The 43,669-nt window shown below is 36.1% G+C and carries 36 protein-coding genes and 1 pseudogene (1 of these 37 running past the window's edge); 22 read left to right on the top strand and 15 right to left on the bottom strand.

All coding sequences use genetic code 11. The annotated features are described in order from the left end of the window. Nucleotides 1-953 precede the first annotated feature (953 nt). The 6 genes from F6K15_RS17400 to F6K15_RS17375 all read left to right on the top strand — a co-directional run bounded on the left by F6K15_RS17400 (nt 954) and on the right by F6K15_RS17375 (nt 7,651). On the top strand, nt 954-2,762 hold the full coding sequence (locus tag F6K15_RS17400) for a sodium:solute symporter family protein (RefSeq protein WP_293062778.1): 1,809 nt from the start codon (nt 954-956) through the stop codon (nt 2,760-2,762). A gap of 560 nt (nt 2,763-3,322) precedes the next feature. Continuing rightward, nucleotides 3,323-3,505: a hypothetical protein gene (locus tag F6K15_RS17395; RefSeq protein WP_293062776.1), complete on the top strand. Its 183-nt coding sequence runs from the start codon at nt 3,323-3,325 to the stop codon at nt 3,503-3,505. Between the two features lie 6 nt (nt 3,506-3,511). Continuing rightward, a complete protein-coding gene (locus F6K15_RS17390) occupies nt 3,512-4,015 on the top strand; it encodes an N-acetyltransferase (protein WP_293062774.1) in 504 nt (167 codons plus the stop codon). 315 nt (nt 4,016-4,330) lie between these two features. Continuing rightward, a complete protein-coding gene (locus tag F6K15_RS17385) occupies nt 4,331-5,443 on the top strand; it encodes an AI-2E family transporter (protein ID WP_293062772.1) in 1,113 nt (370 codons plus the stop codon). Between the two features lie 476 nt (nt 5,444-5,919). Then, on the top strand, nt 5,920-7,242 hold the full coding sequence (locus tag F6K15_RS17380; RefSeq protein WP_293062770.1) for a YcjF family protein: 1,323 nt from the start codon (nt 5,920-5,922) through the stop codon (nt 7,240-7,242). A 64-nt stretch (nt 7,243-7,306) separates the two neighbouring features. Further along, a complete protein-coding gene (locus tag F6K15_RS17375) occupies nt 7,307-7,651 on the top strand; it encodes a hypothetical protein (protein ID WP_293062768.1) in 345 nt (114 codons plus the stop codon). Between the two features lie 141 nt (nt 7,652-7,792). On the opposite strand, the gene F6K15_RS17370 is transcribed toward F6K15_RS17375, so the two are convergent. The 3 genes from F6K15_RS17370 to F6K15_RS17360 form a co-directional block, all read right to left on the bottom strand. Next, a complete protein-coding gene (locus F6K15_RS17370; protein ID WP_293062767.1) occupies nt 7,793-8,305 on the bottom strand; it encodes a DUF1993 domain-containing protein in 513 nt (170 codons plus the stop codon). Nucleotides 8,306-8,365: 60 nt separating this feature from the next. Further along, complete coding sequence (locus F6K15_RS17365) at nt 8,366-10,222, bottom strand: DUF4209 domain-containing protein (RefSeq protein ID WP_293062765.1); 1,857 nt, start codon at nt 10,220-10,222, stop codon at nt 8,366-8,368. Nucleotides 10,223-10,430: 208 nt separating this feature from the next. Further along, nucleotides 10,431-10,946 carry a dihydrofolate reductase family protein gene (locus F6K15_RS17360; RefSeq protein WP_293062764.1) on the bottom strand — a complete coding sequence of 172 codons (516 nt, stop codon included), beginning with the start codon at nt 10,944-10,946 and terminating at the stop codon, nt 10,431-10,433. 2,097 nt (nt 10,947-13,043) lie between these two features. On the opposite strand from F6K15_RS17360, the gene F6K15_RS17355 reads away from it, so the two are divergent. Beyond that, on the top strand, nt 13,044-14,510 hold the full coding sequence (locus F6K15_RS17355) for an ABC transporter ATP-binding protein (protein ID WP_293062763.1): 1,467 nt from the start codon (nt 13,044-13,046) through the stop codon (nt 14,508-14,510). Nucleotides 14,511-15,070: 560 nt separating this feature from the next. Continuing rightward, a complete protein-coding gene (locus F6K15_RS17350) occupies nt 15,071-16,348 on the top strand; it encodes an FGGY-family carbohydrate kinase (RefSeq protein ID WP_293062762.1) in 1,278 nt (425 codons plus the stop codon). On the opposite strand, the gene F6K15_RS17345 is transcribed toward F6K15_RS17350, so the two are convergent. Beyond that, entirely contained in the window at nt 16,335-16,484 is a 150-nt protein-coding gene (locus tag F6K15_RS17345; protein WP_293062761.1) for a hypothetical protein, read from the bottom strand. The two genes, F6K15_RS17350 and F6K15_RS17345, sit on opposite strands and share 14 nt — an antisense overlap. Before the next feature lie 1,482 nt (nt 16,485-17,966). Between F6K15_RS17345 and F6K15_RS17340 the strand changes: the two genes are divergently transcribed. Then, a complete protein-coding gene (locus tag F6K15_RS17340; protein WP_293062759.1) occupies nt 17,967-18,536 on the top strand; it encodes an ADP-ribosyltransferase in 570 nt (189 codons plus the stop codon). 187 nt (nt 18,537-18,723) lie between these two features. Here the strand turns inward: F6K15_RS17340 and F6K15_RS17335 are convergent, their stop codons facing one another. Next, entirely contained in the window at nt 18,724-20,418 is a 1,695-nt protein-coding gene (locus tag F6K15_RS17335; RefSeq protein WP_293062757.1) for a sensor histidine kinase KdpD, read from the bottom strand. 778 nt (nt 20,419-21,196) lie between these two features. On the opposite strand from F6K15_RS17335, the gene F6K15_RS17330 reads away from it, so the two are divergent. The 4 genes from F6K15_RS17330 to F6K15_RS17315 all read left to right on the top strand — a co-directional run bounded on the left by F6K15_RS17330 (nt 21,197) and on the right by F6K15_RS17315 (nt 27,614). Further along, nucleotides 21,197-22,633 carry a TldD/PmbA family protein gene (locus F6K15_RS17330; RefSeq protein ID WP_293062784.1) on the top strand — a complete coding sequence of 479 codons (1,437 nt, stop codon included), beginning with the start codon at nt 21,197-21,199 and terminating at the stop codon, nt 22,631-22,633. A gap of 186 nt (nt 22,634-22,819) precedes the next feature. After that, nucleotides 22,820-24,112, top strand: coding sequence for an AAA family ATPase (locus tag F6K15_RS17325; RefSeq protein ID WP_293062755.1), 1,293 nt, complete (start codon nt 22,820-22,822; stop codon nt 24,110-24,112). 46 nt (nt 24,113-24,158) lie between these two features. Then, a complete protein-coding gene (locus tag F6K15_RS17320) occupies nt 24,159-25,406 on the top strand; it encodes a hypothetical protein (protein ID WP_293062753.1) in 1,248 nt (415 codons plus the stop codon). Between the two features lie 258 nt (nt 25,407-25,664). Beyond that, nucleotides 25,665-27,614 carry an ATP-binding protein gene (locus tag F6K15_RS17315; protein WP_293062751.1) on the top strand — a complete coding sequence of 650 codons (1,950 nt, stop codon included), beginning with the start codon at nt 25,665-25,667 and terminating at the stop codon, nt 27,612-27,614. Nucleotides 27,615-28,005: 391 nt separating this feature from the next. Here F6K15_RS17315 and F6K15_RS17310 read toward each other — a convergent pair whose 3' ends face one another. Further along, a complete protein-coding gene (locus tag F6K15_RS17310; RefSeq protein WP_293062750.1) occupies nt 28,006-29,025 on the bottom strand; it encodes a formylglycine-generating enzyme family protein in 1,020 nt (339 codons plus the stop codon). Nucleotides 29,026-29,074: 49 nt separating this feature from the next. On the opposite strand from F6K15_RS17310, the gene F6K15_RS17305 reads away from it, so the two are divergent. Beyond that, nucleotides 29,075-30,112: a substrate-binding domain-containing protein gene (locus F6K15_RS17305; RefSeq protein WP_293062749.1), complete on the top strand. Its 1,038-nt coding sequence runs from the start codon at nt 29,075-29,077 to the stop codon at nt 30,110-30,112. On the opposite strand, the gene F6K15_RS17300 is transcribed toward F6K15_RS17305, so the two are convergent. Then, nucleotides 30,084-30,494 (bottom strand): hypothetical protein, encoded by a 411-nt coding sequence (locus F6K15_RS17300; protein WP_293062747.1) that lies wholly within the window; start codon nt 30,492-30,494, stop codon nt 30,084-30,086. The two genes, F6K15_RS17305 and F6K15_RS17300, sit on opposite strands and share 29 nt — an antisense overlap. A 25-nt stretch (nt 30,495-30,519) precedes the next feature. Here F6K15_RS17300 and F6K15_RS17295 point away from each other — a divergent pair, with 25 nt between their 5' ends. Then, nucleotides 30,520-30,882 carry a transposase gene (locus F6K15_RS17295; protein ID WP_293062745.1) on the top strand — a complete coding sequence of 121 codons (363 nt, stop codon included), beginning with the start codon at nt 30,520-30,522 and terminating at the stop codon, nt 30,880-30,882. Between the two features lie 73 nt (nt 30,883-30,955). Here the strand turns inward: F6K15_RS17295 and F6K15_RS17290 are convergent, their stop codons facing one another. Together F6K15_RS17290 and F6K15_RS17285 are read right to left on the bottom strand one after the other, a co-directional pair. Continuing rightward, the gene (locus F6K15_RS17290; protein ID WP_293062743.1) at nt 30,956-31,552 is read right to left on the bottom strand and encodes a hypothetical protein; all 597 of its coding nucleotides are present in this window, start codon (nt 31,550-31,552) and stop codon (nt 30,956-30,958) included. A 225-nt stretch (nt 31,553-31,777) separates the two neighbouring features. Next, on the bottom strand, nt 31,778-32,983 hold the full coding sequence (locus F6K15_RS17285; RefSeq protein ID WP_293062783.1) for an RNA-guided endonuclease TnpB family protein: 1,206 nt from the start codon (nt 32,981-32,983) through the stop codon (nt 31,778-31,780). Nucleotides 32,984-33,021: 38 nt separating this feature from the next. Between F6K15_RS17285 and F6K15_RS17280 the strand changes: the two genes are divergently transcribed. Further along, a complete protein-coding gene (locus tag F6K15_RS17280) occupies nt 33,022-33,213 on the top strand; it encodes a hypothetical protein (protein WP_293062741.1) in 192 nt (63 codons plus the stop codon). Nucleotides 33,214-33,311: 98 nt separating this feature from the next. Next, nucleotides 33,312-34,175, top strand: a complete 864-nt coding sequence (locus F6K15_RS17275) for an NAD(P)-dependent oxidoreductase (protein ID WP_293062739.1) — start codon at nt 33,312-33,314, stop codon at nt 34,173-34,175. A gap of 573 nt (nt 34,176-34,748) precedes the next feature. Here F6K15_RS17275 and F6K15_RS17270 read toward each other — a convergent pair. The 6 genes and pseudogenes from F6K15_RS17270 to F6K15_RS38425 form a co-directional block, all read right to left on the bottom strand. Continuing rightward, on the bottom strand, nt 34,749-34,895 hold the full coding sequence (locus F6K15_RS17270; protein WP_293062737.1) for a hypothetical protein: 147 nt from the start codon (nt 34,893-34,895) through the stop codon (nt 34,749-34,751). 520 nt (nt 34,896-35,415) lie between these two features. After that, nucleotides 35,416-35,562, bottom strand: coding sequence for a hypothetical protein (locus tag F6K15_RS17265; RefSeq protein WP_293062735.1), 147 nt, complete (start codon nt 35,560-35,562; stop codon nt 35,416-35,418). Nucleotides 35,563-35,809: 247 nt separating this feature from the next. After that, nucleotides 35,810-37,117 (bottom strand): D-alanyl-D-alanine carboxypeptidase, encoded by a 1,308-nt coding sequence (locus F6K15_RS17260; RefSeq protein ID WP_293062733.1) that lies wholly within the window; start codon nt 37,115-37,117, stop codon nt 35,810-35,812. A 232-nt stretch (nt 37,118-37,349) separates the two neighbouring features. Further along, nucleotides 37,350-37,574 (bottom strand): hypothetical protein, encoded by a 225-nt coding sequence (locus F6K15_RS38435; protein ID WP_363268148.1) that lies wholly within the window; start codon nt 37,572-37,574, stop codon nt 37,350-37,352. Between the two features lie 55 nt (nt 37,575-37,629). Beyond that, a pseudogene (locus F6K15_RS38430) lies at nt 37,630-38,109 on the bottom strand (transposase); the annotation flags it as partial. Between the two features lie 66 nt (nt 38,110-38,175). After that, on the bottom strand, nt 38,176-38,658 hold the full coding sequence (locus tag F6K15_RS38425) for a hypothetical protein (RefSeq protein WP_363268146.1): 483 nt from the start codon (nt 38,656-38,658) through the stop codon (nt 38,176-38,178). Nucleotides 38,659-38,714: 56 nt separating this feature from the next. Here F6K15_RS38425 and tnpA point away from each other — a divergent pair, with 56 nt between their 5' ends. From tnpA to fabD, 5 genes are all read left to right on the top strand, one after another. Further along, the gene (tnpA, locus tag F6K15_RS17250) at nt 38,715-39,119 is read left to right on the top strand and encodes an IS200/IS605 family transposase (protein ID WP_293062732.1); all 405 of its coding nucleotides are present in this window, start codon (nt 38,715-38,717) and stop codon (nt 39,117-39,119) included. A 256-nt stretch (nt 39,120-39,375) separates the two neighbouring features. Next, nucleotides 39,376-39,981, top strand: a complete 606-nt coding sequence (locus F6K15_RS17245) for an IS607 family transposase (protein WP_293062731.1) — start codon at nt 39,376-39,378, stop codon at nt 39,979-39,981. 305 nt (nt 39,982-40,286) lie between these two features. Further along, complete coding sequence (gene plsX / locus F6K15_RS17240; RefSeq protein WP_293062730.1) at nt 40,287-41,324, top strand: phosphate acyltransferase PlsX; 1,038 nt, start codon at nt 40,287-40,289, stop codon at nt 41,322-41,324. 587 nt (nt 41,325-41,911) lie between these two features. Then, a complete protein-coding gene (locus F6K15_RS17235) occupies nt 41,912-42,919 on the top strand; it encodes a beta-ketoacyl-ACP synthase III (protein WP_293062729.1) in 1,008 nt (335 codons plus the stop codon). 332 nt (nt 42,920-43,251) lie between these two features. Further along, on the top strand, nt 43,252-43,669 hold the 5' end (the start) of the coding sequence (gene fabD, locus F6K15_RS17230) for an ACP S-malonyltransferase (protein ID WP_293062728.1). It continues 476 nt past the right edge of the window; the window shows 418 of its 894 coding nt (coding positions 1-418); the start codon lies at nt 43,252-43,254; the stop codon falls past the right edge of the window.

The raw sequence follows: 43,669 nt of genomic DNA, 5'->3' as shown, positions 1-43,669 counted from the left end.
CACTATCCTATATGGGAGAGTCTTGTTGCTGATAGCTGACAGCTAATATAGCAATATGATTTGAGTTGTGAGATATTGGAAACTTTTAGGCAACTGGCAACAGAGAAAAACGTATCAGATGAATGTAATAATTGCTATATTCTGTACTTTTAAGGAACACTTAAATTCTCACAACTGATTCCTGATTGCTATAGCTGAATGCTTACCAGTTATCAGTTATCAGTACCTCTGCAATAAGGAGGCTTTACATAAGGAAGATGCTCTTTTTTATCTCCTTAAAAGGGGAGGATTTAGACCACAATTTTTCGGAAAAAAGAATATTTTTCATCATTATTATTCTATTGATTTTTGTCGCTTTAAAGTTTTTTATTATGGTTGATAGAATCATTATTTATTACTAATATTATTTTTTTATAGGTTTTTACTTAATTTACCGAATAATTAATTATTAATAATTAATAATTAATAATTAAATAATTCTGGTTTAAAGCCGCCCCTTTTAAGGGAAAAAAAAGCGGTCGTTTTGCTACGCAACATGTAAAGCGCAGCTTCCCGTAGGGTGGGATGGCGAGGTTTCCTCGCCATATCCAATCGACCAAGAAAAGAAAATATTCCTTGTATTCAATCAAGAGCGGTTTTAACCAGAGGTAATTATCAATTATCCATTATCCATTAATGAAACCTGCCTAATATTATGATTTTTTCACCTTCAAATACATAACTTGCCAATTAATTATTCCTTTTCATAAATATAAAATTAATTTTACTTACTTACTAAGAAACTTGACAGATAAAAACCCTAATATTTTGCTGACTTTGGATAAAAAAATTAGATCTAAATAAATAATATAAACAGTAAATTTATCTACAAAAATCTATGATATTCTTAAACTTGAAACTATGTGCTCAAAAAACAGTCACAAACACACAGATTCCTAATTAAACACAAATTTATGCAACTAATTGATTGGCTAATTGTTTTAATATATCTCATCTTAACAATGTGGATGGGACTATATCTTTCTCGCAAAGGTTCAAAAAGTTTAGCAGACTTCTTTGTTTCTGGACGATCACTTCCTTGGTGGTTAGCTGGTACAAGTATGGCAGCTACAACTTTCTCTATAGATACTCCTCTCTATATAACTGGAGTTGTAGCTAACCGAGGAATTGCTGGTAATTGGGAATGGTGGATTTTTGGTATTTCCCATGTCATAATGATTTATATTTTTGCCAGAATGTGGCGACGTTCCGAAGTTATTACTGATGCAGAATTAACTGAACTTCGTTACGGTGGAAATATGGCGGCTATTCTCCGAGGAGTTAAAGCTTTTATATTTGCTATTCCCATGAATTGTATTGCCATTGGTTATGCTATGTTGGCGATGGTTAAAGTTGTCGAAGCATTAGAAATTTGGCAAAATTTAGGCATTGATGCTAGTGAAAATAATCTCAAATTACTAAGCGTTATTGGTGTCAGTATTTTTGTATTAATTTATGCTGGTTTATCCGGTTTATGGGGAGTAGTTGCCACAGACTTTTTCCAATTTTTCTTAGCACTATTTGGAGCAATTATTGTCGCCTTTTTTGCTGTTAATAGTGTGGGAGGAATCCAAGAATTAATTACAAAAGTTCCCGAAGTAATGCCAGATAAAGACATTTTATCCATTTCACCTTTAACTATTGGTAAAAATGGCGATGCTTTGATTAATTTTAGTAAAACAGCAGGCATAACTTCCAGTACATTTTTTGCTTATATTGCTCTTCAATGGTGGTCTTGGCGACGAAGTGATGGAGGTGGAGAATTTGTACAAAGATTTGCCGCAGCTAAAAATGAAACAGAAGCAGAAAAAGCAGCCTGGTTATTTAATATCATGCATTATGTTATTAGAACTTGGCCTTGGATTTTAGTAGCTCTAGCATCCATTGTAATTTACCCTAATTTAGAAGACCGAGAATTGGGTTATCCCAAATTAATGATTGAATTTCTTTCCCCAGGAATTTTAGGTATAGTTGTTGCCTCTTTAGTCGCCGCATTTATGAGTACAGTTTCTACCTCAATTAACTGGGGAGCTTCTTTTATTACTAACGATCTATATAGAAGATTTATTAAACCTGATGCGACTCAACCACAATTAGTTTTGGTAGGGCGACTTTCTTCTTTATTAGTAACAGTTTTAGGAGGAATTGCAGCATTTTTAGCAACAGATGTAGCCACAGTATTTAGATTAGTAATAGCCATCGGAACAGGTTCGGGATTAGTATTAATTTTACGTTGGTTTTGGTGTCGGGTGAATGCAGCAGCAGAATTAACCGCTATTGTCGCTAGTTTCTTTGTAGGAATGACAACAAGTTTAGTTCCTGCTTTCAAAATAGAAGACTTTGGTTTGCGAATTATGTTTATTACTGGCACCGTAACATTACTCTGGGTAACAGCAATGTTTCTAACCCCACGAGAGTCTGATGCAACTTTAGAGGAATTTTATCGACGAACACTTCCCGGTGGCCCTGGTTGGAAACAGCAAAGGATGAAAACAGGTTTATCTCCAGCACAGGATTTAGGAAAAGATTTACAAAAGGTACTCGCATCTATACTATTATTATTTGGGGCACTTTTGGCAACTGGTGGCTTTCTGTTGCTCAAGCCAAACATTGGCTGGATCTTCCTAATTATTGGAGTTCTCGGTTGGGTTTGGTTGCGACAGCTCAATAAATCGAAAATTTTGCCAATGCCAAGACCAGGATTAGATGATGATTTATTGTAAAATAACAGGCAACAGGCAACAGGCAACAGGCAACAGTAGGAAAAGCATTTTTGGCTACGGTTCATCAGCAGTCTATATCAAACATCAACTTGTTCCTTGCTGTATTATTCCGGTACAATAGTTATACATAACTAGGGAAGAGTCAGGAAGGAGGCAAGAATAAGAAAGAGGAGGAGGAGAAAGTTTTCTATTACGCTATTCTCCGGACATGATATTAATGTAGTAGACTGACACGCCTAAAAATTTAGGTTGGGTTGTAGCTTGCACACCAAGTAGCGGTACGGTAGTGCTAGCGTAGCTTATATCAAAGATCAACCCAACAAAACCTTGCTACTGAGTCAAGAGGGAACACAGAACAGGAAGAGGAAAAAGTTTTTTTATGGGTTTAATTCCCCACCAGCTTTTAACTTTTGACTTTTGAATTCCGTGAAGCGGTTAAATCTTACTTTTAACTTTTAACTTTTGACTTCCGTGAAGCGGTTAAATCTTACTTTTAACTTTTGACTTTTGACTTTTGACTTCCGTGAATTTGTACCTTATTTAATACTTAAACAAAAACCATGCAAATTTTTCGTCAATATATTGCTCCATTCATAGTTGTAGTTATATTTTTAATCGCTATGGTAGCAGTCAGCGCTCGTATCTTTTTACCAGGGGATCTAGCAGCACCCGCTCCCACAGAGGAATTAAGTTCTCCTCAAGAAGAGGCAATGCTATCCACACCCAATGTTCATTTCTGGTAATGTTCAGTGGTTAGCAAGTTAATTCCAAATTACCAACTTCGTAGGGGTTCCGGTCTAGACAGAGCAATGCTGGTTAAATTTATGCATTGGACTTATCAAGAACTTTTCCCAGAGCAAAATTTTAGCCATCTTGCCAAAACAGTCGATCGCTATTTATCAATTCAAACTCCTATTTGGTGGGTTGAGAAAATGGAGAAACCTGTAACTTCACCAATAGGTTGTCTATGGGTGGGGAATGCCATAGACCAAGTTGAGGGCGATCGTGTAACTCATGTATTTCTGTTGTATGTCTCCCCACCCCATCGGCGACTTGGTATCGGTTCAGCTTTAGTTACCCATGCAGAAAATTGGGCAAAAGCTAGGGGCGATCGGCAAATTGGTTTGCAGGTATTTGTCTCAAATCAACCTGCTCTTAATCTTTACCACAAGTTAGGTTTTCAGTCTGAGTCTATGTTGATGGTAAAATCTTTAAACGAAGGAAAAGGTAAGAATATCGGAAGAGAAAATTGAAAATTTCGTCGTTGCTTTCTGGGTATGATGCAAGCCCCCCTAGCCCCCCAATTTTGGGGGGAATAAAACTCTCAAGGTCCCCCATTTTAGGGGATGCGCGGGGGCGAAGGCGAGAACCAAACAATCGCACATTCATACTTCAATTCAGCAACGCCAAGATTTCTAGGGACGTTGTATGCAACGTCTCTACTCTCACTTACTATAACAGTCGAAGGAAAGGTTAGGGCAGATCAAAAGCTTAAAGCTCAGACAAAGCAATATTTTTCCTTCTTCCTTCTTCCTTCTGCTATACCAATAATATGAGGATGCAATCTGATGAATCAATCTCCCGTAAAGCTGCCAAAGTGGTTACGCAACGGTCTGATGTTTCCACTATTTTTTCTCAATGGTTGGCTGTTTGTACTTTTTGTTAACTATCTACAACCGATGGTTAGCATTTTCTTCCTATCAGTAATTCTGGCAATTTTGCTAGATTATCCCATGCAGTTTTTGCAGAGACGAAGGTTGCCCAGAATTTGGAGCTTGACAATCGTTTTATTGGTAGGTCTGTTACTCATTATTTGCTTAAGCTTGTTAATCATACCAGCACTAATTAAACAAATTGTAGATTTCATTGATTTTCTACCGAAATCTCTAGCATCAGCTTCAGGATTAGTAAATATTATTTCCGATTTACCTATATCTGACCAACTGGGGATAGATTTGACTCAGTTTGAGCAAGAATTAACTCAACGACTAACAGGCATTTTGCAATCTTTGTTTAGTGGAGTATTAGGGCTATTTTTGGGAGGTCTAAATAGCGGACTTACCCTATTTTTTATCCTGGTGTTGACTATTTTTCTACTCATTGGTGGTGAAACTGCTTGGAATGGAGCAATGAATTGGTTTTCTCCCTGGTGGCAAAATCATCTCAGAAGTAACGTACCGATGAAACTAAGGCGATTTATTGGTGGTCAGGTAATGATTGCCGTGGGTTTTAGCTTTGTCTTGGCCATAATATTTATCCTCATTGGCGTGCCTCTAGGATTAATGTTTGGGTTTTTAATTGGTATGGCTAGTCTGCTTCCTTTTATGGGAGCGGTCGCGCAGGTGTCTGTCAGTGTATTTCTCATGCTTCAGGATGTGGGAATTGGTCTTCAGGTATTTTTCATTGCTCTGATTTTAGGGCAGATAGTAGATAGTATTGTTGTGCCAAAGGTGATGGAGGATCTGGTCGGGGTAAATCCCATCTGGCTATTATTTGCTGTGTTTCTCGGAAGCAAGTTAGGAGGTTTTGTCGGAATTTTATTAGCCGTTCCTGTTGCTAGTATTATTAAGGATATTGTTGACGATATGTTGGGGATTACTGAAACAAAGGAGCAACTAGAATCAGTAACTGTTGCTGTACCTGAAGAAGAAGTAGATCCTGATACTAACTCTGATTTATAAGCTATTCAGCATTTATAGCAGAAGGAAGAAGGAAGAAGGAAGAAGGAAGAAGGAAGAAGGAAGAAGGAAGAAGGAAAAATCTGGCGTTGTTTCAGTTTGAAGCTTTTGATATGTCCACGCTCTTTCCTTCAACTGCTATAGAGTATCAGGACTTACGCAAATTGACCTTTAAACCACTATCTGTAGGGGCGAATGGTATTTGCGTTCCGCAAAGCTCCGAATGGCGCCCTCGCTATATACAGAGTTTCTGCGTAAGTCCTGAGCATTTATAGCAGAAGGAAGAAGGAAGAAGGAAGAAGGAAGAGGGTAGAGGGAAAAATCTGGCGTTGTTTCAGTTTGAAGCTTTTGATATGTCCGCGCCCTTTCCTTCGACTGCTATACAGCTTCTCCACATGATAAACTTAAAATCAGAATAAAATCTATTTCAAATCACTTTCAAATAAGTCCACTTATAAGATTTACCCACTATATTCACAATGACTGAGGAACATGACATCAACCAAGTAACAACTGATTCGGAACAGTTTCATCAACCGACTGAAGATACAAAAAAAGACTCTTGGAAAAATCGTATTGCTGAAGCTTGGAATGATACCAGCAACCGTGTAATGAAACTGTTACCCGTAGACCGGGCAGCACAAACATTAGTAGAATGGTTTAGCGTTGATGAAGCTAAAGTAGCCGAAATATTAGCAAAAGTACGCGCAGAACTTCCCACCACCGAAGCACTATTAATAGGTAAACCCCAAGCAGGTAAAAGTTCTATCGTGCGTGCTTTAACAGGAGTTTCCACAGAAATAGTCGGTCAAGGATTTCGCCCTCATACCCAACATACCGAACGTTATGCTTATCCCTCCGACGATTTGCCGTTATTGATTTTCACTGATACTGTGGGGTTGGGAGATGTAAAACAGGAAACACCAGTTATTATTGACGAACTCCTTGGAGAGTTACAGCAAGAAAGTAACCGCGCTAGAATTTTGATTTTGACCGTAAAAATAAATGATTTTGCTACCGATACGTTACGACAGATAGCAGAACAGTTGCGACAAGAAGATCCAAATATTCCCTGTCTTTTAGCAGTAACTTGTCTCCATGAAGTTTATCCTAACCCTACTGACGACCATCCCGAATATCCTCCAGAATATGAAGAAATAAACCGTGCTTTTGTTGCTATTCAGAAAGACTTTGGGAAGTTGAGCGATCGCTCTGTACTTATCGATTTTACCCTAGAAGAGGATGACTACAATCCTGTATTTTATGGTTTAGAAGCCTTTCGAGATAGTTTAGCAGAATTACTTCCAGAAGCAGAAGCACGAACAATTTATCAATTATTAGACGAACAAGCAAGCAAACAACTGGGCAATATTTATCGAGATGTGGGGCGACGTTATATTTTATCATTTACTATTATGGCAGCCACCGCAGCAGCAGTACCTCTCCCTTTTGCCACAATGCCAGTATTAACAGCTTTGCAAGTGTCGATGGTAGGTTTATTAGGAAATTTGTATGGGCAAACAATATCGCCATCTCAAGCAGGAGGAGTTGTTAGTGCTATTGGTGGCGGTTTTGTTGCTCAAGCAGTGGGACGAGAGTTGGTAAAATTTATACCAGGGTTTGGTAGCGCGATCGCAGCTTCTTGGGCGGCTGCATATACTTGGGCGTTGGGTGAAAGTGCTTGTGTTTATTTCGGAGATTTGATGGGTGGGAAAAAGCCAGACCCAGAGAAAATTCAGGGAGTTATGCAGGAAGCGTTTGAGTCAGCGAAAGAGAGGTTTAAAGGGATTAAAATCAGTTGATTTTGAGAGAAATAGCATAGTTTTATGAAGCAGACTACCTTACTTATTCGACAAGGTCAAAAAATTGTCAACTAAGTTGTTTACCCAATTTCCTAAAAAATTATATCTATCTATTAGACCATCAAATTCTAATGTTACTAAAAAGCAGCACAAAACAAATTCTCAGTCTGTGTCTTCTAAATGCTATATACCAGATTCATATCCGGGTAAAATAACTCTTTTTAAAGCTAAACATACAGCTATAACATCTTCCGATCCTACAAATGGATGGGAAGGTGTAGCTGAAGAAGGACTTGAGGTTTATAACATTCATGGCGCTCATAGTAAGATTCTCTCAGAACCCAGTGTGCGGATCTTAGCTGAAAAAATGAAGGCTTGTCTACAAAGCGCTCTAGACATTGACTCATAAATTATATCTCCGAAAAAGATATAGACTTTTTGCATATAGCAGGCAACAGGGACAAGCTATGGATTTTATACTAATTTTTATGTTACAAATTGAAGTGCGGAATGTGGGTTATAAGTATTCAACCGGACATGATATTAGGCTTCATGCCTTTTTGACGAATGGCACCAAGTGCATCATATAATCCTGTTTTCCAATTGGTACACCAGCCATGCGGAGAATATCGTAAGCAGTTACCAGATGGAAATAAAAGTTTGGAATCAGAAAGTCATTAACATAGGCGCTACCAGAAAGCTCGATATAGAGGCCCTGGCCTAAGTCAACCCGTGTAATCTCAGCTAGCTTTGCGTCTTCAACGTTAATGCCCAAAAGAAGTTCCTTGGTATTCGCTATGTGTTCGTATGCCTGAGTCAAAGAAGTGACTTCTGGATCTAGATTATTCGCAGGTCTGCTGTCACACCACAGAGCAAAGTTGCGTGGTTGGTTGCAAGTGAAAGCAACTTGTGTACCAAAAGGAAGCATATCAGCCACAATGCGCTTTTGAAGGAACTGTTCGCTGTCAGAGAAATGAGTCTGAGCTGACTTTAACAGGTGCTCCAGAGTAGTTAAGCGGCTTTGGAACAAATTTTGGATGAAACCTATATTCTGACTTTGCATTTTCGTTATTTTCCAAGACTTATTTCATCAAGTGTAGCTGTATTTAGGAGAGTTTGTAGCCTAACGACCAAAATCATCAGAAACTCCATCCATTTGTTCCTTCTGCCTTTTGCCCTCTGCCTTCTGCCTTCGTTCATGTTGATATATAACGTTCGGCAAACAACATAGTCTCAATGTCACCCACCATAGGTAAGACATCAGAGGACTTAAAAAATCTTCATCATCCAGCAAACCATGAGTCATACGGTTTCTCAAATTAGAACCTGAATGTTCAACAAGTAAACCTCTAAGGTCAAAAAGTGTGTCTTCATCAAAAATATCAGCCATCTCAGGTAAGTAAAGAATTTTGTTCAAATTATATTCATTTTGAATTCCTTTATCCTCATAACTCGAAGGTAATGCACTTTGTTTCCAAAGTAGATAACGGATAGCATTTTCAATTTGGGGAATGAGGATGTGAGTAGATGTATAAAAATCTCCAGTTAAGCCAGCATATAATCCTTTTGCAAACAGATATTTTCGCTTGGGTGGTACAAAAGGGTTATTTGAAACAATGGGAAAAAAGTCTTTAAGTTCTACAGAATGTTCTAAATTTATTTGTTCTCTGGCTGGATCTATCAATACTTGGGCTTGAATACTTTGGTAGGATGCGCTTGTATGATACATTTCAAATTCCATTGCTGCTTTAAGTTCCTCAAATTGTGTAGCTTCCACTTTTTGTCTAGCTACAACTTTACTCGTCTGATTTATTTTCTCTTTTTTAATAATAGGAAACACAGGAAAATCATAAACTATCTGCTCTATTTGTTTTTTAAGTTGAGAGACTTCTGTAAAGTTTGTTGATAAAGCTAAGGAAAAAAGAGCATCCTCTAATTTTTCACCTCTAACAATTGCTCTAGCTTTTTCTACTGCTTCGGTAAAGTCAACCGGATCGGAATAATTAGTAATCCATTTTTTCCTAGATTTTTCTTGATACTGAAGTAGAAGTTTATGAGCTTCTTCTGCTCTTGCTTTTGCTACGATAGTCTCTTCCTTTGTGCCAGGAATATTTCTAAAAGCTTCAATAGCTTTCTGAAGATTATTTGATGCTGCTAAATAAAAAAATTGATTATTTTTTAGAGCTTTCTCAACCTGTTTAAAATAAGTTTCAGCAGCAAGCATTAAAGCAGCACGCTCGTTTTTTTTATCCTTTTGTATTTGATGCCATTTGGCTTTGATTTCCCAATAATTTCTCGCTCTATCCCAATCATAGGATGATTCTGATAGAAGGGCAGCTTTTTTAGCTAGAGCAGCATATTTTTTGGGGCAGCCAAGTTTGTTTTTTTGCAAAAGTTCCATTAGTTTTGCTGATAACCAAAGAGGGTCTTCTCCTTGGTAGCGTTCGAGAACTTTTTCTATATGTTCAACTACTTTTTCAACTTGATAGTTGATTTTTTTTGCTAGTTGAAATGCTCTTTCTATTCGATCATAGCAACCGATCCATTTTGTAGGAATTCCTAATTTTATGGCAGTAAAATCTTCTAATTCTATAGCAGATTTTATGTAAGCATTAATTGCAAGTTTAGCCATCGAATAGTTACGTTGTTTGCTCCAAAGAATATTTGCAACTCTTGCCTGAAGTTCGGAGTCTGATATTTCAGGTGCAATTTCAACCAGAAAGTTTAGATGTTCGTCTGTCAAGTTGATTTTAGCAAAGTCTTCTTCGTTTAATTGTCGGTGAGTTCTCCTAATATCAACGAGAGTGATTTTTGCTAATATTTTAAATATAGTTTGTTCCCTAATATTTCCTACTTCTTCTGCTTCCTGTGCTTTTTGACAGAAGCCTTTAATGTAGGCAAAACATTCTTTTTTTTCACTAGCATTAACCACATCCTGCCAGCCGGATTTGATAAAATCTTTCTTGGTAATATATAGCATATTCTTACTTTTATTCTATATTTTTATTATTTATACTGCAAATTATATTTGAGAATTTTAAACAAAATATCCGATAAGTTTTATTTTTTTATTTATGGAATCAAGTTGATCAAAAAGCACTTTTAACACATACTTTATATAGCAATAGCCTCAAACTTAGATACAGCAATAATATTTATGGAGGAATTTTAAAAATCATTTCATACTGCTATACCAAATCATAAAATACCTGTAACAATCCCGAATTGTAATTTTTAATTTCTTTAAACTTTAGTTTCGTCTCCAGATTTTTATCTTTAACAATCAAAGGAATGCCATCCCCTAAAATAATTGGATGAATTGCCAAAATTAACTCATCAAGAAAACCATGCTTGATAAAATATTGAATTATTTCTGCACCGCCAACTAGCCAAATATCATTACCACTAGATTGACGGAGATTATGAACAAAATCTCCTAAATTTTTTCCAATAAATTCTACATTTTCATCTCTTTCACCGTGGCGAGTTTTAGAAAAGACAAAACTCTGTTTTCCAGTATATGGATATTCTCCAAATTCTAGAATTTTTTCATAAGTTTTCCGACCCATTAATACAGTCCCCACCTCAGCAAAAAAATCATCATATCCGTAATTTTGGTCAGTAAATAACCAATCAACTTTTCCCGATATTCTGGCAATATATCCATCCAGACTAGCAGCAATAAATAACCTAACTTTTCTCATTATATTTAATAATTTTTATTCAAAAACATAGAATATTATTTATAGCAGTAAACAGCGGTGCGACCCCACATCGGCGATCAACGTAAGCGGTCGGAACCCGGCGTTTTGCTCTGCAAAATGTTTGCGGAGCATTCCGATAGGAAACCGTGCAAGAACGGGTTTCCTTGCCATGGGAATGCCGACCAACAGAAGTAACATTGGGAAAAAAATTTTCCTATCTAAAGCGCATCATCAGCAGAAGTCAAGCACCAACTCATTCCTTGCGATAAAAATAATTGGCGTTGCTGATTCTGGGTATGATTTGGCCCCCCTAGCCCCCCAATGCGCGGGGGGAATAAAACTCTAAAAGTCCCCCTTTATAATCCCCCTCCCGTCCCCCTTTTTATCCCCCTCCCGTCCCCCTTAGAAAGGGGGAAGCCAGAAGATGCTTCGCTTTTGAACGATGGGAAGCCAGATGTTGCTTCGCTTTTTGTTGAATGGGGGATGCGCGGGGGCGAAGGCGAGAACCAAACAATCGCGCATTCATACTTCAATTCAGCAACGCCTAAAAATAATTAATCTATATCAAACAAAATCAAAATGATAGAGAACATTCCATTCAAAATTTTATGAATTCTTAAAATAATTGTAGTAAGTATAATCCCCTACAATAGTAGTATTTTCAATACTCCTCTTTAAATAGACTAATTGAGTATTATAAAGTATTAGATATTTAAGGTTAGAGTCAAGACTTTTACTCATATTTTTTGATAGTTATAGTATTCTTCAAAGTTTTGCTAAACTGTATAGCATTGAAGAAGGAATCAGGAATCAGGAATCAGCAAGGAGGAAAAAGTGGATGGGGATAGTCAACGTTCTGCCACTCCGTGTCTTATAACCCTAACCAATTGTAAACACCCCCGTTGACGGCGGGGTATTAAACCCAAAAGAAAAAGATAAACGTCTTGATAGCATCAAAAACCTTGCTATAGCCAAGAACAGCTCTCTGATAACAACAGTGGCAAAAATATTTCCCTGTCTAAGGTACATTATCAGTCGATATCCGAACCAACTCTTTCTTTGCTATATAATTTAATTTTATATTTCTAAATACAATTTGTTGACATGGTATAAATGTTTAATAACTTTTGTTATTTTGATAGTTACTTTTGATAAATAGTTTGAATCAATTATTATACCAAGGGTGAAAAAAGAATTCTATAAATTCTATACTTAGGTGAAACTTCAATTATTAAGTAATAAGATCAGTGGCGGAATGACATTTTTGATGATTATTAGCTAGTAGCGTATTAATTAGGGCTTGCTGATTAAATCTAAAAGCATTGACATATAAAGACAAGTGCCTTTTTGGGGTCGAATTGCAGTGCGCCTGTTTCAGCTGTTGGTGCTCATGCTAGGAGCGTATTTTAGGCGCATAGTTGGGCAGAACAATCTTGGGACAATTTTTACTCCTACCTCTTCACTCATTCCCATTTCTCCTGTCTTCCCCTACCCTCTTGGGAGGGGTTAGGGGTGGGTTGGTCGGGGGCCGCGGGTGGGTTGTCTCCAGTATAGCTGTCTCCTGCAAAGAGCAAAAAGACTTTCCATACGCAAACCCTAATTATTCTTATGTTTACTTCTCCTCCACTCCCCTACTACCCCACCTCCTCCTACGGATAAAAAAATTACAGGACTTACGCACAGACTCTAGTTATGGGGAGGGCGAATGCCATTCGCCCCTACAGATGGTGGTTTAAAGGTCAATTTGCGTAAGTCCTGAATTATTTATAACTGGCACTAATAATTGTTTTAATTACATTCAAAATCAAAGAAATATCATCTAATATTCCATGACCAAAAAATAAGGTCTCAAGCCTCCCCTTGGCTGCGCCGCGAGCTACCGCTCTACAAGGGGATGAAAAAGCGGTCGTTAGCGTAGCTTCCCGAAGGGTAGGATGGTAAGGAAACCTCTGCCATATCCAATCGACCAAGAGAAAATAAAGTTCAATATTTCAAGCCTCTAACTTTCCTAGGTCATGCTGCGCAAACAGGCAGAGGTACTGAAGTCCGCAGTTGCTCCGGAGGAGGCTAACTGATAACTTATAACTGATAACTGAAATGACATATTTACGTTTAGAAAATATTACTAAAAGCTTCGGAAATTTTTTCGCTAACGATAATATTAGTATTTCTATTGCAGCAGGTTCTGTCCACGCTATTCTAGGAGAAAATGGTGCAGGAAAAAGCACATTAATGAACATATTATCCGGATTATATCAACCAAACTCTGGTCAAATTTATCTAGAAGATAAACTGATAAAAATTTCCTCGCCGAGTGTAGCAATAAATTATGGTATTGGCATGATTCATCAGCATTTTATGTTAGTCCCAACATTAACAGTTACAGAAAATATTATCTTGGGAAATAGTGGAAAATTTCATTTGAATTTAAACACAAAATCCGCAGAAATTAAGGCTATGGCAAAAGCCTATAATTTAGAAGTACCAGTGAATAGTAAAGTGGCAGATTTACCAATAGGTATTCAGCAACGGGTAGAAATTCTCAAGGTACTTGATCGTCAAGCAAAAATTTTAATTTTAGATGAGCCTACAGCAGTTTTAACTCCAGCAAAAGTAAATTCTTTACTGAATATTTTGCGACAGTTAGCAGCAAATAATCACACAATTATTTTTATTAGTCATAAACTAGAAGAGGTAATGAATGTTTGTGATACTATCACAGTTTTACGTCGAGGAAAAGTTGTAGATACCATCAAAACATCAGCAACTACTACCCATAAATTAGCTAAAATGATGGTAGGTCGAGAAGTAAATTTAATTGCTAATAAAATTGCTGCTGATCAAGGCAAAATTGTTCTAAAAGTGAAAAATATAGAAGTCAAAAATGACCGAGGTTTATCTACAATAAATAATTTATCTTTTCAATTGCATAGTGGGGAAATTTTGGGAGTGGCAGGAGTCGATGGTAATGGTCAAAGAGAATTAGCCGATGCTATTAACGGTTTGCGTTTTGTAGAGAAAGGAAAGATCGAATTTGTAGATAATTTAAAAGTGGGATATATTCCCGAAGACCGTCAGAAAATGGGGTTAATTATGAATTTTAGTATTGCTCGGAATTTGATTTTGAAATTGTTTAAGTTTTTGCCTTTTTGTCGTTATGGTTTTTTGCAGTCTGGAGTAATAAATAATCATGGGAAAAATGCCATAGAAAAATTTGATATTCGTGCCAGTCATCCACAGTTAAAAGTCAATCAACTTTCTGGAGGAAACCAACAAAAAATCATCCTAGCGCGGGAGCTTTCTGGAAAACCAACATTAATTGTAGCAATGCAACCTACCCGTGGTTTAGATATCGGTGCTACAGAATATGTACAACAAGCTTTACTTGCTCAAAAACAACAAGGGGCAGCTATCTTATACATTTCTACAGAATTAGAAGAAGTCATGGCAATGAGCGATCGCATTGCCGTTATATATGAAGGTAAGTTTGTTGATATTCTAGATGCTGCCACCACTACAGTCGAAGAGATAGGTTTATTAATGACATCCGGTAAAAAACATTGATGCCGTAGGTTTGGTTAAGCGCAAGCGCAACCCAACAAAGAGCAAGTAATTAGATAAACAGACAAAGAATGGGCTATTATTGAACCATCCCATTAGTTATCTATTTTAGATTATAACAAGTGAAGACTTTGTAGATTGGGTTTTATTACCTCAGACCAACCGATAAATACAAAGAATTGATGATCTACAGAACTATAATACCAAGCGTGAAAAAAGAATGTTACGAATAGTAAGAGCGATAAAAATACTTGACAGGAGCTGTCCCTTTGACAAAGCGGTGCGACTCCGCGACGACGCCAGCTCGCTTGCGGAATGCTGACTCCTTTTCGGGAACGCGCACCAAGAGAAAAAGATAATTTACGCCCTAAAAACTGGTATTGAAGCAATTCCCATAGGACTCAGTCCTCCTGAGTTCCCATCCCCTCCTGGGAGAGGTTAGGGGTGGGTTGACTCCTAAAAAATAGCCTAATTATTTGTAGCAAACATTTATCAATTTAGTATAACGTCTTAGTTTTTGTATATAATCTTCTAGTTTAGATTATAGCAAGTTTTTATTGAAAATGAATTTATACTTAGGGCTTGATTTTGGCACTTCGGGAGCCCGTGCAGTGGTTATTGACTCTAACTTTCAAGTTAAAGCACACACACAGTATGTTTGGGAAAATTCTCAGGAAAATAAATTTCCTCATGTTTGGCAAATGGCTTTGTTTAATCTAATTTCCGATATTCCCCAAGAAATGCGAGGGGATATTCGAGCGATCGCTATTGATGGTACTTCGGCAACAGTATTATTGTGTGATGGTGATGGTAAACCTGTGAGCGAAGCGCTTCTTTACAATGATAGTAGGGGAGTGGCAATGATGGATAAGTTAAGAAGTATTGCTCCAGGTAATCATCCTGTGATTAGTACTACTTCTAGTTTGGCAAAGTTGTTGTGGTTAATTGAAAATATTTCTCTGTCAAATAAAAGTTATTATTTTTTGCATCAAGCTGACTGGCTAGGATTTTTGCTTCATGGAAAACTAGGGGTTAGTGACTATAACAATGTTTTGAAACTGGGTTATGATGTCGGCAATTTATCTTATCCAGACTGGTTGACTGATTTTGTTAATTCTGAAGTTGGAAAAAATATACATTTACCAGAAGTAGTCACACCAGGTGCAATAGTTGGGAATGTTACTCCAGAAGTTGTTAATAGTCTTGGTTTATCTCCTGAATGTGTTGTCTGTGGCGGTACAACAGATAGCATTGCTGCTTTTATCGCGAGTGGTGCTAATACTCCGGGAGAAGCAGTAACTTCTTTGGGTTCGACTCTGGTGTTAAAACTTTTAAGTCGCACTAGAATTGATGATGCTAAATATGGAATTTATAGTCATCGTCTGGGAGATTTGTGGTTAGTCGGTGGTGCTTCTAATACTGGAGGTGCTGTTTTGCGACATTTTTTTACTGATGCTGAGTTGTCAAGTTTGAGTAGTCAAATAGACCCTAATGCTGAAAGTGGGTTAGATTATTATCCCTTGTTACAAAAGGGCGATCGCTTTCCGATCAATGACCCAGAATTACTGCCACGATTAGCGCCTAAACCAGAAAATTCTGTGCAGTTTCTTCATGGTTTGCTTGAAGGTATTGCCAAAATTGAATTACGAGGCTATAAATTGTTGCAAGCATTAAGCGCAGCTACACTCACAAATGTCTATACTGCTGGGGGCGGCGCTAAAAATCCTACTTTTACAGCGATTCGGGGACGGTATTTACAAGTACCTATGAAGAAAGCTGTTTATACAGATGCAGCTTATGGTAGTGCTGTTTTGGCAAGCCGTCAGTTTATTGTACAATAGTTTGGAAATTTTTCGACCCACAAAAGCGATCGCCTTGGGGAATAGAATTATTGCACAGAGGGTGGTTTGAGTCTTTTGTTTGACTCTGGCAATAGAATAGATAAATCAAAAAAACTCCAACGTTATAGTTTTTCAACGGAGTTTTAATTTATCTATTGTACAATAATTTTGAAATTTTTAACTGAGCTTGATTAGCGATCGCCTTGGGTAATGGAATTATTGCACCGAAGGTTACTTCAGACTTTTGCCAGACTCTAGCAATAGAATAGAGTAATCAAAAAAACTCCAACGTTATAGTTTTTCCACGGAGTTCTGATTTATTTATCTATTGTACAATAGTTTTGAGATGTTTAACTGAGCTTTATTAGTCCTCGCCTTGGGTAATGGAATTATTGCACCGAAGGTTACTTCAGACTTTTGCCTGATTCTAGCAATAGAATAGATAAATCACAAAAACTCCAACGTTATAGTTTTTCCACGGAGTTCTTATTTATCTATTGTACAATAGTTTTGAGATGTTTAACTGAGCTTTATTAGTCCTCGCCTTGGGTAATGGAATTATTGCACCGAAGGTTACTTCAGACTTTTGCCTGATTCTAGCAATAGAATAGATAAATCACAAAAACTCCAACGTTATAGTTTTTCCACGGAGTTCTTATTTATCTATTGTGCAAGAGTTTTGAGATTTTTAACGGACTCACAAAAGCGATCGCCCTGGGCTACAGAATTCTTACACCGAGGGTTAATTAAGGTTTTTGTTTGACTCTAGCAATAGAATAGATAAATCACAAAAACTCCAACGTTATAGTTTTTCCACGGAGTTCTTATTTATCTATTGTACAATAGTTTTGAAATTTTTAACTGAGCTTGATTAGCGATCGCCTTGGGCAATGGAATTATTGCACCGAAGGTTACTTCAGACTTTTGCCAGACTCTAGCAATAGAATAGAGTAATCAAAAAAACTCCAACATTATAGTTTTTCCACGGAGTTCTGATTTATTTATTTATTGTACAATAATTTTGAAATTTTTAACTGAGCTTGATTAGCGGTCGCTTTGGGCAATGGAATTATTGCACAGAGGGTACTTTGAGTCTTTTGCCTGACTCTAGCAATAAAATTAGATCAATCAAAAAAACCCCAACGTTATAGTTTTTCAACGGGGTTCCTATTTATCTATTGTACAATAGTTTTGAGATTTTTAATCGACCCACAAAAGCGATCGCCCTGGGCTAAAGAATTCTTACACCGAGGGTCAATTAAGGTGTTTGTTTGACTCTAGCAATAGAATAGAGCCATCAAAAAAACTCCAACGTTATAGTTTTTCAACGGAGTTCTAATTTATATATTGTACAATAGTTTTGAGATGTTTAACTGAGCTTTATTAGCCCTCGCCTTGGGGGAATAGAATTTATAGTGTTTTATTAGGAATTATTAGTTATTTATACTTATTGAATTTTCTTAAAGAATTGTTGAGAAATTGCTGTCTATATTAGGTCAGGAGAAATTTTAAGCTTCAAATTCACCCATCTGGGTGAGGCAAAAATTACCTGAATGAATGGGTTACTTTTTGAGTAATTTTAGGAGATAATAAAAAGTATCGAGTTGAGGTGAACTTTATGAATAATGTTGTACTTTGCGAAAACAACAAACTCGTTGCTCAGGTTGCTAAATTAAGTGGAATGAATTCTATTGAAGCAGCAGAATCATTATCCGCACTTGAAAGATTTACTACTGCAGATTTTCGTAAAATTAGACGGGCAGATAAAGAAGGAAAAAACGAAGGGAATGTTAAAGTTCTTAACAATTTTATGCACAAAATGCCCGCTTATGATGGTGATATTTATCGGGGTATGTCTTTTAGTGAAAAATCAATAAAATCTTTTATTCAACAATTAAAACCCCATGGAGATTATACTTTAGATTCGGTCACCAGTTTTACTTCCGATCCAAAAATTGCTGAGACTTATTCTGGTCATTGTTACCAAGTAGTTATTCGGGTAAAGCACAATCATTCGGGAGTGTCTATTAGTGATTTTTCTGCAATGTATAGTGAAAGAGAAGTTTTAGTTCCTAAAGGCACCAAATATGAGGTAACTAATGTGCCTCAAGAAGTTAAAGCAGGGGAAATTAATTATATTGATCTAGAAGAAATTGCTGTTAAAGGGGATAATTTTGAATATAACTAACTTTTAAGCATAATTGAAGTTTTATTATTTTCAGTTGAATACTTCCCCCAAATTTCATACCTGAATCCTTACAAGGTAAAGATTAGGAAATATCGAAGGCTTAAAACTCAGAAAATGCCATATTTTTCGGTCTTTCGGTTCTTCTTCATAAATCATAGTAACTTGACTATCAAAGCCATAATAAAGATTATTTAACTGGCAAGAAAATAGTCATAATTTCCCCTTTTTTTGGTCGTTGTCTAACTACTAATTTTCCTCCTATTGCTTGAAAAAGATTTTTAGTCACCTTTAAATTTAAACTAAGATTACCTGTTTCTGGTTGAAACATTAATAAAGGACCGATAGATTTAAAGGGTGTTTTTGTGCAACTGGTAAAAGGTGAGTGACTTTTTCCACCCATATTAGAATCAGATTTAAGCTGCAATTTTAACTGACTTCCAGCTAACATTACTTCCACTTGCATAAGACTACCAGGAGGTAAATTTCGGGAAAAATTTTCAATCAAATTTCCTAATACTTGGTCGAGCATAATAGGGTCACTAACAACTGTTGGCATTTTAGGAGGTAAAATAACTTTGAGAGTATGATTTCTTTGAGTTGCCTTTTGTTGCCAACGAGGTATACTATTTTGAAATACTTGAGCTAGAGGAATAGTTGTTAATTGTAGGTATGGATGTTTTTCTTTTAATAGTTGTTGAGTTTCTAATTCTGTCGCTCTAAAAATTAGATTAAAGCGGTCTATTTGGGAAGTACATTCAGCATCAATCATTTGTAAACGCTTTTTTATTACTTCTTGATTTAGATTAGGACGTTTTAATAGTAGGCGAGTTAAAGTCTGAATTGTTGCTAAAGGAGTTTTGACTTCATGGGCGATCGCTTGTAATAATTCTACATCAGGAGATTTGAAATTTTCCATGGGAGATTTTAGTGATACAGTAATTTCCCGGTCTTTTTGACTTTGGTCATCAGTATTGACTTCTAATATTTTATTTTTACTATCTACAGTTGGTAAATTATCTAATAATAAACGACTAAATTTCATCACTATTTTATAGTCTGGTTCACGGGGTGGAAATTTATCAAACACGCCGTCTAAAATTGCTAAATTTTGAGAATATTGATCGATATTTTTTTGATGTTTATCGGATTTTTTATAATAAAAATTGGTAGGTAATACTATTCGTTGACGTAAGATAATCCACGCTCTTTCAACTACTTCTGGGTCAAAAGAAAATAGAAAAGCAGGTGTATTATTTATATTTTTTCCTAAGACCATAACCAAACTAAACTCAGCAGTTAAGACTAAACAAAACTGCTCATTTGTGATTGGGTCTTTAGTTGATAAAGGTAGTATTGGTATAAAATCAGAAAAGGAATTTATACTATCTGCTGCTGGTAATAGAGGCAAACTTTGTCTTCTGAAAATGGATAACCAGTCTGAATTTTCCTGTATTTTACTGGTAAAAACTGAAGTATAAAAATCATTAGTTAAAGCAGGATTTGTTAAGATAGGAGTAGGGCTAGATAATACTAATCCACGATATGATTTAACATCAGAGAATAACGAATTAGGAGTAGATTTTTTTGAATTGCCGATAAAATCTCTCTCATTTAATGAATAAATAGTTTTTGCCATCTCTTGATTTTGAAAGTCTTGAGAACCAGACTTTTTTGATGAAATTTCCAATAGTTGATTAACAGTAGCGATCGCGCTATACCATTCATTTTGAGCCTTTAAATACAAATCTTGATTTTTCTGTCTCATAGAAAGAGGAGAATTTTCTTTTGCCAGTTCCATTGTTTTTGTAGGCAAATCATTACTTGACATTTCTTGGGCAAAAATGTCACTTAAAGTTGGTAATATATAGTTATAGTTGTCCATTTTTTTCATAAAATAAATAATCTTAATTTATTAACTGATACATTTAAACTTTCACAGAAACTTTAACTAGCTTTGCTAAAAAAAATAGTAAAATAAAATGCAAAACTGTCAACTTTTTTTTTGTCTTATATCTTAAATTTTGTGTACTAAGTTTTATAGCACTCGAAGGAAAGGTGTTTGACAGGTCAAAAGCTTAAAACTCAGACAACGTAAGATTTTGCATTTTTCCTTCTTTATTCTTCCTTCTTCCTTCTTCCTTCTGCTATATACCCAAGAATAAAAAATTGGATAATATTTAATTAATGGGAAAATTGCTCATCTTCCTTAGTTATATTGAAACATTCCCCGATTAGTTGTCCCAAAAATAAGTAAACCATTAATACTTAGGGTATCGGTATTTATCCACTACTGATGTTGGTAGAACCGAACTAAATAACCGCAATCTCCGCTTATGATGATCAAAGTCAATAATTTGATTGTTGAATTGATAGAAAACTTTAACTAATACCAATTCAGTTGAAAGATTTCACAAATAATTTCGCTTCTGATGATGTGAAATAATTATTTGAAATTACTATAGTTAGTGTCAAAGTTTTTAGTCCTTATATTTAGCAATAGATATCATATAGCACTACGCAATTAGGGTGCGGACAATACTAAATGCTGAAAGTAAGTCAGAGATTACTTCTAACTTTTGATTTTTGAATTTTAATTTTTGAATTTAGACTTTTGACTTGTAACAACCTGTACAATCTTTTTGAACTTATCAAAACCTCTAATGCCTGTATTATTGACTGACACCAAAAATATATTATCCGACTTGCTCGCTAATTATAGTTCTCAAGTAGATTATTTGGCCATTCGCCTAGAAGAATCTCAAGGAACAGATATTCTCTTGCGAGGCAACAAAATAGAAACCCTAAGCGAAGGTCTTTCCATAGGCGGTCAAGTTCGAGCTTGTTACCGAGGAGGTTGGGGTTTTGCCAGCTTTAATCAACTCTCAACCTTGAAAGACAGAATAGAAGAAGCGATCGCTGTGGCCAAATTGATTGGAGAAGAAGAAACAATTCTAGCTCCCATCCCCATAATTCAAGCAACTCATGCAGTTAATCTCACAGGTACAGATCCGCGTCATATTTCTTTGGCCCACAAAAAAGAACTATGCGAACATTATGGCCAAATATTGCGGAGTGTTGATCGTCGAATTACTACTGTATCTGTGCGTTATGGAGACAGTACCCAAAAAGTAATTCTCGCTACTTCCGAAGGCACCATGCTAGAACAATCTTGGGTAGATATGGAAATACGTTTTGCTGCTACTGCTAGGGATGGGGAAACCGTACAAACAGGTAGGGAAACTACTGGTTCCCGCAAAGCTTATGAAGATTTAACTAATTTAGATAATTATGTTCGTAGTGCTGCGGAAAGAGCTGTGAATTCTCTAGCTTTGCCAATTGTTCAAGGTAATACTTACACTGTAGTTATTGACCCAATTCTCACAGGTCTATTTGTTCACGAAGCTTTTGGTCATCTCTCGGAAGCAGATATGGTCTACGAAAATCCTGATTTATTGGAAGTGATGACAATTGGTCGGAGGTTTGGTCCAGAAAATTTACAAATATTTGATGGTGCTAAGGTGTCGCCCTTGCTAAATAATAATTTAGAAGAAGAAGTACATCGAGGTAGTTATATATATGATGATGAAGGTACTCCGGCAACTACTACTCAGTTAATTCAAGATGGCGTTTTGGTAGGACGTTTACATTCACGGGAGACTGCGGGAAAATTAGGAGAAGCACCCACAGGTAATGCACGTTGTCTTGATTATCATTATCCTCCTATAGTCAGAATGACTAATACTTGGATAGCACCAGGAAATACTCCTGCTTCAGATTTATTTGCTGATATTAAGGAGGGAGTTTATGCTCGTAACTGGTTGGGTGGGATGACTAATGGGGAAATGTTTACTTTCAGTGCTGGGGAAGCTTGGATGATTAGAAATGGTGAGTTAGCCGAACCTGTGCGGGATGTGACTCTTTCTGGAAATGTGTTTGAGACTTTGGGTGATATTGAGGCGATCGGCGATGATTTTTTTTGGGATGAGTCTGGTGGTTGTGGTAAGGGTGGGCAAGATGGTTTACCTGTTGGTTGTGGCGGACCGAGTTTGCGTATTCAGAATGTTGTTATCGGTGGAGATGTTACTTTGGAATCTTGAAAAAGGAAGAGGAAAAAAGGCTGGAAGCCTTTTTTAGGGCATTGACGTAATTCCCCGATCTAGTTTTTTCATCCCTTTTTCAGATACTTTAATTTTTTGGTTTTTTCCCAGTTAAGTCTTCCTTATTGGCTTCTGATATAATTAATAATTATAGTCAAGCTAGAAGTAAAATAATTTATCTAAATTATGTCACGAATTGAATTCTTTCCTACAAAACCTGTTCGTCCAGACAAGTTTGTTGACAGAAAATCTGAACTAGACAAAATTTGTGACCAAATTAATATTCGCGGTCATGTAGCTATTTACGGTAGTTATGGCATGGGTAAATCATCTTTACTCAACTATATAAAATCTCGTAATTTTTGGGATAAAAAAGGCTTAGATTTTTCAGAAGCTTTGATTGTTTATTACAACTGGGATGGTTCATTTACGCCAAATAGTTTTTGGCAAAAAGTATTAGAAGAGTTAAGAAATGAAGCTGAAGGTGATGCAGAGTTACAGGGTAAGATTAACGATTTATTAGCAGAAAGAATAGAGATAAGAAACATACGTCAGATACTTAGACACATTGGGAAAAAAGAGAAATTTTTATTATTGCTATTAGATGACTATCATGGAATACTTGGTACACAAGAAGACTATGTTAATAACCTGGAAAAATCTAGAGAAATGCAGACATTTTTAAGTGGGTTGCGTAACCTAGCAGTTCATAGTACAGAAGGTCAATATTTCTCAACAGTTGTTGCTGCATTCAGAAGATTGAATGAGTTAGGTCCAAAGCTTCCTCGTGGTGGTTCTCCTTGGTATAATCATTATCTATATGTAGATTTAAAACCTTTTAGTCGGGAAGATATTGAGCAATATTTTTTTACTCCTAATCAGGATTTTTTCATTTCTATTCCCGACAATATTCAGAAAGACAAAGTGTTAGAAATTACTGGTAGATATCCAATTTTACTTCAACACGCAGGTCATATATTTTCTCTATTTTCTCAATCAGAGCGAGATATTGATATTAATAGTTTCAAAGAAGAATTTAAAAATCAAACAGAACAGATATTTAAGGATATATGGAGAGATTTGACTGCTGATGAACAAAACCTTTTGCAGTTAATTGTAATTGACAATTTAAAAGGAGAAGTGAGTGGAAAGCGTTATTCTGTTGATGATATAGATAAAGTATTTGATAGAAATAGTTATACACTGAAAACTTTGGAGCAAAAAGGTGTTATCTATAAGAACTCAGAGCAGGATAAATATAATTTTTATTCTTCTTTAATGCAAGATTTAGTTATTCAAGAATTTGCTCAAAATGTTTCCGACCCTAAAAAGCTTGAAATATTGTTTGATAGGTTTGGAATCAAGATTATTGCTCAACAAGTAGATCGAGCAAAAGAAACTTTACCATTTGTGATTAAAATTGTAAAACCTATTATCAAACCATTCTTAGGAATTTTCAGTCAATCAAAAGATAAATAATAGTGCAAACCTAATCGAATCTAGTTCTTATATGATGTGAAATTCAATGACTTTGATTAAAAATCCTTACACTATTGGTAGCCCAATTTATACTCCAGAATACTTATTTCGACGAGAAATAATAGTAAGTTTTATTCAAGAGCAACTTACTTCTAAATCAAAGGTAATTGTATTGCATGGACAAAGACGTATGGGCATGACTTCCTTTGTGAATTATATTTCTCGGTCTGTGAGTGTAGATGGATTTATTTTTGTTCCACTTTCTTTAGAAGATAAACATCACTATTCTTTGGATGAAATCTTGTATGACTTTGCTAGGGATATAGTTGATTGGTTGGGAATATCTGGAAGTACAATAACTATTCCTAGTCAGGAGGATTTAAAAGTACAGCCAAGACTATTTGTTAGGATTTTTTTACAACAGATATCTGATAGGTTAGAAGGAAAAAATATAGTTCTACTCCTAGATGAGTTTGATGTTCTGTGGGATGATACTTGTAGTGAAATTAATCCGTTTATCAACTTCTTAATTTCTCTAATTCATAGAGAGGAAAAAATATTTATTGTTCTTTTTTTAGGAAGACAAGGAAATAGTCTGGAATTTATAAGTGATTTGTTTGGTGGAGAAGTACCTCACCAAGAATTAGGATTACTTAATAAGTCTGATACTGAAAGTTTAATTACTAAGATTGCTGAGGGAATTCTTGAATATGAACCAGAAGCAATTGAGGAAATTTGGGAATTGGCAAGTGGACATCCTTACTATACTGAACTACTGTGTTTTAAGTTATTTCAACAGGCTAGAAATCTAAACCTATGGAATGTAACTCGCCAGGATATAAAAGGGATTATAGATGAATCTTTAGAAATAGGTGAAGCTGCTTTTGTATCCACTGTAGAAGTTTTATCTACTAGAGAAAAATTAGTCCTATATGCAGTAGCTGAAGCTCAAAAAGAGGCTACAAAATCCTCTAAATCAAATATCGTTAATCCGTTAGTGATATTAGAAAGACATCATGGAAAGCTTGCACGAAAAATGAAAGAAGAATTAACTAAAGCAGCAGAACATTTAGTTAATTTGAAATTTTTGCAAAAAATAGGAGAACAAAAATTAGGAAAAAACGTAACCCCTATCTATAAAGTAAAAATTGAATTACTTCGACTTTGGTTATTAAAGAGAGTTTCATTAACAGCAGAAATAGAGACAATAAACGAATTATTTCCTCAAAAGTCTTTTATTGACCAAATTCTGAATAGTGGCCTGGGAAAATGGATGCGATCGCATAATAATTAAACAACCAGAAATACCTAATTAGTAAGGTTATAATTATGGTTTAGATCGTTGTAAATTTTATAAAACTGGCCTTTTTATACAAGATACTAAAATGTTTGCTACTTATGTATGCCTTTGAAAAACTTTTCTTTATTCTGAAAGAAGGCTAGATTAATGAAGTGTTTTGCGTGAAGATAAATCATCTGTAGCATTAATTTTCTACTTCAAATTTACTTGATTGATCGTCTCTAATATTTTATAGGTAAATTTTGATTTTCAATGAATAAAACCAATAACTTCACAGGAAATCCTTATATTTTTGGTGTGCCAATTCGTAACAAAGACCAGCTATATGGCAGGAAAAAAATTATTGAAAAAATAGAAAATAATTTCAGAAATAATCAAAAAATAACTTTGTTGCACGTTCAACGACGTATTGGCAAAACTTCATTGCTAGAGTGTTTACCTCAATTCATTACTGAGGAGCAAGGCTTTAAGTTTGTTGATTTTTCACTTCAAGGATACGAATATAAACCAATTGACAAAATACTAAATGATTTGGCAGATAGAATTGCTGAAGTTATTGGTATACTTCCTAATCAAGTAAGAGAATTAGTTAATAATTCAGAGACATTTTTTATAGAAGAATTTTTGCCAAAGATTATTAATAAGTATTTACCAGGTAAAAAACTGGTTCTCCTTCTAGATGAGTTTGATATTTTAGGCAAAGATGAAAAGATGCCTGCGGGAAAAAACTTATTTAATACGCTAGAAAAAGCTGTTGAGCAAGAAGAAAATCTATTTGCAATTCTAGTGTTTGGCAGGCCAGTAAAAGATATGACTTATCTGAAAGAGTTCTTAAAAAAACAAACTCCAATAGAAGTTGGTTTACTAAATAGAAAGGATACAGAACAACTGATTGTTAAGCCAGTTCAAGGAATACTAAAGTATGAACTAGGTGCAATAGAGGCAATTTGGCAATTATCAGCAGGACATCCTTCTTTGACACAACTGCTATGCTTTAATCTTTTTGCGTATTGTCGAAGCGAAGAAATCAAACCGGTTGTTTCTAGGCATATAGAATTAATTTTAGAGCAAACGATGCAAGAGGGAATATATGTATTTGAAGGTTTTCTAAAGCCTTTGAATAAACCTGAAAAGTTATTTTTTCGTGCAGTAGCAGAAACTCAAGAAATAGGCATCGACCCACTAAAGATTATAAAACCAACTAGAGAAATAACAACACCAGTTTTAAGGCACGCAGGAGAACGTTTAGTGGAATATGGCTTTTTAGAAAAACTAGAAAAACAAGGTACAAGTTATAAAATCAAAGTTGAATTAGTCCGGCGTTGGCTATTAAAAAATTATCCTTTATCTGAAGAGGAAAAGCAAAAAATGCAGAAAACTCCTCAAATAAATAATCCTAAAACTTTTAATAAAATAGCAAAATTTTTATCTTTGTTTGTAGTAATTTTAATTATAATGAGTACCCTAGGATACTCATTTATTTGGATTCGTAATTCACAAAACTCTAATCACTCTAGGCCAGAATGCTCTAGATTATTAGCAGAAATAAATGTGGCTTTAGGAGATGCAAAAGAGCGATCGCGAGTTATTGAAGAAGTTAGAAATAAATGGCCCAGAGAAAAAGAAAGTCTAGATGCACAATGTCGCTACAATAATGAATTCGATCAATTAGATACAAAGTATAATGAACTACTTTATAAATACGGATGGGACACAATAGGAATTTCAGAATATGAAAAAGCTATAAGTTCTTGGTGTGAAATTACTGAGGAATATGAAAAATCAAGCGATCTTAAAAAGACATTTGTAAACTTGATTTCTACAGATGGGGATTGGAACCGAAAAAAAATAATTGAAACGCTAATTGAGCAAAATCAATCAGGAAATGATTGCTTAATCTATTCCTTTAAAAATGAAAGAAATAAAGAACAGTTATACGAGCAACAAAATAAATTATATAATCAAAGAAACGAACAATATTACCAAGAAGCACAAAATTATATAAAGAATTATGAGTTTGAAAAGGCTGTCGAATCTTATTGTAAAATCACAAGAGAGTATGAGGGTTTTAATAATATTGTCAAACAGCTAAGAGGATGGTTATTCAATGACCCTGACTTATTTAATGATGAAAGACAAAAAGTAGAAGATAAACTAAAACAACTAAATAATCAATGTGTTGTATCTCCACTGAATAATTAGTTAATATCACTCGCATTTCTGTATTGATTGGATTTTCCCAAAAACCATCCCTTCCTTCTACTTCTTCTCTTGGCGTTACTCTAATTTATTGTTTAGCTACCCTATGAATTACTTCTAATAAATTTCCTTTTTGAGATAATCTTTTTTTATTCCCAATAATTATATCGAAACTGTATAAAACTATCCCAATAGATACCCAGGCAATCCAACTAAGAATGAAAATGACAACAAAAACAATTAACCATCCTGATATTTGAGAAACTAGCTTACCTCAAACATTATAACTATTCTCATATACTTGAGTATTTTTGAGACTCCAAAATATCGCTAAAGTACCCCAACATCAACAAAAAAGATGAACGGGAATAGCTCCTACTGGGTTGAATATATACTAAAAAGTACAAACCACCCGAAATCCGATTGTATTCATTTTAATATCTTGTGGTTTGGAATTACGTTTTGCACTACGACAACTAGCTGGAAAACTATTCCATGCACCTCCACGTATGACTCGATCTGGACGAGTGTTTTTGACCGAACTATCTGAATGATTGAGAGCATCTTTATAATTAGGATAGTAAATATCTTCACACCATTCCCAAAGATTACCGCACATTCCGTTCAAGCCAAAGTTATTAGTACGTTGAATAAATTCAACTGAAACTGTTTCACCTTTGTATTGTTCCATTTCATTTTTATCTGGTGGTTTACCATCATAGCGATAATGACAGTCATAATTAGCAACTTTTGGAGTAATTGTCTCACCACAGTAAAAAGGAGTAGTGGTATTAGCACGACAAGCATATTCCCATTGTACCTCAGTTGGTAATTTATATTCACCTTCAAATTTTTGACTTAACCTCTTACAAAATTCCTGTGCTTCTTCCCACGAAATAGTTTCTACAGGTAACTTACGTTTGTTTAACTCTTTCTCGTCAAATGTTGAAGGTTTATCGCTCAAGTCTAGATCGACTTTTGGTAATTTTGCTACCTTTTCCCACTGTACTTGAGTAATTAGATATCTACTCATGTAGAAAGTTTGTACGGGATAATCAATTTGTGTTTCATCACTTGCTCGTCCATCTTCATTTCCAGGAGAACCCATTTTGAATTTACCCCCCTTAATATTTACCATATCAAGCCCTATATTATTGCCTAAATCTAGGGTAAAATATTTACCTTTTCCACGCTCTGCTATCAATGTACCTCCTCGATCTAATTTTGCCACAAAAAATTCAAAATCTCGATCTTTAGGTTTAGGTTTAGAAGGTGAACTTGAATTAGAAAAATTAATACTTCTGGCAGTTTTTGGTAACATTAAGACTACAAATATTTCTAGTAGGGATATTCCCAAAAAGATTAAGAAATTTCGTCTGTTCTTAGTAGTAAGGAGTTTTTCTATGTTAAGCATTTTCGGTTCAAGAACTAAATTAATTTGTTTGTTACTACTTGCTTTACTAATGACTATAGCAGGTTGTCAGATTTCTGCTCAAAAAACACAACATCTCGAAGGTAAAGGTTGTAAAGATATAGGAATTTTACTACCAGCTACAGCAGCAGAATCAGGACGTTGGGAAGAAAAAGATCGCCACTTCTTAGAAAAAGGAATCATTGAAAAGATACCAGATGTTACTATTCGTTATTTTAATGCTAATAGTAATAAAGAACTACAAGAAAAACAAGCAGACTTAGCTCTCAAAGGAGGAAGTTGTATTTTGATTGTTACTCGCGTAGAGAATGAACAAGGTATTAATATAATTAAAAAAGCTAAAAAGAAAGGAGTTCCAGTAATTGCTTACGATCGTCTGATTAAACATGATGACTTAAGTTTTTACATCTCTTTTGATAGTCAAGAAGTAGGCAGATTACAAGCAGATTATGTGATTCAGGAGTTAAATAAAGGACAAGAAGGTATATATAAATTAGAAGGAATACCAAACTTAGTAATGATTAATGGTGGCATTGACGATGAAAATTCTCATGCAATACAGGAGAGTTGGTTTAAGAGATTAAACAGCTATTTTCAGCCAGAAGAATTCAATCAGAATAAAAGATTGAATTTGATTTTTCCTAGGGGTAAAGACGATCCCCAATATTTTATGCCTGATTGGAGTGGTAAAAAAGCCGCACAAAAGGTTAACGAGTTATTGAAAAATCATCAAGATAATATCCAAATTATTCTTGTTGCTAATGATAGTATGGCAAATGAAATAATTGGAAGTTTAGGCGATAAAAGAGGTAAAATACTCATAACAGGACAAGATGGAAGTGCGCAAAGTAGGAAAAATATAAAAAATGGTTTTCAAGGGATAACAATTTATAAATCAAGTGAACTTCTTGCTAAAAAAACTGTTGAGCTAGTTGTAACTTTGAGTGAAGGTAAAAATACTGAAGATTTGATCAATTGGGATATAGAAATAAGCAAAGAAAAGGAAATTCCCTCTGTTATATTAAGACCTATATCTGTGACTAAAGAGAACATTGAAGTTTTAGATTAAAGGTAGCATAATCAGGACTTAATTCTTTCGCCACTGCTCCAGAAACAATAGTAGCTGTGGTGGCAGCAAATGCTAATTGAAAGAAAAATAGAGAAGCTATGGAACGCTTGGGAAATTGACGCTGCAAACAAGAAAATCCTTGTTCAGGAAAACCTAGCTGGTTATCATCTTTTGGCAGTAGAATAAATTGTGACTCTTGCTGGAACTGATTATATTCAGTTGTGGGAGAAAAATGCCCCAAATAACTAACTATTTTCTGGTCGTTTTGAGCGAAAGTTGCCGTACAAGGAGGATGATCTAACCCATCCCCAAATATCAAACCAAAACCAAACATCCAAAAAGCGATCGCTGCCACACAAAAAACAATTAAGTTTTTCGCCAAGACATTTGATGACGGATTAATTGAAATGTTGTCAGAGAATATTGACTACTTTAAGTGCAAACCTGTAAACATTCCTAAAATCACTATTTTACTTGATAATGGATACCACCCCGAAAAAATCATACAGGAGTTAAAAAAAATCTATCCTGCGATTATGACCAAAATTCGGTTGAAACTATCACCAAAACCATCAAAGGCTCAGAAAAAACAGGAAGGAAAAACAGGATTTGTTCCCGTAAAAGCCAGGTGGGTCATTGAAAGAACCAATTCTTGGATGGAGAGGTGTAAAAGCTTGGCCAAAAATTTTGAAAGAACCCTGGAAAATGCTACTGCTAAGATTAATCTTTGTTTTATTCGACTGATGCTTAAGAGGTTAGCGATCGCCTAATTTTTTAGAGATACCAAATGGGTTCTATACAGATGGAGGGCGAATACCATTCGCCCCTACTGACTTCTGACTTTTAATTTGCCATCCAAACTAGAAAGCTCAAAATCTGCTCAACGGGTGGCAATGGATAATCTGTTAAATCAATTGTTACTGTTTGTTCTTCTAGTTTGAGAAATCGCCAAACTGTACCACTCGTTACTGTTCCGTAGATAGTTGAAATTGGTTGCTGTTTCTGTTGATTAAAGCGTTGAGCTGCTACCATTTCTGCTAAACATTGTCCAAGTGCTGGTTTCAGGTCTTCTTTTTTTGCTTCAACCAAAACTACCGCAGGAGCTTTAATATACAATTGTTCTGGAGAACGACTAATTAGAAAATCAACATACCCAGTAAGATCGACTTCTGGTTGCACCGCAAATTCTTCACCCGAGAAAACACTGATTTTTCCCTTGAGCTGACGTTTTACTTCTAACAATACTGGATTAATAATACCTTCAGAACGAGCTTTTTCACTACCCACAGCGATCGCCCAAGGTACTGTTTCTTTGAGGGTATCTTTGAGCAAAGCAGTAGGATTAATTGGGGAAACTTCTGGCACAAAGCGATCGCCTTCTATGATAGTCAGTTGAAAATCTTCTACGACTTTACTCAGGGTAAATTTACTATAGGGCATTCATTAATGGATAATGGATAATGGATAATTACCTCTAATTATTAATTATTAATTATTCGGTAATGGAGCGGGGAGTAGGGGCGAATGGCATTTGCTGACGCAAAGCTCCGAATGGCGCCCGTACAGGAGTGAGGGAGTAAAATAATACAGAGTAATATTATTAGACTAATTTACTCTAAAAGTAGGTTATTTAGGATTACCTTTGACATCCTCCCGACGCTGCTCTCACGAGACAGCGCGGGATTCCTTAACATCACTGTTAGGGGCTTTCTGTTTCAATGCACCCGCCTTCCAAGATTTACTCCCCTCGGGTCTTACAGTCGCTCCACAGACTGACACTGCGAGTCCCGCAGCCAAAATATTTACCGAAGCGTTTATATCCCTGTCATGGTGACTACCACACTCTGGGCAATCCCACTCTCTAATATTTAGAGGCAATTTTTCTACTATATGCCCGCAATTAGAACAACGCTTAGAACTAGGAAAATATCTATCAATCTTGATTAATTCCCGTCCATACCAATCAGCCTTGTACTCTAATTGCCTGACTAATTCTCCCCAGTTGGCATCACTTATTGCTTTTGCTAACTTGTGGTTTTTGACCATATTTTTTACCGCTAAATCCTCAACTACAACAGTTTGATTTTCTCTGATTAGTTGAGTGGTTAGCTTATGGGTGTAATCAAGCCTTGAATCTTTAATTTGAGCGTGTATCCTGGCTACTTTCAGCCTAGCCTTTTGGTAGTTATTAGATCCCTTAGTTTTTCTAGATAAAGACTTTTGAGCCAATCTCAGTTTTTTATGTAATTTATGAAGATTCTTAGGATTAGCTACTTTTTTTCCATCACTGGTAGTTATTAAGCTAGTGATTCCTAAGTCAATGCCTAAGAGTTTGGTTGCTGGCTTGAGAGTTAAATCTCTGGTGTCATTGACTCTTAGAGACACTGACCATCTGCCAGAGGGGTCGAGCTTCACTGTGATTGTTGTTGGAACACAATCTGGTGGTAGTTGCCTGCTCCATCTAATTGATAATGGTTCAAGACATTTTGCTAAATATACTTGACCATTTCTCCACTTAAATGCAGACTTTGTAAATTCAGCACTACCACCATTACGCTTTTTCTTAAAGTTAGGATATTTTGCACGTCCACTGAAAAAGTTAGTGAAAGCAGTTTGTAGATGTCTCAAACCTTGCTGTAATGGGACGCTACTGACTTCAGAAAGAAAATCTAAATCTTCCTGCTTTTTCCAATTCGTCAGCATAGCCGAAGTTTGCTTATACCCTACTCGTTCTTTGTTTTCATACCATGCTTGAGTTCTCGCAGCTAAAGCTCTGTTGTAGATCAGGCGCACACAACCTAACGTCCTCCGCAACAGACTTTCCTGCTCCGGAGTGGGGTAAAATCTAAATTTGTACGCTTTTTCAACCATTTGCTGCTTAATTTTTAACATTTATATTTTAACAGATTATGTGTGAAGCTGCAACATTGATTGGCATTCCCATACGACGCTCCCTTGTAGGAGAGCGCGGGTATAAATGCCAACATTTAGATAAATTGCAAATTACTCATCCACCAACTCAAGGTTTTCGCCTTTCGAGTTCAGACAAATTTTCGTATTATCATAGCATTTTTTTAGCAAATTTAGCACAATATTTCTAGAAATCATTACTTTGAATTAGTTTGTTAAATCCTATGATTTTTTTGACAAATATCAAAAAATATGGTAATAAAATATTAAATTCTAGAGGAAATGATTAATGAAAATTGGGTTTTTAGGTACGGGTTTAATGGGTCTACAAATGGCTCAAAAATTGTTAGAAGCTAATCATATTGTAACTGCTTATAATCGTACTCAATCAAAATTAGAACCTCTGCAAAAAGCAGGTGCAACAATAGCTAGTTCTCCGGCAGAAGCTATTCAAAATTCTGAATGTTTAATTTTGATGTTGACTAATACTGAAGCTATTCAAAATGTACTTTTATCTGATAGTTCAAAAGCGGAATTATCGGATCGAACAGTTATTCAAATGGGAACTATTTCCCCCACTGAAAGTAAAGAAATTAGAGATGAAGTTGTGGCTTGTGGGGGTGAATATTTAGAAGCTCCTGTTTTGGGCAGTATTCCTCAAGTGAAATCTGGTAGTTTAATTGTTATGGTGGGAGCTTCATCAGAACAATATGAAAAATGGTGTGGTTTATTCAAGATATTTAGTCCTGAACCATTACATATTGGCGCGGTAGGTAATGGTGCTGCAATTAAGTTGGCAATGAATCAATTAATTGGTTCTTTAACAACTGCTTTTGCTTTGAGTTTAGGGTTAATAGTTCGGGAAGGAATAGATGTAGATTTGTTTATGCAAATTGTTCGGGATAGCGCTTTATATGCTCCAACTTTTGATAAAAAATTACAACGAATGTTAGACAGAAATTATGAAAATCCTAATTTTCCAGCCAAGCATTTATTGAAGGATACGAACATATTTATTGATGCGGCAGAATCAGCAGGACTTGATGTGAGTATTCAAGAAGGAGTACGTAAAGTTTTGGAGAAAACTATTGAATTAGGTTTATCAGATTTAGATTATTCTGCTTTATTTTCGGCAGTTAATCCAGATGACTAGAATATGTTTTCTTTTGATAAGCACGTTCTTCCAAAGTGATGAAAAAAAATTACCCTTAATTGTGGTGTTGCTGATTTGATGTATGAAGTTCAATTAGTGGCAAGCTTTCACCCCATTTTTAGTTGAATAAAAAGTCATGCGTAGGGGCGAACAACACCCAATGATTACATAGTATCACGATTTTTTTGGCTATGCAAGAGGAAAAACCTTGCTGTTTTTTTGGTGCTTCACAAAATGCAGGTTAATCATCCCTGTATCTGTGGCTAAATCCTTGTCTGGCTGATGGAGGTGAAAATTTTTTCTATCATTACTTTTTTATCGAAGTGCTTCACAGGATGATGATTTTTCTCTGCTTTGGTTTCTGAGTATATCTTCTATATATATTCAGTAACGAAATGCTGTTTCTGGGTTGAATAAAAAGTCATGCTTGGGGGCGAGTAACACCCAATGATTACATAGTATCATAATTTTTTTGGGGAATTCAAGAGGAAATACCTTGCCGTTTTTTGGTGCTTCACAGGATGATAATGTGCTGGATTTGTGAATATAGCGTTGGCGGAGCAAGTGCGGTAGCTACATCGCTTCTACATGAGTAATATCGATCTTTTGATGGGGCGGGCAAATTTGACCGTCGTTACTTCTTGATCTAAGTGCTTCACAGGATGATGATGTTTCTCTGCTTTGATGTCTGGGCGGTGCTGCATTGTCATAGTAGTCCATTGTAATTATTTTTGTTACCAGACACGGTAGTGGGAGCATCTTGCTCCCGTACTATCCTATTTACCATTACTATCCAGGACTACCGATGTCTGAATATCCCTTCTATATATATTCAGTGACGATATGCCGTTTTTGCGTTGAACAAAAAGTCATGCTTGGGGACGAGTAACACCCAATGATTACATAGTATCATAATTTTTTGGGGAATTCAAGGAGAAATACCTTGCCGTTTTTTGAGCTTCACAAAATGATAATCTTTGGTTGTGAATATAGCGTTGGCGGAGCAAGTGCGGTAGCTACATCGCTTCTACATGAGTAATATCAATCTTTTGATGGGGTGAAAAATTTGGCGATCGTTACTTCTTTATTCAAGTACTTCACAAAATGATGAGATTTCTCTGGTTTGATTTCTGAGTATCCCTTCTATATATATTCAGTGGCGATATGCTGTTTTTAGGTTGAATAAAAAATCATGCGTAGGGGCGTGCGACACCCAATAATAAAATAGTATCACGATTTTTTAGGGAATGCAAGGGGAAAAACCTTCCCGTTTTTTTGGAGCTTCACAAGATGCAGATTGATCGTCGGTGTATCCGTGACTAAATCCTTGTCTGGCTGATGAGGTGAAAAATTTGGCGATCGCTACTTCTTTATTCAAGTGCTTCACAAAATGATGAGATTTCTCTGGTTTGATTTCTGAGTATCCCTTCTATATATATTCAGTGGCGATATGCTGTTTTTAGGTTGAATAAAAAATCATGCGTAGGGGCGTGCGACACCCAATAATAAAATAGTATCACGATTTTTTAGGGGATGCAAGGAGAAAAACCTTCCCGTTTTTTTGGAGCTTCACAAGATGCAGATTAATCATCCATGTATCTGTGGCCAAATCCTTGTCTGGCAACGCCTTAATTCTATTCTCCTAAAATCTGATTTCGACCGCTAGCTCCCAAACCCAACCTATTGCCATTAATCTGAGGAGTAATAACCTTGGGTGCTTTAGTAACTCCCCAAAGACTTACTAATTGCTGTAAAAATTTATCCTGCTCCACCCGTGTTGCCTCCCAGTAGGGACTGCGGTTAATCATCGTAAACCAAACCAAACCCTGTTCACGAGTAGGAATAACTCCAGCTAAAGCAATCACATCATTGAGAGTACCAGTTTTCACCGCCGAACCCTGGGGAATATTCCTCGACTGGTCTACTAAAGTTCCTCGGTCATAACCAGATACCGGAAACAAGTCAGCAATAACCCACTCAGAAGTTTGAAGATACCGTTGAATAGCAATTAACATTGCACTTACTGCTCTTGGAGAAATTTTATTTTCCACCCCCAACCCAGAACCATTAATTAACTGAATTTCTGCTTGAGGCACTCCCGCAGTCCAGGCAGCTTTTTGTTGAACAACTTTTGCTCCACCCAGATTACTAGCTATTATTTCAGCCAACTTATTATTACTTTCCACATTCATAGTTTTGAGGATATAGATAAGTGGCAAAGACTTGTGTCGAATAATTGGAATTTCTGTAGATACAGATTTTTGGGATATTACAGAACCAGCGATCGCTACTTTTGGCTGAAGTGTTCCTGGTGGCATTCGGTTGTAGATATTTCTCACACTATTAGACCAAGTGGCTGAATTGATACCTTCTCGCAATAATTGGCCTGAAATTATAGGGTCAGTCTGATAGTTCATCCAGAAATCACCTACTACAATCAAATTACCTGTGACTTGATTAATTCCCAATTTTTGGATGGTGTTCCCCAGGGCGATCGCTTCTTCCCAGACAAAATATGGGTCATTACCGCCATTAATTACTAAATCTCCTCGCAATATTCCATTTGTAATTGGACCTGTGGTACTGATGGAGGTTTCAAATTGATGTTGAGGTCCCCAAGTTTCTAGTGCAGCTAAGGATGTGGCGATTTTTGTTAAGGAAGCACCAGGCATGGGAACTGTGCCTTCGTGGCCATGCAAAAGTTTAAATTCTGACTGTATCCATATACCCTGAGCATCGGAAGTTAGTAATCTCTTGGCTGCCAAACCTTTCAAGTATTCATCTACTTCTATAGTTAATATTTGATCGGAATTTTCAGGTGAAATTAATTGAGGTAGACCTGCTTGCCATTTCATTATCGTTAGAGTATTTTGCCCAATAGTTTGTATACCTGCCATTTCTAGCCATAGAGATATAATTCCATAGCTGAACAAATCCCACATAAATCAATTCAATTTTTTTCAAGTTTTTCTATCATAGTGGACTTCAATCATATATATCCCACATTCCGCACTTCATCATACAAAGATTATGTTTTTAGGGAATAGAAAACAGAAAATTTATTGTTCGGGAGCTTGTGTAATTCTTTAATCAAAAAAAGAAAATTTATTCATTACTTTGATGTCTCTAGGGGTTAAAACACCCTAGATTCTAAGCGGATGTGCTACGCGGGAGCTATTGCCACGCTACGCACTGCTTACGATATTTTTTGGTTAGATTGTCTAACTTATATCGCTTTGGGAGCATCAAAACTCCCCTACAGACCTTGGCTAGATTAATTTCTAGCTGTGTCGATACTTTTCTTAAAATATTGGCTGCTCCATTAGTATCAGCATTGATTAATTGACCTGTTGCTGAACGATACAAGCCACGATTGACGCGCTTTCCTGAAGCTTCCAACCTTTTCCTACGGAATGCTACGCAAACGGGTTTCTCACCAAATGTCGGCAGAAAATCATCCGATACGAAAACTAGCCTTACTCGTGTAACTTTCCTCAGTCTCAACAAACTTAATCCCATGCTGCTCAGACAATTGAGCTATCCTGGCTTTTAACTTGGCTGTAGGTATTTGAACAAACTGTTGGTTATTTTTCTTACCGATGTTAATACTATCTTTTTGGCGTTGATTCCATCCAAAAACTATCACGCCTATTTGATGCTCAATACACCAGTTGATCACAAATCTAGCTGTTTTGTTCACATTATCCCGCATCTGACGGTTGCGCTTTTCAGTAATAGCTGCTAAGTTATCGTCCCAGTAGTCACCAGACTTGCCTGATTTTATTTTTGCTACTTGCTTGTTGTACCATTGATTTTGGGATTTAACCTTTTTTCCATCAACTATAAAAGCTTTTCCCACATTACTCACACAGGTTAACCAGTTATTTAATCCTGGGTCTATACCTAAGACATTTTCTGCTATTGGCTGGCCTTTTTTAGGTTCTGGTTGATCATATACAAACTCTAGGTAAAAGCAGTTATTTCTAGGGACGAACCTAAATTATTTTACTTGCTTAAAGTCTAGGTTCAAGGGCATTGGTAACAAGAAATGGTCAATGCCAAACCATGCTTTAACTTGCTTGCCCAATGGAAACTTAAGCATTTCATTCACCAACTTCACCCAACGCGCCGGATAACTTACAACTGCTAAACCATCTTTTTTACGGTATTTTGGTGGTCTTGGTTTCTGTGTCAGTTCACCTGAAGTAAACATTTTGGCAAGTCTTGCATAAGAGTTAAAGGACTCAATTACACAGTGCAGTGTTTGTTGAGCACAAGCTGAACGGATGGCCTTAAAATGCGGATTACTTTTTAACTCAAAATCTAGTTCAGCTTTAGACACAAAGCGTCCTGCTTTAAACAGCATTTGACGACAATAATAAATCCCGCAGTTAGTAAGCTTATTAGCTTCTGTGCAAAGGTACTCAATAGTTGCCATTACTTCTGGACTACTTTTAACTAAGTGTTGCTGACATCCGTACATTAATCATCACCTCCTGTAGATATAATAGCACTATTCAACATAATATATCTACATATATGAAAAAAAAACCAGACGAATATAGAAGAAATCCTCACTCAGTAACATTAATAAATTACTATTTTGTATTTTGTCCCAAACGTAGAAAACCAGTACTGGTAGGAGATGTCAAACAGCGGTTACAAGAAATTATTTTTGAGTTATGTACTGAGCATGATTGGAGACTCATAGGACTTGAAATAATGCCAGACCATGTACATTTATTTTTAGAAGTTGACCCAACTTTTGCACCCTCTGTAATTATCAAACGAGTCAAAGGTAGGGCTTCTCATCACTTGAGAAAAGAATTTCCTAGATTACTAAAGCTACCCACACTTTGGACTCCTAGCTTTTTTTGCGCAACAACAGGAAATGCTTCAACGGAAACAGTTAAAAAGTATATTGAAAACCAGACCGGAAAGTAACGCCACTTTGTTACCCGCGTGTCGTTATTCAACCAGGGGATAAATCTTCCGGGAACTTTCCTCCCGTCATTTTTTAGGTTTTGACATACGCAACAGTAAGACATCAAACCTCTGCCAATCATCAATTTGAAGACTCCTACTGAGGAAAAAGTATTATTTTTTACTTTAATTACTGAGAAAATAAATGATTAAAAATTTACAAAATTTTACTGAATTATTTGCTAAACTTGTTTATTGAATATGCTAAGTTCTGAAAATGAGCAAAATTTCTATAGGGAAAGCCGCAGAACTACTTGGAGTAGCAGAAAGTACTCTAAGAAGATGGGAACGTGAAGGCAAAATTCAATCAGAAAGAACAAAAAATGGACATCGCCGATATGAGGTTAGCACTCTTCTAGGACTAAGAGCTGGAGAACGTAAAACTATTGGTTATGCCTGCATTTCTAATTCTGAGCGAACAGCCGATTTAGATAGACAAATTATGGTGTTAGAAGCCTACTGTAATAATCAGGGTTGGCTAGTAGAAATTATCCGAGATTTAGGTTCAGGAATCAATTATAGAAAACGGGGTTTAGTAAGATTAATTAAAATGATCTGCTCAGAAAAAGTAGAACGTTTAGTCTTAACAAATAAAGACCGTTTAGTAAGATTTGGTTCTGAACTAATCTTTACAATTTGTGAAATTTTTGGCACAGAAATTGTGATTATTAATCACTTGTCTGAATCCACAGAAGAAGAAGATTTGGGTACAGACATCTTAGAAATAATCAAAGTTTTTAGTGCTAGATTATATGGTAGCCGTAGCCAAAAAAATCAAAAAATAGTCGAAAAATTACAAGAGGCAGCTAATCAAATAAATTGATAATTATTAAGTCAAAAAATCTCAGTAATCAAGACTTCTGTAAATGGACTCGGAAAGCTGTATCTTTTGTGTGTTTATAGAAAATATTTTTTTGCTGTTATAAATTGAATTAATGTCCGAGAGAGTAATTTTTCAAAAGTCACTCATTTAAAAAGCTTTTCCTGACGGAATGCTCCGCAAACAGGTGCCTAATTATATGCACAAATTTTTCGGCTGATAGCTGATAGCTAATAGCTGATAGCTATTCAAAGTAAATAAAGATCAATTAACTGATAAAATCTTGAAGGTTTCTCTAACTTGGGTCAATGGTAATAAAACCTACACGAATCGCAATCGACGCTATGGGTGGGGACTACGCCCCATCACAAATTGTTGAGGGAGCAATACAAGCACAAGAAACTTATGGTGTAAAAGTATTGTTAGTTGGGGACCCTCAACAAATCAAAGCCTGTATTAATCACAAGTCAAATCAACCTCTGCCAGAAATAGTCCCTGCAGAGGAAATTGTGGAAATGCACGAAGAACCTTTGACTGCCATTAGACGTAAGTCCAAAGCATCAATTAACGTGGCGATGAACTTAGTCAAGCAAAAAGAGGCTGATGCTGTGGTATCTGCAGGTCATTCAGGAGCAGCCATGGCCTCCGCTTTACTACGTTTGGGACGACTGCCAGGAATTGATCGCCCTGCAATTGGGGCAGTTTTGCCAACTATGGTTCCCAAAAAACCAGTCCTGATTCTTGATGTTGGGGCGAATGTAGACTGCCGTCCTAAATTTTTAGAGCAGTTTGCAGTTATGGGGACAATTTATAGTGAATATGTCCTGGGGACTACTGAACCAAAAGTGGGACTACTTAATATTGGGGAAGAACCATCAAAAGGAAATGATTTAGCAGTAAGGACTCATCAAATACTGCAAGAAAATAATCAAATTAAGTTTATTGGTAATGCAGAAGGTCGGGATGTTTTATCTGGCAGTTTTGATGTGATAGTCTGTGATGGGTTTGCCGGAAATGTTTTATTAAAATTTGCGGAGGCAGTGGGTGATGCTGTATTGCAAATGATGAAAGAAGAATTAACACCAGGGTTGAGTGGGAAAATAGGTACTGCAATATTACGACCTAATTTAAAACGAATGAAACAAAGAATAGACCATGTAGAACATGGAGGTGGATTACTATTAGGAGTAGGCGGGATTTGTATTATTAGTCATGGTTCTTCTAAAGCTCTTACTATATCTAATGCTATTCGTTCAGCAAGAGAGGCAGTAGAAAATCGAGTAATTGAACGAATTAATTCTAACTATGTACTAGAAAATAATAAATCAATAGTCAGCAACCAGTGATTTTTATAGATATTTTAGGTTGATTCACTGTGATTAGAAGCTACCAAAATTATTGAACAAAAAAATGTAGTAGGTAAGCATTTCCTCCGGAATGCTGCGCAAACAGCCGTCAGCTATCAGCCATCAGCTATTGCTTTTAGTTTTAGATCAAAGCTTTACTAGCAAAATTTTAAACAATAAAATTCAGAGTAAATAGCATTGAATAATGGTTAGTAGAAACTTCATTAATTGATAATGGATAATTGATAATTACCTCGGGTTTTAACCGTTACGGAATTGAATATCAGGAAATATTATTTCTTCTCTTAGTCCATTGGATATGGCGCAGGTTTCGGAGCCATCCCACCCTACGGGAAGCTGCGAAGAGAGAACTCCGTTCCGCTGTCGCGTTTCGCGTCAGCGTTGCGAAGCAAACGACCGCTGTCTTGGTCTCATGGATATGGCGAGGGGACCTCGCCATCCCTCGACCGCTTTTTTCCCCTTAAAAGGGGAGGCTTTAAACCAGAATTATTTAATAATTAATTATTAATAATTAATTATTAATTATTCGGTAACGATAAAACCAATAAGAGCTTAAAAACTGACAGATGACAAATATCGGTATTACCATTACAGGAAGCGGTTCAGCTACGCCAAAAGTCTCCCTAAGTAACCAAGAGTTATCCCAAATAGTAGAGACTTCTGACGAATGGATCGGCACTCGTACAGGGATTCGTAATCGACGACTGGCAGATACAACAGAATCATTATGTACCCTCGCGACTAAAGCATCTCTAGCAGCGATCGCTCAAGCGAACATTGCTCCTACAGATATTGACCTCATAATTTTGGCCACATCTACTCCAGATGATTTGTTTGGCACTGCCAGTCAAGTTCAAGCAGAATTGGGTGCCCAGAAAGCAGTGGCCTTCGATCTGACTGCTGCTTGTTCTGGATTTTTATTTGGTCTGGTAACAGGATCGCAATTTATCCGTACAGGAGTGTATCAGAATGTTTTGCTCATTGGGGCAGATATTTTGTCCCGATGGGTAGACTGGGAAGATAGAAGCACTTGTGTGTTATTTGGAGATGGTGCTGGTGCTGTGATTTTGCAAGCTTCAGAACAAGACCGACTCTTTGGGTTTGAACTTCGCAGTGATGGTAGTCAAAATAATTGTCTAAATCTTGCTTATCAACCTCAAGCAAAACAAATAATTGAGGGAGTAACTGTTAGTCAAGGTACTTATCAACCAGTCACTATGAATGGGAAAGAAGTCTATCGTTTTGCGGTGCAAAAAGTTCCTGAAGTGATAGAAAAAGCATTATTTAAGGCTAATATGAGTACTGAGAAAATTGACTGGTTATTATTACATCAAGCTAATCAAAGAATTCTTGATTCTGTTGCTAGTAGACTCAAAATTCCCTCAGAAAAAGTTATTAGTAATCTCGAAAATTATGGCAATACTTCTGCTGCTTCTATACCTATAGCTTTAGATGAAGCTGTTAGGGAGGGTAAAGTTAAACCGGGAGATATTATTGCTGCTTCTGGTTTTGGAGCAGGGTTAACTTGGGGAGCAGCAATTTTTGAATGGGGAATTTCAATAATTAATAATTAATAATGAATAATTAATAATGAATAATTAACAATTAAATAATTCTGGTTTAAAGCCTCCCCTTTTAAGGGGAAAAAAGCGGTCGAGGGATGGCGAGGAAACCCGCTCTTGAGAAAGCTGCTCCGAATTAGGGAATAGGGAGTAGGGGGAAATAATTGATTTGATTTTTTATTAAACAGGGAGTAGGGAGTAGGGAATAGGAGGAAAAGTCTTACGTTATCTGAGCTTTAAACTTTTTAACTTTCAAGCACCTTTCCTTCGACTACTATATACTTTTAAGGCTGAATAACTGACAACTTTTAGATATAAATCATAGTCAAAATTATCATATTAAAATGACAAAAACAGCATGGGTTTTTCCAGGGCAAGGTTCTCAAAAAATTGGTATGGGAATAGATTTATTAGACTTGCCTGCTGCTAAAGCAAAATTTAAGCAAGCTAAGGAAATTTTAGGTTGGTCTATAACAGAAATTTGTGAAACTCAAAAAGAAAAATTATCTCAAACTCTTTATACTCAACCCTGTTTATATGTAGTAGAAAGTTTATTAGCAGATGAAATGTTTGCTCATTCTTTTCAACCAGATATTGTTGCAGGTCATAGTTTAGGAGAATATGTTGCCCTCTACGTTGCTGGAGTCTTTGATTTTGAGACAGGACTAAGATTAATTAAAAAACGTGCCGAATTGATGAATAATGCCACAGATGGACAGATGGCAGCTTTAATGGGATTTGATCAAAAACAGCTTGAATACG

This window comes from Okeania sp. SIO2B3, from assembly GCF_010672525.1.
Classification (GTDB): domain Bacteria; phylum Cyanobacteriota; class Cyanobacteriia; order Cyanobacteriales; family Microcoleaceae; genus Okeania.
Note: the sequence above shows the minus strand (reverse complement) of the source record. Positions and strands in the feature narration are given on the sequence as shown.

What these genes read in the sequence shown, in the direction of transcription:
- F6K15_RS17305 (WP_293062749.1), top strand. Translation starts at nt 29,075, where the DNA reads ATGACTATAGCAGGTTGTCAGATTTCTGCTCAAAAAACACAACATCTC.
- F6K15_RS17350 (WP_293062762.1), top strand. Translation starts at nt 15,071, where the DNA reads ATGAATTTATACTTAGGGCTTGATTTTGGCACTTCGGGAGCCCGTGCA.
- F6K15_RS17315 (WP_293062751.1), top strand. Translation starts at nt 25,665, where the DNA reads ATGAATAAAACCAATAACTTCACAGGAAATCCTTATATTTTTGGTGTG.
- F6K15_RS17400 (WP_293062778.1), top strand. Translation starts at nt 954, where the DNA reads ATGCAACTAATTGATTGGCTAATTGTTTTAATATATCTCATCTTAACA.
- F6K15_RS17325 (WP_293062755.1), top strand. Translation starts at nt 22,820, where the DNA reads ATGTCACGAATTGAATTCTTTCCTACAAAACCTGTTCGTCCAGACAAG.
- F6K15_RS17335 (WP_293062757.1), bottom strand. Translation starts at nt 20,418, where the DNA reads ATGGACAACTATAACTATATATTACCAACTTTAAGTGACATTTTTGCC.
- F6K15_RS17280 (WP_293062741.1), top strand. Translation starts at nt 33,022, where the DNA reads ATGTGTGAAGCTGCAACATTGATTGGCATTCCCATACGACGCTCCCTT.
- F6K15_RS17310 (WP_293062750.1), bottom strand. Translation starts at nt 29,025, where the DNA reads ATGCTTAACATAGAAAAACTCCTTACTACTAAGAACAGACGAAATTTC.
- F6K15_RS17260 (WP_293062733.1), bottom strand. Translation starts at nt 37,117, where the DNA reads ATGTGGGATTTGTTCAGCTATGGAATTATATCTCTATGGCTAGAAATG.
- F6K15_RS17245 (WP_293062731.1), top strand. Translation starts at nt 39,376, where the DNA reads ATGAGCAAAATTTCTATAGGGAAAGCCGCAGAACTACTTGGAGTAGCA.
- F6K15_RS17330 (WP_293062784.1), top strand. Translation starts at nt 21,197, where the DNA reads ATGCCTGTATTATTGACTGACACCAAAAATATATTATCCGACTTGCTC.
- F6K15_RS17340 (WP_293062759.1), top strand. Translation starts at nt 17,967, where the DNA reads ATGAATAATGTTGTACTTTGCGAAAACAACAAACTCGTTGCTCAGGTT.
- F6K15_RS17235 (WP_293062729.1), top strand. Translation starts at nt 41,912, where the DNA reads ATGACAAATATCGGTATTACCATTACAGGAAGCGGTTCAGCTACGCCA.
- F6K15_RS38425 (WP_363268146.1), bottom strand. Translation starts at nt 38,658, where the DNA reads ATGTACGGATGTCAGCAACACTTAGTTAAAAGTAGTCCAGAAGTAATG.
- F6K15_RS17380 (WP_293062770.1), top strand. Translation starts at nt 5,920, where the DNA reads ATGACTGAGGAACATGACATCAACCAAGTAACAACTGATTCGGAACAG.
- F6K15_RS17355 (WP_293062763.1), top strand. Translation starts at nt 13,044, where the DNA reads ATGACATATTTACGTTTAGAAAATATTACTAAAAGCTTCGGAAATTTT.
- F6K15_RS17385 (WP_293062772.1), top strand. Translation starts at nt 4,331, where the DNA reads ATGAATCAATCTCCCGTAAAGCTGCCAAAGTGGTTACGCAACGGTCTG.
- F6K15_RS17270 (WP_293062737.1), bottom strand. Translation starts at nt 34,895, where the DNA reads ATGGACTACTATGACAATGCAGCACCGCCCAGACATCAAAGCAGAGAA.
- F6K15_RS17320 (WP_293062753.1), top strand. Translation starts at nt 24,159, where the DNA reads ATGACTTTGATTAAAAATCCTTACACTATTGGTAGCCCAATTTATACT.
- F6K15_RS17295 (WP_293062745.1), top strand. Translation starts at nt 30,520, where the DNA reads ATGTTGTCAGAGAATATTGACTACTTTAAGTGCAAACCTGTAAACATT.
- F6K15_RS17365 (WP_293062765.1), bottom strand. Translation starts at nt 10,222, where the DNA reads ATGCTATATATTACCAAGAAAGATTTTATCAAATCCGGCTGGCAGGAT.
- F6K15_RS17275 (WP_293062739.1), top strand. Translation starts at nt 33,312, where the DNA reads ATGAAAATTGGGTTTTTAGGTACGGGTTTAATGGGTCTACAAATGGCT.
- tnpA (WP_293062732.1), top strand. Translation starts at nt 38,715, where the DNA reads ATGAAAAAAAAACCAGACGAATATAGAAGAAATCCTCACTCAGTAACA.
- F6K15_RS17370 (WP_293062767.1), bottom strand. Translation starts at nt 8,305, where the DNA reads ATGCAAAGTCAGAATATAGGTTTCATCCAAAATTTGTTCCAAAGCCGC.
- F6K15_RS17285 (WP_293062783.1), bottom strand. Translation starts at nt 32,983, where the DNA reads ATGGTTGAAAAAGCGTACAAATTTAGATTTTACCCCACTCCGGAGCAG.
- F6K15_RS17290 (WP_293062743.1), bottom strand. Translation starts at nt 31,552, where the DNA reads ATGCCCTATAGTAAATTTACCCTGAGTAAAGTCGTAGAAGATTTTCAA.
- F6K15_RS17360 (WP_293062764.1), bottom strand. Translation starts at nt 10,946, where the DNA reads ATGAGAAAAGTTAGGTTATTTATTGCTGCTAGTCTGGATGGATATATT.
- F6K15_RS17395 (WP_293062776.1), top strand. Translation starts at nt 3,323, where the DNA reads ATGCAAATTTTTCGTCAATATATTGCTCCATTCATAGTTGTAGTTATA.
- plsX (WP_293062730.1), top strand. Translation starts at nt 40,287, where the DNA reads ATGGTAATAAAACCTACACGAATCGCAATCGACGCTATGGGTGGGGAC.